The organism is Geobacillus sp. FSL K6-3411 (assembly GCF_037965715.1).
GTDB classification, from domain to species: Bacteria; Bacillota; Bacilli; order Bacillales; family Anoxybacillaceae; genus Geobacillus; species Geobacillus thermodenitrificans.
Genome location: NZ_CP150187.1, coordinates 2,932,325 through 2,989,995 on the forward strand (window position 1 = coordinate 2,932,325; position 57,671 = coordinate 2,989,995).

57 protein-coding genes and 2 pseudogenes (2 of these 59 running past the window's edge) are annotated in these 57,671 nt (G+C 47.3%); 24 read left to right on the forward strand and 35 right to left on the reverse strand.

What is annotated here, in order from left to right:
* On the reverse strand, positions 1 to 1,298 hold the 5' portion of the coding sequence (locus NSQ22_RS14900) for an isochorismate synthase (RefSeq protein WP_339263707.1). Its footprint begins 79 nt before the window's first position; the window shows 1,298 of its 1,377 coding nt (coding positions 1-1,298); it begins with the start codon at positions 1,296 to 1,298; its stop codon lies off the left edge, out of view.
* A 170-nt stretch (positions 1,299 to 1,468) separates the two neighbouring features.
* On the opposite strand from NSQ22_RS14900, the gene NSQ22_RS14905 reads away from it, so the two are divergent.
* The 3 genes from NSQ22_RS14905 to NSQ22_RS14915 all read left to right on the forward strand — a co-directional run bounded on the left by NSQ22_RS14905 (position 1,469) and on the right by NSQ22_RS14915 (position 4,189).
* Positions 1,469 to 2,398 carry a 1,4-dihydroxy-2-naphthoate polyprenyltransferase gene (locus NSQ22_RS14905; RefSeq protein ID WP_327993145.1) on the forward strand — a complete coding sequence of 310 codons (930 nt, stop codon included), beginning with the start codon at positions 1,469 to 1,471 and terminating at the stop codon, positions 2,396 to 2,398.
* Between the two features lie 86 nt (positions 2,399 to 2,484).
* Positions 2,485 to 3,249, forward strand: a complete 765-nt coding sequence (locus tag NSQ22_RS14910; protein ID WP_008880978.1) for a yteA family sporulation protein — start codon at positions 2,485 to 2,487, stop codon at positions 3,247 to 3,249.
* Positions 3,250 to 3,394: 145 nt separating this feature from the next.
* The gene (locus NSQ22_RS14915; RefSeq protein ID WP_029760550.1) at positions 3,395 to 4,189 is read left to right on the forward strand and encodes a TIGR00266 family protein; all 795 of its coding nucleotides are present in this window, start codon (positions 3,395 to 3,397) and stop codon (positions 4,187 to 4,189) included.
* 134 nt (positions 4,190 to 4,323) lie between these two features.
* Here the strand turns inward: NSQ22_RS14915 and NSQ22_RS14920 are convergent, their stop codons facing one another.
* From NSQ22_RS14920 to glgB, 5 genes are read right to left on the reverse strand one after another with little or no spacing between them, the layout of a single operon-like run.
* Complete coding sequence (locus NSQ22_RS14920; RefSeq protein ID WP_008880980.1) at positions 4,324 to 6,723, reverse strand: glycogen/starch/alpha-glucan phosphorylase; 2,400 nt, start codon at positions 6,721 to 6,723, stop codon at positions 4,324 to 4,326.
* Complete coding sequence (gene glgA, locus NSQ22_RS14925; RefSeq protein WP_029760549.1) at positions 6,710 to 8,167, reverse strand: glycogen synthase GlgA; 1,458 nt, start codon at positions 8,165 to 8,167, stop codon at positions 6,710 to 6,712. The genes NSQ22_RS14920 and glgA overlap by 14 nt, the downstream gene beginning before the upstream one ends.
* Positions 8,164 to 9,195 (reverse strand): sugar phosphate nucleotidyltransferase, encoded by a 1,032-nt coding sequence (locus tag NSQ22_RS14930; RefSeq protein ID WP_008880982.1) that lies wholly within the window; start codon positions 9,193 to 9,195, stop codon positions 8,164 to 8,166. The genes glgA and NSQ22_RS14930 overlap by 4 nt, the downstream gene beginning before the upstream one ends.
* A complete protein-coding gene (locus NSQ22_RS14935) occupies positions 9,195 to 10,358 on the reverse strand; it encodes a glucose-1-phosphate adenylyltransferase (protein ID WP_029760548.1) in 1,164 nt (387 codons plus the stop codon). Before NSQ22_RS14935 ends, NSQ22_RS14930 begins: the two co-directional genes overlap by 1 nt.
* Complete coding sequence (glgB, locus tag NSQ22_RS14940; protein WP_339263710.1) at positions 10,279 to 12,279, reverse strand: 1,4-alpha-glucan branching enzyme; 2,001 nt, start codon at positions 12,277 to 12,279, stop codon at positions 10,279 to 10,281. Before glgB ends, NSQ22_RS14935 begins: the two co-directional genes overlap by 80 nt.
* Positions 12,280 to 12,447: 168 nt before the next feature.
* On the opposite strand from glgB, the gene NSQ22_RS14945 reads away from it, so the two are divergent.
* On the forward strand, positions 12,448 to 13,401 hold the full coding sequence (locus NSQ22_RS14945) for a cation diffusion facilitator family transporter (protein ID WP_011888030.1): 954 nt from the start codon (positions 12,448 to 12,450) through the stop codon (positions 13,399 to 13,401).
* Between the two features lie 226 nt (positions 13,402 to 13,627).
* Here the strand turns inward: NSQ22_RS14945 and NSQ22_RS14950 are convergent, their stop codons facing one another.
* A complete protein-coding gene (locus NSQ22_RS14950; protein ID WP_339263712.1) occupies positions 13,628 to 15,148 on the reverse strand; it encodes an acetyl-CoA hydrolase/transferase family protein in 1,521 nt (506 codons plus the stop codon).
* Here NSQ22_RS14950 and NSQ22_RS14955 point away from each other — a divergent pair.
* Complete coding sequence (locus NSQ22_RS14955) at positions 15,116 to 15,331, forward strand: hypothetical protein (protein WP_190300667.1); 216 nt, start codon at positions 15,116 to 15,118, stop codon at positions 15,329 to 15,331. The genes NSQ22_RS14950 and NSQ22_RS14955 overlap by 33 nt on opposite strands.
* 133 nt (positions 15,332 to 15,464) lie before the next feature.
* On the opposite strand, the gene NSQ22_RS14960 is transcribed toward NSQ22_RS14955, so the two are convergent.
* Positions 15,465 to 16,112 carry a LytTR family DNA-binding domain-containing protein gene (locus NSQ22_RS14960; RefSeq protein WP_008880987.1) on the reverse strand — a complete coding sequence of 216 codons (648 nt, stop codon included), beginning with the start codon at positions 16,110 to 16,112 and terminating at the stop codon, positions 15,465 to 15,467.
* A gap of 172 nt (positions 16,113 to 16,284) precedes the next feature.
* On the opposite strand from NSQ22_RS14960, the gene NSQ22_RS14965 reads away from it, so the two are divergent.
* A complete protein-coding gene (locus NSQ22_RS14965) occupies positions 16,285 to 16,911 on the forward strand; it encodes a LysE family translocator (protein ID WP_029760546.1) in 627 nt (208 codons plus the stop codon).
* Positions 16,912 to 16,953: 42 nt separating this feature from the next.
* On the opposite strand, the gene NSQ22_RS14970 is transcribed toward NSQ22_RS14965, so the two are convergent.
* Both NSQ22_RS14970 and NSQ22_RS14975 read right to left on the reverse strand, forming a co-directional pair.
* Entirely contained in the window at positions 16,954 to 17,583 is a 630-nt protein-coding gene (locus tag NSQ22_RS14970; RefSeq protein ID WP_029760545.1) for a LysE family translocator, read from the reverse strand.
* 392 nt (positions 17,584 to 17,975) lie between these two features.
* Positions 17,976 to 18,530, reverse strand: a complete 555-nt coding sequence (locus NSQ22_RS14975) for a GNAT family N-acetyltransferase (protein ID WP_008880991.1) — start codon at positions 18,528 to 18,530, stop codon at positions 17,976 to 17,978.
* A 327-nt stretch (positions 18,531 to 18,857) separates the two neighbouring features.
* On the opposite strand from NSQ22_RS14975, the gene NSQ22_RS14980 reads away from it, so the two are divergent.
* Positions 18,858 to 19,484: a TetR/AcrR family transcriptional regulator gene (locus tag NSQ22_RS14980; RefSeq protein ID WP_029760543.1), complete on the forward strand. Its 627-nt coding sequence runs from the start codon at positions 18,858 to 18,860 to the stop codon at positions 19,482 to 19,484.
* Complete coding sequence (locus NSQ22_RS14985; protein ID WP_339263716.1) at positions 19,481 to 20,383, forward strand: class I SAM-dependent methyltransferase; 903 nt, start codon at positions 19,481 to 19,483, stop codon at positions 20,381 to 20,383. The genes NSQ22_RS14980 and NSQ22_RS14985 overlap by 4 nt, the downstream gene beginning before the upstream one ends.
* A gap of 243 nt (positions 20,384 to 20,626) precedes the next feature.
* On the opposite strand, the gene NSQ22_RS14990 is transcribed toward NSQ22_RS14985, so the two are convergent.
* Complete coding sequence (locus NSQ22_RS14990) at positions 20,627 to 21,154, reverse strand: GNAT family N-acetyltransferase (protein WP_060476133.1); 528 nt, start codon at positions 21,152 to 21,154, stop codon at positions 20,627 to 20,629.
* A 314-nt stretch (positions 21,155 to 21,468) separates the two neighbouring features.
* Between NSQ22_RS14990 and NSQ22_RS14995 the strand changes: the two genes are divergently transcribed.
* The 3 genes from NSQ22_RS14995 (at position 21,469) to NSQ22_RS15005 (ending at position 23,253) form a co-directional block, all read left to right on the forward strand.
* Positions 21,469 to 21,780 (forward strand): transposase, encoded by a 312-nt coding sequence (locus NSQ22_RS14995; RefSeq protein WP_011886984.1) that lies wholly within the window; start codon positions 21,469 to 21,471, stop codon positions 21,778 to 21,780.
* Positions 21,781 to 22,311: 531 nt separating this feature from the next.
* Positions 22,312 to 22,707, forward strand: a complete 396-nt coding sequence (locus NSQ22_RS15000) for an IS3 family transposase (protein WP_339263717.1) — start codon at positions 22,312 to 22,314, stop codon at positions 22,705 to 22,707.
* 9 nt (positions 22,708 to 22,716) lie between these two features.
* Positions 22,717 to 23,253 (forward strand): DDE-type integrase/transposase/recombinase, encoded by a 537-nt coding sequence (locus NSQ22_RS15005; protein WP_339264645.1) that lies wholly within the window; start codon positions 22,717 to 22,719, stop codon positions 23,251 to 23,253.
* 146 nt (positions 23,254 to 23,399) lie between these two features.
* On the opposite strand, the gene NSQ22_RS15010 is transcribed toward NSQ22_RS15005, so the two are convergent.
* The 5 genes from NSQ22_RS15010 to NSQ22_RS15030 form a co-directional block, all read right to left on the reverse strand.
* Positions 23,400 to 23,678: a hypothetical protein gene (locus NSQ22_RS15010; protein ID WP_008880996.1), complete on the reverse strand. Its 279-nt coding sequence runs from the start codon at positions 23,676 to 23,678 to the stop codon at positions 23,400 to 23,402.
* A gap of 292 nt (positions 23,679 to 23,970) precedes the next feature.
* A complete protein-coding gene (locus NSQ22_RS15015) occupies positions 23,971 to 24,771 on the reverse strand; it encodes an AAA family ATPase (RefSeq protein WP_011230382.1) in 801 nt (266 codons plus the stop codon).
* Positions 24,764 to 26,017, reverse strand: a complete 1,254-nt coding sequence (locus NSQ22_RS15020) for an IS481 family transposase (protein WP_021292743.1) — start codon at positions 26,015 to 26,017, stop codon at positions 24,764 to 24,766. The genes NSQ22_RS15015 and NSQ22_RS15020 overlap by 8 nt, the downstream gene beginning before the upstream one ends.
* A gap of 140 nt (positions 26,018 to 26,157) precedes the next feature.
* Entirely contained in the window at positions 26,158 to 26,715 is a 558-nt protein-coding gene (locus NSQ22_RS15025) for a DUF6431 domain-containing protein (RefSeq protein ID WP_190300663.1), read from the reverse strand.
* Positions 26,716 to 27,448: 733 nt separating this feature from the next.
* Complete coding sequence (locus NSQ22_RS15030; protein ID WP_029760540.1) at positions 27,449 to 27,679, reverse strand: hypothetical protein; 231 nt, start codon at positions 27,677 to 27,679, stop codon at positions 27,449 to 27,451.
* A gap of 521 nt (positions 27,680 to 28,200) precedes the next feature.
* On the opposite strand from NSQ22_RS15030, the gene NSQ22_RS15035 reads away from it, so the two are divergent.
* The 4 genes from NSQ22_RS15035 (at position 28,201) to NSQ22_RS15050 (ending at position 30,906) form a co-directional block, all read left to right on the forward strand.
* Positions 28,201 to 28,671, forward strand: a complete 471-nt coding sequence (locus tag NSQ22_RS15035) for a GNAT family N-acetyltransferase (RefSeq protein WP_008880998.1) — start codon at positions 28,201 to 28,203, stop codon at positions 28,669 to 28,671.
* A gap of 241 nt (positions 28,672 to 28,912) precedes the next feature.
* On the forward strand, positions 28,913 to 29,251 hold the full coding sequence (locus tag NSQ22_RS15040) for a DUF3986 family protein (protein WP_339263721.1): 339 nt from the start codon (positions 28,913 to 28,915) through the stop codon (positions 29,249 to 29,251).
* A gap of 30 nt (positions 29,252 to 29,281) precedes the next feature.
* Complete coding sequence (locus NSQ22_RS15045) at positions 29,282 to 30,415, forward strand: IS4-like element IS5377 family transposase (protein WP_015374614.1); 1,134 nt, start codon at positions 29,282 to 29,284, stop codon at positions 30,413 to 30,415.
* A 128-nt stretch (positions 30,416 to 30,543) separates the two neighbouring features.
* A complete protein-coding gene (locus NSQ22_RS15050) occupies positions 30,544 to 30,906 on the forward strand; it encodes a hypothetical protein (protein ID WP_008881001.1) in 363 nt (120 codons plus the stop codon).
* Between the two features lie 131 nt (positions 30,907 to 31,037).
* Here the strand turns inward: NSQ22_RS15050 and tsaA are convergent, their stop codons facing one another.
* Together tsaA and NSQ22_RS15060 are read right to left on the reverse strand one after the other, a co-directional pair.
* Complete coding sequence (gene tsaA, locus NSQ22_RS15055) at positions 31,038 to 31,508, reverse strand: tRNA (N6-threonylcarbamoyladenosine(37)-N6)-methyltransferase TrmO (protein ID WP_008881002.1); 471 nt, start codon at positions 31,506 to 31,508, stop codon at positions 31,038 to 31,040.
* A gap of 91 nt (positions 31,509 to 31,599) precedes the next feature.
* A pseudogene (locus NSQ22_RS15060) lies at positions 31,600 to 32,054 on the reverse strand (carboxymuconolactone decarboxylase family protein).
* Positions 32,055 to 32,246: 192 nt separating this feature from the next.
* Between NSQ22_RS15060 and NSQ22_RS15065 the strand changes: the two are divergent.
* The 9 genes and pseudogenes from NSQ22_RS15065 (at position 32,247) to NSQ22_RS15105 (ending at position 41,506) form a co-directional block, all read left to right on the forward strand.
* Positions 32,247 to 32,750 (forward strand): DinB family protein, encoded by a 504-nt coding sequence (locus NSQ22_RS15065; protein WP_029760538.1) that lies wholly within the window; start codon positions 32,247 to 32,249, stop codon positions 32,748 to 32,750.
* A gap of 168 nt (positions 32,751 to 32,918) precedes the next feature.
* Complete coding sequence (locus tag NSQ22_RS15070) at positions 32,919 to 34,487, forward strand: IS1182 family transposase (RefSeq protein WP_087959916.1); 1,569 nt, start codon at positions 32,919 to 32,921, stop codon at positions 34,485 to 34,487.
* A gap of 200 nt (positions 34,488 to 34,687) precedes the next feature.
* Positions 34,688 to 35,110: a metallothiol transferase FosB gene (fosB, locus tag NSQ22_RS15075; RefSeq protein ID WP_008881005.1), complete on the forward strand. Its 423-nt coding sequence runs from the start codon at positions 34,688 to 34,690 to the stop codon at positions 35,108 to 35,110.
* Positions 35,111 to 35,434: 324 nt separating this feature from the next.
* Positions 35,435 to 35,854 (forward strand): GNAT family N-acetyltransferase, encoded by a 420-nt coding sequence (locus NSQ22_RS15080; protein ID WP_008881006.1) that lies wholly within the window; start codon positions 35,435 to 35,437, stop codon positions 35,852 to 35,854.
* 254 nt (positions 35,855 to 36,108) lie between these two features.
* A pseudogene (locus tag NSQ22_RS15085) lies at positions 36,109 to 37,652 on the forward strand (IS1182 family transposase).
* Between the two features lie 402 nt (positions 37,653 to 38,054).
* Positions 38,055 to 39,224: an IS256 family transposase gene (locus NSQ22_RS15090; RefSeq protein WP_339263724.1), complete on the forward strand. Its 1,170-nt coding sequence runs from the start codon at positions 38,055 to 38,057 to the stop codon at positions 39,222 to 39,224.
* Positions 39,225 to 39,440: 216 nt separating this feature from the next.
* Positions 39,441 to 40,094, forward strand: coding sequence for a LysE family transporter (locus tag NSQ22_RS15095; RefSeq protein WP_339263725.1), 654 nt, complete (start codon positions 39,441 to 39,443; stop codon positions 40,092 to 40,094).
* Between the two features lie 94 nt (positions 40,095 to 40,188).
* Complete coding sequence (locus NSQ22_RS15100) at positions 40,189 to 40,923, forward strand: class I SAM-dependent methyltransferase (protein ID WP_339263726.1); 735 nt, start codon at positions 40,189 to 40,191, stop codon at positions 40,921 to 40,923.
* Between the two features lie 34 nt (positions 40,924 to 40,957).
* The gene (locus tag NSQ22_RS15105) at positions 40,958 to 41,506 is read left to right on the forward strand and encodes a GrpB family protein (RefSeq protein WP_339263728.1); all 549 of its coding nucleotides are present in this window, start codon (positions 40,958 to 40,960) and stop codon (positions 41,504 to 41,506) included.
* Between the two features lie 124 nt (positions 41,507 to 41,630).
* Here NSQ22_RS15105 and NSQ22_RS15110 read toward each other — a convergent pair whose 3' ends face one another.
* The 17 genes from NSQ22_RS15110 to NSQ22_RS15190 all read right to left on the reverse strand — a co-directional run.
* Positions 41,631 to 42,509: an IS982 family transposase gene (locus NSQ22_RS15110; RefSeq protein WP_190300603.1), complete on the reverse strand. Its 879-nt coding sequence runs from the start codon at positions 42,507 to 42,509 to the stop codon at positions 41,631 to 41,633.
* A gap of 423 nt (positions 42,510 to 42,932) precedes the next feature.
* The gene (locus tag NSQ22_RS15115; protein WP_339263730.1) at positions 42,933 to 43,688 is read right to left on the reverse strand and encodes a hypothetical protein; all 756 of its coding nucleotides are present in this window, start codon (positions 43,686 to 43,688) and stop codon (positions 42,933 to 42,935) included.
* Between the two features lie 66 nt (positions 43,689 to 43,754).
* Positions 43,755 to 44,471 (reverse strand): N-acetylmuramoyl-L-alanine amidase, encoded by a 717-nt coding sequence (locus NSQ22_RS15120; RefSeq protein ID WP_339263731.1) that lies wholly within the window; start codon positions 44,469 to 44,471, stop codon positions 43,755 to 43,757.
* Between the two features lie 48 nt (positions 44,472 to 44,519).
* Positions 44,520 to 45,002, reverse strand: coding sequence for a hypothetical protein (locus NSQ22_RS15125; protein WP_339263733.1), 483 nt, complete (start codon positions 45,000 to 45,002; stop codon positions 44,520 to 44,522).
* Positions 45,003 to 45,205: 203 nt separating this feature from the next.
* Positions 45,206 to 45,712, reverse strand: coding sequence for a hypothetical protein (locus tag NSQ22_RS15130; protein ID WP_081207178.1), 507 nt, complete (start codon positions 45,710 to 45,712; stop codon positions 45,206 to 45,208).
* A gap of 105 nt (positions 45,713 to 45,817) precedes the next feature.
* Positions 45,818 to 46,177, reverse strand: a complete 360-nt coding sequence (locus tag NSQ22_RS15135; protein ID WP_081207179.1) for a hypothetical protein — start codon at positions 46,175 to 46,177, stop codon at positions 45,818 to 45,820.
* A 20-nt stretch (positions 46,178 to 46,197) separates the two neighbouring features.
* The gene (locus NSQ22_RS15140) at positions 46,198 to 46,386 is read right to left on the reverse strand and encodes a hypothetical protein (RefSeq protein ID WP_339263735.1); all 189 of its coding nucleotides are present in this window, start codon (positions 46,384 to 46,386) and stop codon (positions 46,198 to 46,200) included.
* The gene (locus tag NSQ22_RS15145) at positions 46,383 to 46,736 is read right to left on the reverse strand and encodes a hypothetical protein (RefSeq protein ID WP_081132805.1); all 354 of its coding nucleotides are present in this window, start codon (positions 46,734 to 46,736) and stop codon (positions 46,383 to 46,385) included. The genes NSQ22_RS15140 and NSQ22_RS15145 overlap by 4 nt, the downstream gene beginning before the upstream one ends.
* Positions 46,737 to 46,750: 14 nt before the next feature.
* Positions 46,751 to 49,642 carry a glycosyl hydrolase family 18 protein gene (locus tag NSQ22_RS15150; RefSeq protein ID WP_339263737.1) on the reverse strand — a complete coding sequence of 964 codons (2,892 nt, stop codon included), beginning with the start codon at positions 49,640 to 49,642 and terminating at the stop codon, positions 46,751 to 46,753.
* Positions 49,639 to 50,400, reverse strand: coding sequence for a hypothetical protein (locus NSQ22_RS15155; protein WP_328093001.1), 762 nt, complete (start codon positions 50,398 to 50,400; stop codon positions 49,639 to 49,641). Before NSQ22_RS15155 ends, NSQ22_RS15150 begins: the two co-directional genes overlap by 4 nt.
* Before the next feature lie 40 nt (positions 50,401 to 50,440).
* On the reverse strand, positions 50,441 to 50,638 hold the full coding sequence (locus NSQ22_RS15160) for a hypothetical protein (protein WP_011888049.1): 198 nt from the start codon (positions 50,636 to 50,638) through the stop codon (positions 50,441 to 50,443).
* Positions 50,635 to 52,128: a phage tail protein gene (locus NSQ22_RS15165; protein ID WP_339263739.1), complete on the reverse strand. Its 1,494-nt coding sequence runs from the start codon at positions 52,126 to 52,128 to the stop codon at positions 50,635 to 50,637. The genes NSQ22_RS15160 and NSQ22_RS15165 overlap by 4 nt, the downstream gene beginning before the upstream one ends.
* Before the next feature lie 10 nt (positions 52,129 to 52,138).
* Entirely contained in the window at positions 52,139 to 53,203 is a 1,065-nt protein-coding gene (locus tag NSQ22_RS15170) for a hypothetical protein (RefSeq protein WP_171355565.1), read from the reverse strand.
* Positions 53,204 to 53,218: 15 nt separating this feature from the next.
* The gene (locus NSQ22_RS15175) at positions 53,219 to 53,968 is read right to left on the reverse strand and encodes a distal tail protein Dit (RefSeq protein WP_011888052.1); all 750 of its coding nucleotides are present in this window, start codon (positions 53,966 to 53,968) and stop codon (positions 53,219 to 53,221) included.
* Positions 53,965 to 55,482, reverse strand: coding sequence for a hypothetical protein (locus tag NSQ22_RS15180; RefSeq protein ID WP_339263740.1), 1,518 nt, complete (start codon positions 55,480 to 55,482; stop codon positions 53,965 to 53,967). The genes NSQ22_RS15175 and NSQ22_RS15180 overlap by 4 nt, the downstream gene beginning before the upstream one ends.
* A gap of 292 nt (positions 55,483 to 55,774) precedes the next feature.
* Complete coding sequence (locus tag NSQ22_RS15185) at positions 55,775 to 56,557, reverse strand: HNH endonuclease (RefSeq protein WP_090952132.1); 783 nt, start codon at positions 56,555 to 56,557, stop codon at positions 55,775 to 55,777.
* A gap of 110 nt (positions 56,558 to 56,667) precedes the next feature.
* Positions 56,668 to 57,671: the 3' portion of a tape measure protein gene (locus tag NSQ22_RS15190; protein WP_339263743.1), read on the reverse strand. It continues 130 nt past the right edge of the window; the window shows 1,004 of its 1,134 coding nt (coding positions 131-1,134); the start codon falls outside the window, past its right edge; the stop codon is at positions 56,668 to 56,670.

Genomic DNA, 57,671 nt, shown 5'->3' on the forward strand with positions numbered 1-57,671 from the left:
TCTGAATGGGCGACGATGCCGCAGCCGGCAAACAGCATGGCTTTATCGACGTCAAGCAAGCCGGAGCGAATGGCAACTGCCCATTCCCCGTTGCCATCAGCATCCACCCAGCCGATCGGAGCGGCGTACCACCCGCGGTCAAGCGGTTCAAGAGAACGGATCGCTTCCATCGCTCGTTCGCGTGGCGTTCCGCCGAGCGCCGGCGTTGGGTGCATCATTTCAACAAGACGCAACACGGATGGCTCCTGGCAGCCGCGGCCGACAACTGGCGTGCACAAATGTTGGATATGCGGCAGCTTCAGAAGCTGCGGTGCTGTCGGCATCTCCACCGTCTCGCAAACGGAAGAAAACACGCGACGGATCATGTGCACAACGAATTGATGTTCCTCACGGTTTTTCGAATCAGCCTGCAGCCAGGCGCCAAGCTGTTCATCTTCTCCAGGGCTGCTTCCGCGGCGCACGGATCCCGCCAAGCACACCGATTGGCACATCTCTCCTTCTTTTTGAACGAGCTGCTCAGGCGAGGCGCCAATAAAACAGCGGCCATCTTGTTCAAACGCAAAAAGGTAAGCAAACGGCTGCTGTTCACGAAGCCGCGCCAGCACAGCGGCAGCGTCAATCGTCCCGGTGAACGCCAACCGCCGCGAACGAGCGAGCACGACTTTATCCAACCTTCCGGCACGAATGGAAGCAATGGCTTGACGGACCGCCGCGAGCCACCGCTCTTTTTCCTCCTCTTCATCTGAGACGAGCGCTGGAAGCGTTGCCGAAACCGGCTGCAGCTCCTCGATCCGTCTAAACAGCCGCCCGATTCGCTCCATATCCCGCTCTACGCCGTCAGTTGGCAGCGTGACCGTCAGCAGCGTCCGTCCGTTTTTAACCGAGAGAAGCACCGTCGGCGCGATGAGTTTTCCGGCCGGAAAACCGCGCCATACGGATGTGCGCGGTTGATGCGGGTCAAAAGCAAACCCGCCAAACAATAGCGGCGGCATATCCGCTTCACCGTGCCGCTCGATTTGTTCAACCCATCGTTGGCGCTGCTGTTCGACATAATGAAACCGTCCGTCTGTTTCCTCTGTTTCGATCGCATAAGCCGAGCCAAGGCCGACAAAGATGGTGCTGCCACTTCGGTCAGACCAAAAAAATCGCTCGCGAAACCCGCAGGATGGCCCTTGCATAAAAAAAGAAACCGGATCGATGTCTTCCAACGGTTCCGTCCAGCTCACAAACGGCCGTGCGGCATTTGCCGCCAACTCGTGCAGTTGTTGTTGGATTTTATGTTGAGATACAATTGCCACGACCCTCACGCTTTCTTTCGTTAGATTCCTTCTCCATCCCCTACTTTCATTATATATAATAGGAAATCATTTATCTATCGGAAAGGGTTGACACACCTGAAACGTTTTCCTACACTTATTTTGAACGTAAATGAAACGATATTTTCACGAAACATTAAGGGGAAATCAGTATGCAACCATCAACACATATTGATCACCAACCGCCTGCCCGCCGCGACTGGCGCGTCTTTTGGCGGCTGACGCGGCCGCATACGCTGACAGCGGCGTTCGTACCGGTATGTGTCGGCACGGTGCTGGCGCTTGGCGAGACGGGGGTTCGCTTTTCGCTCTTTGCTACTATGCTGGTCGCTTCACTGCTCATTCAAGCCGCAACCAACATGTTTAACGAATATTACGATTATAAGCGCGGGCTCGATTCGCCGGAATCTGTTGGCATCGGTGGCGCCATCGTCCGCGATGGCCTCAAACCGAAAACCGTGTTAACACTGGCGTTCGCCTGCTGTGGAGCGGCCATGCTCATTGGCGTTTACATTTGCGCGCAAAGCAGCTGGTGGCTTGCGGTCATCGGAACCATTTGTATGGCGGCGGGCTACTTTTATACCGGTGGACCTGTTCCGATTGCCTATACACCGTTTGGCGAACTGGCGGCCGGGTTTTTTATGGGATTTGTCATCATTTTAATTTCATTTTTTATCCAAACCGGTGATGTCAGTGCGAAGGCTATATTGGTGGCCGTTCCTGTCGCCATTTTAGTCGGGGCCATCTTGCTCGCCAACAACATCCGCGACCTAGACGGCGACCGCGAAAAAGGGAGAAAAACGCTTGCCATTTTAGTCGGGCGCGATTGGGCAATCCGCGTGCTTGCGATGATGTTCGCCGCCGCGTTTCTTTGGGTTGTGGCGCTTGTTCTGTTCAGCGTCGTACCGTTTTGGACATTGCTTGCTTTATTGAGTGTGCCAAAAGCGGTGGCAGCGGCGCGCGGCTTTATCGGTAAAACGAAACCGATCGAGATGATGCCGGCAATGAAAGCGACCGCCCAAACGAATACGCAGTTTGGCTTTTTGCTCGCTATCGGCTTGCTCGTCAACCATTGGCTGTGACACGGTCAGAATGACCGTGTTTTTTTTTTGATTTTCGCCCATACTACACCATATAGACGCTATTGTGAAGGAAGGGGTTGCAACCGATGTTGACGAGCGAACAACTTGCCGCCTTCCGCTCAACGCTGCTTGAGATGAAGCGGGACATTGAAGACCGGCTGAAGCAAAACGACCATTTCGGCATCGTGCGCAGCCATGCCCACGATGCCGTCGGCGAGCTGGCGAGCTACGACAATCATCCGGCTGACGAGGCGACCGAACTGTATGAACGGGAAAAAGACCTCGCTTTAGACGAACATACTGAGCGCGAACTTCGTGAGATTGAACAGGCACTCGAGGCTATCGATGACGGCACATACGGGACGTGCCGCGTCTGCGGGCAGCCGATTCCGTACGAACGGCTTGAGGCGCTGCCGACAACTCTTTATTGCCGGCAACATAGCCCCGACCAGACCGTCTCACAAAAACGGCCGCTCGAGGAAGGGGTGCTTATGCCGCCGTTTGGCAAATTTGATTTTGATGACCGCGATGAGTCGGTCGCTTACGATGCTGAGGACGCATGGCAGGAGGTCGCCCGTTACGGTACGTCCGACACCCCGTCCGACCTTGGCAAAAACGTCGATCATTACAGCGAAGTGTACGCCGAGTCGGAAGAGAACGTCGGCTATGTCGAAGACTTGGAAAATTTCGCCGCTGTCGATTTGTACGGGAGAAACGTTAACGTGTACCCGACCCGAGAACATGAACGGCTCGAAAACGTACTGGATGATGAAGGCATCATGTCCAATATCGGCGATTTGCCGGCCTATGAAAAAGACCCGTATACATCCAAAGACACGCATCGCCGCTAGACGAAGAGGGGCGATGGCCGCCGGAACGATGGACGCCACTATGCTAAGAAAAAGACCATCCGTGTGATGGTCTTTTTTGAAACAGAAAAGGCGTGTTTTTCGTAGTACATAATGGAACGTTGATGAAGATGATGGAGGAGAAATGATGAACGCACACGAAATTGATTACCAGTTGTACGGCGATGACATGCAGTTTGTCGAAATCGAGCTTGACCCGCGCGAAAGCGTCATTGCGGAAGCGGGCGGCATGATGATGATGGAGGACGGCATCGTCATGGAAACGGTATTCGGCGACGGTTCCTCGAGCGGAAAAGGGCTGCTCGGTCGCCTCGTTGGCGCCGGCAAACGGCTGCTCACCGGGGAAAGTTTGTTTATGACGGTGTTCACCAATCAAGGAACCGGCAAGCGCCGCGTCGCCTTCGCCGCTCCGTATCCAGGAAAAATCATCCCAGTCAACTTGCAGGAACTCGGTGGGAAGCTGATCTGTCAAAAAGACTCATTTTTATGCGCGGCCAAAGGCGTCTCTGTTGGCATTGAATTTCAGCGCAAGCTCGGCACCGGCTTTTTCGGCGGTGAAGGATTCATTATGCAAAAGCTGGAAGGAGACGGTCTCGCCTTTTTGCACGCCGGCGGAATGATTCACCGCCGCGAGCTGCAACCGGGAGAAAAGCTGCGCATCGATACCGGCTGCCTTGTCGCTATGACAAAGGAAGTCAATTACGACATTGAATATGTCGGCAACATTAAGACGGCCTTTTTTGGTGGCGAAGGACTGTTTTTTGCGACATTGACCGGACCGGGAGTCGTCTGGGTGCAATCGCTCCCATTCAGCCGGCTCGCTGACCGTGTGATCGCCGCCGCTCCCAGCTCGGGTGGGCGGTCGGTCGGCGAAGGCAGCATCTTAGGCGGCATTGGCGATTGGTTTGATGGAGACGACTAACACGAAAAGGGACGTTCTGCTTGGTTCAGAACGTCCCTTTTCTGTTCATGCCGTTGCCGCCCAATCAAGGTCAGCAACCGTGATTCACCAAACCTCTTGGCTGGTGCGCAACCGCCCTTGATTTTGCTTTTGCCTCACATCGATGGTGAAATGCCCCAAATATCGACGGCGTACTCGGCGATCGTCCGGTCGCTTGCAAAGTAGCCGGAGTGCGCGATGTTGACCGCGCTCATATACCACCAGCGTGCCGGGTCGCGGTAAGCGGCCTCCACCCGCTCATGCGCTTCGGTATAAGCGGCAAAGTCGCGCAGAACGAAATATTCGTCGTTTTGCGTCAGCAAGGAGTCGTAAATCGGCTCAAAGTAATCAGCAACATCAGGGAAAAAGCCGTTCACAAGTTGATCGACCACTTGTTTAATCCGTTTGTCGTGGTGGTAATATTCATGCGCCCGGTAACCGCCGTGTTCGTAGTAGTTCAGCACTTCTTCGGCGGTCAGCCCGAACAAAAACATATTTTCTTTTCCGACCGCTTCGGCGATTTCGACGTTCGCTCCATCGAGCGTGCCGAGCGTGAGCGCCCCGTTCATCATAAATTTCATGTTGCCCGTCCCGGACGCCTCTTTGCTCGCGGTTGAAATTTGTTCGCTCACATCAGCAGCCGGGAAAATTTCCTCCGCAAGCGACACGCGATAGTTTTCTAAAAAGATGACTTTGAGCTGCTCGTTCGTCTGTTTGTCATTGTTCACCTTATCGGCAACCGAATGAATCAGCTTAATGATTCGCTTGGCGTAATAGTAGCCAGGCGACGCTTTCGCTCCGAAGATGAACGTGCGTGGGTAAATCGAGAAGTGCGGGTCTTCTTTTAGACGATTGTATAGATACATAATGTGCAGTACATTCAACAGCTGTCGTTTGTAGGCGTGCAGCCGCTTCACTTGCACATCAAAGATGGACGACTCATCAACACGGATCCCGGTCTTTTCATAAATGCGGGCAGCGAGCTTGCCTTTGCGCTGCTGCTTAACGGCCGAAAGCGCCTGCTGGAACGCCGGATCGGAGGCATGCGGTTTCAGCTCGATCAGTGTTTCCGGCTCGTGAATCCAGCGCGAACCGATCGTGTCGGTAATCAACGCCGACAGCTCGGGGTTCGCTTTTAACAGCCAACGTCGATGCGTCACCCCGTTCGTTTTATTGTTAAACTTGTGCGGCGCCCATTCGTAAAACAAGCGCATTTCCCGCTGTTTCAAAATTTCTGTATGCAGCTTCGCCACTCCGTTGACGCTATGGCTGCCGGCGATGGCCAAATGCGCCATTTTCACCACGCCATGGGCGATAATAGCCATTTGTTCAATCCGCCCCCAATCGCCGGGGTAGCGTTCCCATAGCTCACGGCAAAATCGTTCGTTAATTTCCTCGACGATCATATAAATGCGCGGCAAGAGCGGCTGAAATAAATGAATCGGCCATTTCTCAAGCGCTTCGGATAACGTCGTATGGTTTGTGTAAGCGATCGTATGGGTCGTAATGTGCCACGCTTCTTCCCAACTCATGCCTTCCTCATCGAGCAAAATGCGCATTAGTTCCGGAATCGCCAACACCGGATGAGTGTCGTTTACATGAATGGCGACATATTCATGAAGCTGGTGTAGGTTCCCGTGCTGAAGGCGATGGGCGCGCACGATGCTGCCAAGGCTGGCGGCCACGAGAAAATATTGCTGCTTCAAGCGCAAAATTTTCCCTTCGTCATGCGCATCATCCGGGTATAAAAATTCGGAAATTGCTTCTGTCTCCCGCTTGTATTGCATGACATCCTTATGAAGCGGGAACGTTTTCGCCGGCTCCGCGTTCCAAAGCCGCAGCGTATTGACCGTGTTCGTCCCGTAGCCGATCACGGGCATGTCGTATGGCACCGCCATCACTTTTTCGCTGTCGATATGGCGGAAGACGAGGCACCCGTTTTGTTCGGACACCTCAACCTTCCCCCAAAAATTGACCTCGACAGCCAGCTCCTCTTTTCGTATTTCCCAAACGTTTCCGTGGCGCAGCCATTGCTCAGGCAGCTCGACTTGATAGCCATCGACGATCTTTTGGTCAAACAGCCCGTGTTTATAGCGGATGCCATGGCCATGGCCCGGCAAATTCAACGTCGCCAGCGAATCGAGAAAACAGGCGGCGAGCCGCCCGAGTCCGCCGTTGCCAAGCCCGGCATCCGCCTCGCTCTCCTCGACATCTTCAAGACGAATGCCGAGATCGCGAAGCCCCTCTTCAACGACCTGACGGACACCAAGGTTTAATAAGTTGCTGCCGAGCAACCGGCCCAATAAAAACTCGATCGACAAATAATACACTTGCTTCCGCTTTTGCGCCCGATTGCGCTCATTCGTGGCGATCCAATGGCGGCTAATATGTTCACGTACCATATGACCAAGCACATAATAATGGTCGCGCGTCGTCGACTCCTCGAACTGTTTGCCGCACAACGTTTCAAGCCGTATCAAAAACGCCTGTTTAAACGTTTCTTTATCCGTGAACAAGCGTGTGCTCCTCCTTTTTGATCAGCTGTTCATAGGCTTGTTTATATTGGTTTGCCGACCGACGCCAACTGTAATCACCGCGCATCGCCCGTTCCGTCAACTGTTCCCAAACGGATGGTTGGCGGTAAAATGACAGCGCCCGGCGGATCGTATACAGCATGTCATGAGCGTTAAAATTGGTAAAGCTGAACCCATTTCCTTCTTTTGTTATCTCATTGTATGATTGCACCGTATCGTTTAATCCCCCAGTTTCCCGGACGATCGGGATCGTTCCATACCGGAGCGCGATCATTTGGCTCAGCCCGCACGGTTCAAATAACGACGGCATTAAAAACAAATCGGCACCGGCGTAAATTTGGTGGGCGAGCGGTTCATGGAAGCCGATGTACACGCCGACTTTGCCCGGATACGCCGCAGCCATTTGCGAGAAAAATTGTTCAAACCGCCAGTCGCCCGTGCCGAGTACGACAAGCTGCATATCTTCACTCATCATCTCATGAAAGACGCATGTTACTAAATCAAGCCCTTTTTGCGCCGTCATTCTCGTGACCATCGCGATAAGCGGTACATCGTCCCGCTCCGGCAAGCCGAACTGCCGCTGCAAGGCACGCTTGTTGAGTTGTTTTCTTTCCCGCGTATGTACGCTATACGTCGCCGTCAAAAACGGATCCGCTTCTGGATTGTAAAACTCATCGTCAATGCCGTTTAAAATGCCGAGCAGATCATCCCGCCGCGCCCGCAGCAAACCGTCTAACCGCTCGCCGTAATAGGCGGTTTGAATCTCCTCTTTATACGTCGGGCTCACTGTTGTAATCAAATCGGAAGCAACGAGCGCCCCTTTCATAAAGCTGACGCAGCCATAAAACTCAAGATGATCCACAGTGAAATAGCGACCATCCAAATTCAATAAGTCTTCTAAAATGCCGCGCGGAAACAGCCCTTGAAACTGCAAGTTATGAATCGTAAAGACGGTGCGCATGTCGACATAAAACAGCTCATGCCGGTATTGTTCCCGAAGCAAAAACGGCACCATGCCTGTATGCCAGTCATGGCAGTGAATTACATCGGGCTGGAACTGAATTTCCGGCAACACTTCGAGCACCGCCCGACAAAAATAGGCGAACCGCTCGCCATCATCATAATGGCCGTACAGCTGCGGCCGCTTAAAATAATATTCGTTGTCGATAAAGTAATAGATGACTCCGTCATGCCGAAGCTCCTCCACGCCGCAATATTGGCGCCGCCACCCAACCGGCACGATGAGCTCGGCGACTTTTTTCATTTTCTTTTTCCATTCAGGGGCGATCGTTTCATATTTCGGCAACATCACGCGGGCATCAATGCCGAGCCGGCGCAGCTCTTTCGGCAGTGCGCCGGCGACGTCAGCCAATCCCCCTGATTTGGCAAACGGTGCACATTCGGAAACGGCAAATAGGACCTTCATCGGCTGATAACCTCCCCTTGCACCGTTCCTTTGCGGACGATAAACGGTTGTTCTTTCGTTCCTTTGAGGACGACACCTGGTTCAACCTTGGCATCTTTATCAATAATGACGCCATCAAGGACACAACCGTCACCGATTTGGCATTTTTGCATAATAATGCTATTGCGCACAACCGCTCCCTTGCCAATTTTGACGGAGCGGAACAAGACGCTGTTCTCCACCGTTCCCTCAATGACGCAGCCGTTGGCGATCATCGAACGCTTCACGTTCCCCTCCCGTCCATATTTCGTCGGCGGCTCGTCCTTGACTTTCGTATAAATCGGATGCGACGGGAGAAAGAGTTGTTCCCAGACGTCTCGGTCGAGCAGCTCCATGCTTGAGCGAAAATACTGTTCCACCGAGTCAATGACCGCCGCATACCCGCTATATTCATACTCGCAAATCGACAACGAACGATGGTAATCGCGGATGACATCGACAATGCTATAGTAACCGTGGTTTTTGTAGTCGGCGATTAAGTCAAGCAACAGCGACGTTTCAAGCAAATACATTTCCAGCGACCGACCTCGATGGCGGATTTCGGTCACATCGCAGCCATTTTCGATATGACGCTTCAAGACGGCGTCAAAATCGATGTTACATACCGTATAGCCGTTCGCAATGACCGCATATTTTTGCCGGCTCCGCAAAAAATAGTCAATATGCTGCTCAAAATGAGCAAACGCTCCGACCCGGCGCTCGCCAGAAAACAGCAAATCCGGCGACGGGAAGAAAAACAGCCCGTCCCGTTTTCGGTTTAAATCCCAGTTCTTCCCTGACCCTAAATGGTCCATGAGAGAGCGATACTGATATTTCGGAAAAATAGCGACACTTTCAATGCCGGAATTGACCATGCTTGAGAGCACGAAGTCAATGAGCCGGTACCGCCCGGCAAATGGTACTGCGGCGATCGAACGCTGCTCGATGAGCGGCTCCAACGCCTCAATATACGTTGTCGCGTCAATGACGCCTAACATCTTGTTGTTCATTATGCTTCATCCTTCCTAGCTGTTTCCTCATTCGATTGCTTAAGCCATTCGGCGGTCACCAACACGACATCGTCAGCATCTTCCGGGCAAACCGACGAATGCGGCGGGATGATCGAATCAGGAGTAACAATCGCCCGTTCGACATACGCTCCTTCGCTGACTGCCGCTCCGGGCATAATGACCGACTCTTTCACGACCGCCCCTTTACCGATACGAACGCCTTGGAACAGTACTGAACGCTCCACCGTTCCTTCGACGACGCATCCTTCATTGACGAGTGAGTCACTCACTTCCGCTTCCGGAGAAATATATTGCGGCGGCTGATTCGGATTGACGGAATAAATGCGCCATGAACGGTCGAACAAGTCGAGCTCATTGTTCTCATCAAGCAAGTCCATGTTCGCTTCCCATAAACTTTTCACCGTACCGACATCTTTCCAGTATCCTTCAAACGGATACGCAAACAGCCGCTTTTTCTCCCGAAGCAACATCGGGATGACATCCTTGCCAAAATCGTGTGAAGAATGCGGATTTACGTTGTCGATTTGCAAATATTGCTTCAACAGCGGCCAGTTGAAAATATAAATGCCCATCGATGCCAAATTGCTTTTCGGTTCAGCCGGTTTTTCGGCAAACTCAACAATTTCCATCTCTTCGTTCGTATTCATAATCCCAAACCGGCTCGCTTCTTCCCATGGCACCTCAATGACCGAAATCGTCACATCCGCCTGTTTGGCGATATGATAGTCGAGCATGTGCTGATAATCCATCTTGTAAATATGGTCGCCAGACAATACGAGCACGTAATCCGGATTATATTGTTCGATGTAATTGATATTTTGATAAACCGCGTTTGCGGTGCCTTCATACCATTTCACACCGGAAGAGACGGAATACGGCGGAAGAACGGTGACACCACCATTTCGCCGGTCCAAATCCCACGCGCTTCCAATGCCGATGTACGAGTGAAGGAGGAGTGGCTGATATTGAGTCAGCACTCCGACCGTATCAATGCCGGAATTCGTGCAATTGCTTAATGTAAAATCAATGATCCGGTACTTCCCGCCGAATGGCACGGCCGGTTTAGCGATGTTTGTCGTCAGCGAGCGAAGCCGACTTCCTTGCCCGCCGGCCAATAACATGGCGATGCATTTCTTTTTCATTTCGCTTTCTCTCCCCTCGTTTTTGCACTGGCCGTAAAATGGAAATGCCAAATGGCGGAATCGTCATGCGCACGTGGTATGGTTTACCATGAAACGGCTCATTGAAGGCGGAAAGCCGTTTCCCATTGACATGCCCCGATCCACCAAACGTGACCGCATCGCTATTCAGCACTTCCCGATACGGTACGAGCAACGGCACTCCAACTTTGTAGTCGTCATACGCCTGATTTGTGAAATTGCAAACAATAACAAGCACATCATCTTCTTTTTTCCCGCGGCGGATGAATGAGAAAATGCTTTGTTCAGCGTTGTGAACGTCAATCCATTCAAATCCTTGCGGGTCATGATCCAATTCGTAAAACGGCTTATACCGTTTATAGCAGGCGATTAACTCTTTCATGTAATCGTTCATCTTCCGGTGCAGCTCAAAATCAAGCAGCACCCAATCGAGTTCATCCTCAAACTTCCATTCATCAAACTGAGCAAATTCATTGCCCATAAACAACAGCTTTTTCCCCGGATGAGCCATCATGTAGCCGTACAAGAGGCGCAGCTGGGCGAACTTCTCTTCATACGACCCTGGCATTTTATTGAGCAGCGATTTTTTGCCATGCACGACTTCATCGTGGGAAAACGGCAAAATGAAATTTTCCGAATACGCATAAAGGAGGGAGAACGTTACTTGGTTATGCACATGCCTCCGCTCATACGGCGGTGTTTCCATGTACTTCAGCATGTCGTTCATCCAGCCCATGTTCCATTTATAATTAAAGCCGAGTCCGCCTTCATACGTCGGCGCGGTCACCTTCGGCCAGTCAGTCGAATCTTCCGCAATCATCAGCACATTCGGATCATAGGCAAACACCGCTTCGTTTAACTTGCGCAAAAACTCGACCGCATACGGGTTCTCGTACAGCCTGTCATTGTTCGGCCAATAAAGCATATTGGCAACCGCATCGACCCGGAACCCGTCGATATGGTAATACTCGAGCCAAAACAATGCGTTCGAGATGAGAAAACTGCGCACTTCCGGCTTGCCTAAATCAAAATTGGCCGTCCCCCAAACGTAATTTTCTCGGTCTTTTTCATTCGCGTATTCATACGTCGGGGCGCCATCAAACATATATAACCCATGGGCGTCCTTGCAAAAATGCCCCGGCACCCAGTCCATAATGACCCCGATTCCCGCCTGATGGCAACGGTCGACGAAGTACATGAAGTCGTGTGGCGTACCATAGCGACTCGTTACCGCATAATACCCTGTTCCTTGATAGCCCCACGAGCGGTCGAGCGGATGCTCGACAAGAGGAAGCAACTCAATGTGCGTAAACCCATGATCGAGCACATACGGGATCAGTTCATCGGCCATCTCACGGTACGTATAAAAACGCCCATCTTTTTTCTTCCACGAACCGAAATGGAGTTCATAAATCACCATGGGCTGATCATAAATCCGTTTTCGTCGCTTCTTCCGCTTCCAAGATTGATCGTTCCACTGGTATCCTTTCAGATCGTAGGCAATCGAGGCGGTATGAGGACGCAATTCGGAGTAAAAAGCGTACGGGTCGGCTTTGAACAGCACCTGTCCGTCCGGCGTAACAATCTCATACTTATATAAATGCCCTTCCAAGTTTTCGGGGACAACAATCGTCCATACCCCTTCATCATTCACTTTCTCAAGGCGAAAATCCGTCCCGTCCCAATCGTTGAAACTGCCGACAAGACGCACCTCGCGCGCGTGCGGCGCCCAAACACAAAAACGGGTGCCGACCTTCCCGCCCTCATTAATCACATGGGCGCCAAACAGCTCGTAACTTTTATACAAGCGGCCTTCATGAAACAAATACACTTCCAAATCCGTCGGATTCGCCGCAATCAAACCGTATCGCATCCTTTCCAAAGCAAGATGATGGCCACACATTATTCCTTATTCGCCACTTCACCGTTGCATTCCTCGAAAAAATTATCTATATTTTTTGACAAAATCCATCAAAAATTGTGGGATTTGTCGATAAATTTTTTGCACACCTAGCACTTTTTATATTATAATAGATATAAATTAATAATTATTATAAAAAAGAGGTGTATTATGTCTCCTGGAGCATACGATTTTCATCATCTTCCACACGTGAAAACACAAACCCAGTCGAAAAAGGCGCTTTGGATTACACTCGTGCTCACCGTCTTTTTCACGGTTGTTGAAATCATCGGTGGGGTGCTCTCGAACTCGCTCGCTTTGTTGTCTGATTCGGCCCATATGGCTTCCGATGTCTTAGCGCTCGGCCTGAGCATGGTCGCCCTTTACATGGCGACACGCCCGCCAAACCGCCGCTTTACGTTCGGGTTTTTGCGGTTTGAAATCATTGCATCGTTTTTAAATGGATTGACGTTGGCAGTCATTGCGGTGTGGATTTTATGGGAAGGCATTGAGCGGTTTCTTCATCCAGAACCGATCCAGTTTCGCCTCATGCTCGGCATTGCCGCGATCGGTCTTATCGTCAACTTAACGTTGACCATCGTCTTAAGCCGGAGCACAAAAGAAGAAGATAATTTAAACGTCCAAAGCGCCCTTTGGCACTTTATCGGCGACTTAATCAGCTCCATCGGCGTCATCATCTCAGCGCTGCTCATTTATTTCACCGGTTGGACGATTTTCGACCCGATCATCAGTCTCGTGATCGCCGCCATCATTTTCACCGGCGGGGCGAAAATTATGCGCGAATCGTATCTCATTCTGATGGAAGCCGTGCCGGATGAATTCGACCTCGAACAAATCCGCGCCGATATACGGAACATCGAAGGGGTCGAAGACGTGCATGACATGCATTTATGGGCCATCTCGACCGACCATTATTCGCTGTCGGCCCATGTGTTTGTCAATGAGCACATCCAGCCGCTTTGTGTCATTTTGGCGGTGAATGAAATGCTGAAGGAAAAATACGGCATCGAGCACGCCACCATTCAAGTGGAACACGCCATACTTCATGACCACGGCAGCTATGGCAAAGCGTTTTTAGAGAAAAGAAAGGCGTCACAACCATAAAGACCGCCCATATCAAACTGGCACGGGCGGTCAAAAACGTAAGGAGGGTGTCTCAAAGGAAATGGGGCATCCTTTTCATCATTTATACACAAGTACAACATTTCCATTAGATAATCTCTTCTTGCTCTTGAAGCTCAGGATCCTCCTTTGGATCAGCCGTTGCTCTTTCGATCTCACACAAGGCAAAGCAGATGAAAAAGCCCTCCTTCGTTTACCTTGTACGGTTTTACCGTTGCAGCTCATATTGTTCTTCCCGCATCGTTCCGTATTGCTCATAACGAATATGCCACGAGAGCGCTTTTTCCAAGACGTGCGGCGTATGGCCGCCGCGCTTAAGCGCTTCGTTGAAGTAATCGCGCAGCGGCTGGCGGTAGTCCGGATGGGCGCAACGTTCAATGATCAACGGAGCGCGTTCCACAGGAGCCAGCCCGCGCAAGTCGGCGTATCCGTACTCGGTGATAATTACGTCGACATCATGCTCGGTATGGTCCACATGCGATACGAATGGAACGATGCTCGAAATCGCCCCTTGCTTAGCACTTGATTTCGTAACAAAAATCGTCAGACGCGCATGGCGCGCAAAGTCACCCGAGCCGCCGATCCCGTTCATCATCTGGGTGCCGCGGACGTGCGTCGAGTTGACATTTCCGTAAATGTCGGCTTCAAGTGCCGTATTGATCGAAATGAGACCGAGACGACGGATGATTTCCGGGTGGTTTGAAATCTCTTGCGGTCGCAAAACGAGTTTTCCTTGATACGCTTCCAAATTTGTATACACTTGTTCCATCTTGCTTTCTGACAACGTCATCGAACAACCGGAAGCGAACCGTACCTTCCCTGCATCAATCAAATCGAACATGGCGTCCTGCAATACTTCCGAATACACTTCCAAGTCATAAAATTCAGAATCTAATAAGCCGTAAAGAACCGCATTCGCGACCGAACCGATTCCCGCTTGAATCGGTGCCAACCGCTCCGACAACCGTCCCGCTGCCACTTCGGCGCGAAGAAAATCGATTAAATGATTGGCGATCGCCGCCGTTTCCTGATCAGGCGGTACAATGGTTGATGGCGAATCCGTTTGGCTCGTAATGACAATGCCGGCGATTTTGGCGATGTCTACCGGAATGCCAATCGTTCCAATCCGTTCATCCACTTTGGTCAGCGGAATCGGGGCGCGCTCTCCTTGCTTTCCAACTTCATAAATGTCATGAAACCCATACAGCGCTTTCGGCTGAGCCATGTTTAATTCAATGATCACTCTTCTTGCTTTGTTAACAAAAACGGACGAATTGCCGACAGAAGTCGTTGGGATGATCATTCCGTCTTCGGTGATCGAAACCGCTTCCACAATCGCGTAATCAATTGGTTTCAATACATCCGAACGGACTAGCTCCGCCGTATGCGACAAATGCTGGTCAACAAACAGCAGCTCCCTTTCATTGATTTTCCGGCGCATCGTCGCGTCAGCTTGAAACGGTAACCGTTTCCGAATAATCCCCGCTTCCGCCATCAGCTTATCAATATCCGAACCGAGCGAAGCCCCTGTATAGACGTCAACTTTCAGCGGCTGCTGCTTCGCTTTCTCTATGAGTGCCATCGGCACCGCTTTGGCATCACCTGCACGGGTAAAACCGCTTAATCCAAGCGTCATGCCGTCATGAATCCACGAGACCGCTGTTTCCGCTGTCACAATCCTCTCCCTCAACGCTCGATGGCCGATCCGTTCGAAAATGCGTTGCTCCACAGCGACTTCCCCCTTTTTCTTTTTTCTCTCATTATAGCGACCGGCAAGGGGAAAATCATTCGAATGGGAGTAAAAGGGCTTTCTTTTGCATTCAAGCAGCATTTTTCCTACATAACACAGAAAAATTCATTCTATGGTGACGAGCGCCTTGCTCAATTTGCGCCTAAAACGATGGCGGTTTAATGACAAAAAACCTTTCTCTCATCCAGACATGAGGATGTTTGAAGGTTTCGAGAATCAACATGGCCACGACGCAGCGATTTTCGACAACCTGTCTCGTTACCAAAAAAAATAGCCGCCCGTATCGGCGGTTTCATCAAAAGCCGAGCAATCTTCGAAAATGGCTCGCATACGTTTGGCTGACAGGCACTTTGGAGCCATCTTTCATCACAAGCAAAAACGTGGAGTGTGAATCCGGGTGAATTTCCGCGATAGAATCGACATTGACAATATACGACCGGTGGCAGCGGACAAACCGATGGCCGGGAAGCGAAAACTCCAATTCGGTCAAATTGTATTTATGATACCCTTCGGCATGCATCGCTTTCACAAATGTCTTTCGGTTTTGCGCCTCCAAATACACAACCGCTTCAAACGGAATCGGAATCCACCGATCCATCGTCCGTACAGTCAAATACGATGTCGCCAGAAGCGGCCTTTTCGGCCAAACAGCAGTCACACACCCTTTTGGCACGCCGTCTTCTAAAATCGGAACCGACACGCCGAAATACGGAACGCCAAACACCCGGCTATCCTTTTGTTCCTCAATCTTCCGGCGGATTACCAACGCTTTGTATGTCACCGAATCCGGCTTAATTTCATCCCCTGGACGGATTTTCAAATCAATTTGTCTGCTCGGCTGGTAGTAAATGTACCGCCGGTCATCCGAAATGGCAAGCGATGCTTCAACGGGAAACAATTCGTTCACCACTTGGCTGATGGCTGAAACAAGCCGCGAATCCATACGCCTCACCTCTCGCAAACCATGGCCACACCTTTATTTTCAAGCGAGCCTAGTGTGTTTGTCAAACAGGAAGGGAAATGAATCCATTTTTAGCGAGAAAAAAGGAATTCAACGGGAGCATGGCGAACCTTAGGAATCATCGTCATGATCAACAACCAAAGAGGTGTGTTCGATGGAAATGGATACAGCTTTATCGTTTTTAAGTGTCGCTGTTGTGCTGACGCTCGCCCCAGGCCCAGATATTTTATTCGTCATCGCCCAAAGCCTATCTCAAGGCAAAAACGCGGGTATCGCCACCGCGCTCGGGCTTTGTACAGGGCTTGTCGTCCATATTAGCGCGGCGGTGCTCGGCGTCTCGGCCGTCATTTACCAATCGGCCTTGGCGTTTGCCATCGTCAAATACGCAGGCGCCGCTTATTTGCTTTACTTGGCATGGCAAGCGTTCAACGAAAAAGACGCCGGCTTGGCGCTCGAGCGTCAAGAGCGGCTAGCCTTGATGTCACTGTACAAAAAAGGCATTTTTATGAACGTGCTCAATCCGAAAGTGTCCCTCTTCTTTTTGGCGCTATTGCCACAATTCGTCCATCCGTCAGCGGGCCAAATCCCGCGGCAAATGCTGGTGTTAGGCGTCATCTTTCTCGCTCAAGCGCTCGTTGTCTTCACCTTAGTGAGCATCGGTGCGGAAAAACTGCGCCATTGGCTGTTGTCGAACGAACGAATCGCTCGGCGGATCCATTGGCTAAAAGGCGTCCTCTTTGCCGTCATCGGCATCCAAATCGCCTTCAGCGAGCGGTCGTAGGGGGCAAACAAAGCGAGCGGGCTGTTTTGGCAAGCCCGCTCATCATGCTTTCGTCTGCAACAGCTTCACACCAAGCCCAACAAACACAATCCCCGTCAATCGATTGATGAGAAGCGCCATTTTGGCGTTTTGGCGCACCCGTTTCGTTGCTAGCGCAGCAACATAGACGACGCCAAGCCCCCACATCGTGCTCGTCACAACGAACGACAAACCAAGCAACAAAAACGGAAGCGGGCCGTATGGCTGATCCGTTTGAATGAATTGCGGCAAAAAGGAAAGGAAAAACAACGCCACTTTCGGATTCATCACATTGGTCGTCACGCCTTGCCAATAAATCTTTTTCAGCTTCGTCGGCGCCAATTCCTCAGACTCCAGCGCTGGCGGCGCCGGCTGCCGCATCATTTTGATGCCAAGATACACCAAATACGCCGCACCAGCGATTTTCACAGCCGTAAATAAGACAACCGACTGCTGCAAAATCACGGCTAAGCCAAACGCAGCAAGCAGCGTATGAACGAACACTCCTGTCGAAATGCCCAACACCGAATACACGCCCGCTTTTCTCCCTTGCGCCACACTGCGCCCCATAATATACATCGTATCCACTCCCGGAGTGGCATGCATCAAAATCGACGCCAGCAAATACATCCCATAGCTTGTAATGCCTAACACACGTCTCCCCCCTGACCAAGCTAGCAAACGGTCGTCCACGGACCGCAGCACCGTTTTCGTGCAATGTCACAAAAGGTTGGTAGCTTCACCACCGATACAGTGACAAAAGCGGGTTGTTTTCCAAAACCCATGATTCCAAGATCCCCCGATTTCCACCGGCCTTCGAAAAAGCCGGTGATGGAGAGCGCCCGGTTGGACAGCATTCCTTCCCAAAGCGAAAATCTTTTTTTCCTGCCATGACCGCTCGCTCAACAAAAACAGCTTTCTTTCACTGTCCTTTCAAAATTACAGTAAAAGATCTGCCTTTCATCGTCAATCAAAAAAAGCGATATTTTCGAAATAGAAAAAAATGAAGTGGACACCCATCCACTTCAACACACTCCCCGCCAAACCTATTTGACAAAGCGGGCCATCACGATCAAATCCCAGTACGTGTTGTCATCGATTTTGACGGCGTTTTTCTTCACCCCTTCTTCGACAAACCCAAACGTTTGATACAAGCGAAGCGCATTCGTATTGTCAGCCACAACCTCGAGGCACACTTTCTCAATGAACGGATGTTCCGTTGCCCAATCAAGAAGCGCCGCAAGTAGCGCCTTGCCGACCCCTTGGCCCCGAAAATCGCTTTTCACGCTCATGCCGAAGGACCCTTGGTGTCTGGTTCGCTGCTTATGGCCGTTATGAAAATCTAAAAGCCCGATTATTTCCCCGTCATGCTCGGCGACAATCGCCAACTTTCCCGGATCATCCATAATTTGTTGCAGCCATTGTTTTTGCCGCTCGCTCGTAGTCACCACTTCTGCCTCCGTCGTCAGCAAATACGGCGCTTCCGCCGCCACCGCCTTCACAAACGCAACGACACGCTCGGCATCCTCAGGTGATGCCGTCCGTACGACAATCGGCCGGCCGCTTGCCGTCATCAACCGCCTTGGTTGAATGCTCCCCATGGCTATCCTCCTTGCTTGATGTTCATCCGTATAGATTCGTAAGCACGAGGGCCATATCCTGCACGCAAAAGAAAATCTCTTCTTTCTCATGGTTCGTGTATTGCCGTCAAACCCTTGTACCTTCACCAAAAGCCCCGATATATTCTTAGTGATTCGCCGGATGAAAGTCGAAACATCCATTTTCGGTATGCTCTACGAACCACCACCCTAATCCTTTCATCATCCGCCATTGTTTGGATGGCCCGTTTGTCAATAAAGCAACCACTTGACGAACAGAAAAACAAAAAGTATACTCATAGTATACTTTTGATACTAGGGGTATCCACTATGAAAGAACATATTGCTGCTGTGCACAAACAAACGATTGCCCAAGCCGCTGAGCGGTTGTTTCTCGAACGCGGGTTTGACGGCACGTCAATCAGCGACATTTGCGCAGCGTCGGGATACAGCCGCCGCACGGTGTACCGCTACTTTGACACAAAGGAGGAGATTTTGTACTACATCGTCGCGAATGGTCTCGAACAGTTGCGTGATCGCCTAACCGACATCGTGCAAGCCGAGCAGCCGTTTTTGGCTAAGTACGAACACATTTGTAAAGCGATGCGCGCTTACTACGAACATTGTCCCGTTTCGGCGCGCGCCGTCCATCAGTTTCAACCGAAAGCGCTTGAGACAGTAACGCCAACCATGGAAACCATTTTCTCTTTAGGAACGGCCATCAATGACGCCCTCGCCCGCTGGATTGAGCAAGGCATCGCAGAAGGCGTTGTCCGCGAAACGGCGGACGTCATGATGACCGTGTACGTGTTTTCTGCACAACTACATGCGCTGTTTGACCTTGTCGAAACAAAAGGAGCGTTTTTGCTGCCGACACTCAGCAAGACGAAAGAGCAGTTTTTCGCCTACGGCCAGAAGATGATTTTCAATAGTCTCGCAAAGGAGCCATTGCGATGAAACCAAATGAACCGAGCATGACCGCATTGATGTCCTGTTTCGTCCGCGCCTATCATACGGAACACGACACGCCTGTCATTTTTCGTGACGATATGGCCAGACAGCTGATCACAGACGAAGAATACAAACAAATCCAAACCTTTCTCGCCAACGGCTTGGGATTTTTTGCCCCCGAGCGGCTTGATGCGTTCTCATCGGACGAAGAGAAAGTGAAATGGATCGTCCAAACGCAGCTCGCTCCGACTCCAATCGCTCGCGCTGCCTATATCGAACGGATCATCCACCACGAAAAGCGACTTGGCGCGACGCAATATGTCATTTTAGGAGCAGGGCTGGATACGTTCGCCTTCCGCCATCCAAACAGCGGCCTGACGATATTCGAAGTCGACCACCCCAACACGCAGCAATTCAAGCGCGAACGCATCCACATGGCCAACTGGAAGATGCCGAACTGCTTGCAACTGGTCGCCGCTGATTTTACCAAAGATGACGTAGCCCCCCGATTGCTCGCAGCCGGCTTTCGCCCAAGTGAAAAAACCGTATTCAGTCTGCTTGGCGTCTCGTATTATCTGGAAAAAGAGCACTTCTATCGCCTTTTGCACCAACTCGCTCCATTGATGACAGAAGGCAGCTCCATCGTGTTTGATTTTGCGGATGAGCAGCTGTTTACCTCCCCCGTCAAGCGGGTGCAAAACACGCTTGCTCTTGCCCAACAAAGCGGTGAGCCGATGAAAGCGGCGTATTCAATCAAGGAATTGGAACAACAGCTACAGTACGACCATCTCCTGATTTTCGAACACGTATCGCCACAACAAATCCAAACACAATTTTTCTCCAATCGCAATGATGACCTAGCGGCGTTTGAACATACTCATTACCTCCACGCCGTGCGCAAATAACCGCTCCTTCATCGGCCGGGAAGCGCTAGACGCCTTCCCGGCCTCATCCATTCAAATAACGGAGGCTTCGGTCGCCATCTCCTGCACCGTCCATTCCATTCACTTTCGCTATTTTTCGATGTGGAACGATATGGGCGAACAACGAATGCATCCCCGCCCTTTCTTTCGCTTTAGAAGACGGTTCGACCGATGAACAACCGTTGTCCCCCCAATTCCCGCCTCAACGGAACACATCTCTTCCTCTCATGCTTCCACGCCCGTTATCTCTTTTTTCATCATCACGACCTTTACCGGCACTCCATTAGCGCTGATAACCGTTTGTTCTTGAACGAGGGCATACCCTACCGATTGATACAGCCGGATATTGCGTGCGACCGACCGCCGGACGTTGCACCATATTTCCTTCTTCCCGTTTTCTTTTGCATACCTTTCAAGAAAGGCTAACATGGCTTTGGCTCTCCCTTTCCCCTGCTCCTTGGGACAGGCGGCAAGACGGAAAAACGAAAGCGAATGTTCATCCATTTGAAACCGCACCGTTCCAATCGGCCGGCCGCTCTGAATACAAAGAAGAGCCTGTTCATCCCCGTCCTCTAATCGCTCTCTAATGAACTCGACGGTTTCGTTCAAAGCTGCAGAGGGAACACGATCATGCTCATATTCGGCGAACGCAGCCATCGTGATCTGATGGATGAGATGAGCCTCATCTGGATCAGCTAGACGAATGACAACCTCTTCTTTTCCATCAGGTGTTCGCACTGGTTCTAGCTCCATGTTGGCCGCCCCTTTTCCGTTTCCATATGGGCACATGATAAATAGCGGCTTTCTTGCAAAAATATAGAGGAGTTTTCCCACTAAACCGCTTTCTACTTCAACAAAAAAAGCATTACTCCCTGCTTCTTGAAGTAATGCTTCCGCTACTTGAATCATTTAAATAACCCTAGGGCATTTTTGCACGATCTACATGCATTTAATTGTTTCATTTATCTCATCGTTTTCAACCTCATTAGCCCCCTAATGAATTTGGACACTCGATAAGGTGTTTTTTATAATCGAAGTGACCAAATGAAGGGGGCTTTTGATATTACATGAAACGAAGAAAACATTCGAAGGAATTTAAGCTACAAGTGGTGAAAGAAGCATTAGAAGTCGGAAATAAAGCATTGGTAGCTAGAAGATACGAGCTTAGCCCGAATCTTGTGCAAAGATGGGTGAAGGCATATGAAGAAGGAAAACTAGGACAAGAAATGGTTTCCTCTCCCTCTTCAGCTGAAATCAAACGGCTGGAGGAAGAAAACGAGCAGCTCAAGAAGCTATTAGGGGAAAAAGATTTAGAAATCGCGATTTTGCGTGATTTGATAAAAAAGAAGAACCCTCACTTACTGAAAAATTGGAAGTAGCTGAGCCCCGAGTTCGACAGTTTGAGGCCCATTTTAGGCAAATGAAAATGCCAGAAATGCCGTTATATCAAGGGTTTAGCGGTGGTTAACCTAGGAAAAAACGCCGAATTTCATAGGCACACGCTTTATAATTTAATCCTTTTAATATAAAGTTTTTTTGTTTATAATATAGACATGTACATTCGATGGGTAACCGTGGTTACTGTCAATGTACCATCAATTGGAGGATTGCATCTATGCTCACGTGCTTCTCCACGGTCTAATCCTCCTCTTGATCCGAATCGAGAGTAAAATCGTGGCCGAAAGTAAGAGACAAATGTCAGCGCTCCACGTTAGGACATTTTTCTTCAAAATATCGTGACCTCTATCAGTGTACAAAGATCACGACCAAACAAAGGAAAACCTCTGTGGCTCTAGGGCTGGAGCCTCCTCTGAAGATCCTAGACATTCATCCTCGCTCCTAGATACACGCTAGAAGTATGCCCAATTGCCTCTCAGCCCTTCTGTATCAAGGGCTGGGAGGCGATTTGTTTGCCTAGTCACTGTCGAACTCGGGCTGAGCAGTGGATCAAGAAAAGATATCCGATTACAAAAGTATTGGAGATTCTAGAAATCAATCGCTCAACCTACTATTATCAGCAGAACGGAAAAGTCGAGAAGAAAACAGTAGGTGGGGGACGTCCAACACCCGGCTACTCTCTAACGGCAACTGGCGAAAAAGTGTCAGACGAACAAATCCAAGAATGGCTCTCTGAGCTTGTGATGGGAGAAGGATTTGCCTACGGATATCGAAAGCTGACCATTCAGTTAAGAAGAGACCATCAGCTTGTGATCAGTAAGAAAAAAGTATATCGATTGTGTAAAGCGATGGACTTACTACGTCCGCAGCGAGAGAAACGGATTCCATATCCGAAGAAACTCGCTTGAAATCGCATTATTACAGGCTCGAATCAGTTATGGGAAATGGACGTGAAATACGGATATATCGAAGGAGAAGAACGCTTTTTCTTTGTTTTGTCGCTCATCGATGTGTATGACCGTTCGGTAATTGATTACCATATTGGGTTGAGTTGTTCAGGAAGCGATGCCGTAAAGACGCTTCAAAGAGCGTTATTCAAGCGTCAGCAATTTGAACAGGCAAATAAACCTGTGATTCGGACAGACAACGGCCCGCAATTTATTTCTCATGCCTTTGAAGCTGCCTGTGAGCGATTTGGAATCGAACATGAACGGATTCCACCACGGACGCCGAATATGAATGCGCATATGGAAGCGTTTCATCGTTTACTGGAGGAGGAATGTCTAGGAAGAATGGCGTTTGACAGCTATGAAGAAGCTTATCAAGCCGTGATGGAGTACATGAAATTTTATAACGAGCGAAGGATTCATTCGAGTATTCTTGATCTTCCACCGCATGAATTTCACAAAAAAGCGCAAACGGAATCGTTAATCATCAAAGAAGTTCGCGTATAAGGCAAGAGGATTTTGTCTTCTTGCCAAGAAAAAACGAGAAATTTTGAGAATAACCTAAAATAAGATAGGATGTGTCCAAATTTAGGGGGTCAATCCGCAACGATTTCTTAAAACTCAATCCCTCCCCCTTATCATGAAATGGAGTTTTATTTCTGTTGGAGTTGTTCGTTTATAAATGAGAAGATTTTATTTTTAATGGAGATGGCATCTGTCGTAAATAAAATATAGGTGTTGGAATGTGTTAAAATGACCAGTCTATCCGTTGCTCCATATGGTGTGCCAATTCGAATAGCTGTTTTCTCCTCCCCGCCATAAGTATCGTCAAATGTTACTTTTACAATATCAGAAATGGGTACTTCTATTTTTGATAGCAACCAACTAATCACTAACTTATCATTTAATTTTTCTACTTTTATCCCTGACATCACATTTCTCCCTGTCTTCTGTTACTGTTATCTATTTATTGAGCGAATCCCTCATGGGTGGAATAAGCTTTTGTTTCAGTACAATTGTAAACTAGCACATTATTTCAGAATCCCTTTTTCAAATTATTTCAGGCGGATTCGGAAATAATGTGCAAAATTTTTGCGGATTGTTCCGGATTTTGCACATTCTTTCGGAACGTTTGCACGCTCTTTCAGATGAAGATTTCCAGCGCGCCTGATGGACCGATGGAAAAGAAAAAGCACAAAAGAGGCCGATTCGGCCCCTTTCATGCTAATACCCCATTTCCTCTGCGGCCATGCGCACCACTTCTTCGTCAATGGCGTCCTTTTTCAGCTGATACCCGTATAACAGGCACGTCGTGGCCAACGTGTTGATCACCCGAGGCCATCCCCGCGACTGCAGGGCAATCGCCTCTAACGCCGATGGGGTGAAGATCGGGTGCTTCGCCCCGGCCTGTTTCATCCGATGCTTGATGTAGCCCGCCACCTCTTCCTTCTCCAGCGGCCCCATCCGGTATCGCATGATGATCCGCTGGTCGAGAGGGCGGTGCTGATTGAGCCGCAGCTTCCCCTGTAAATGGGGCAGCCCGGCCAAAATCAAGACAAATGGGTTGGTCGAATCCATCTCAAAGTTGAACAAGATCGCGATGTCCTGTAAAAATGCATCCTTCGCTAAATGCATCTCGTCCAAAATGAACACCGGCGTGATCCGCCGTTCATGATACAATCGCTCGATCGCCTGCTGGATTTGGCGGAAGAGGTCTACCTTGCGGTACTTCGGTTCCTCTCCTAATCCCAAGGCCAAACCACGGTAAAAATCCATCACGCCTCCGGTGGATAACGGAAAGTAGACGACATGATACAATGATGGATTCAATGACTCTTTCAGCGCCCGAAGGGCGAACGTCTTGCCCGCCCCTGGCTCTCCGATTAACAGCCCGATCCCCCGGGTTCGTTTCACGTACTCCAGCGCCCGCAACGCTTCCTGAAACGGCGCCCCTTGATACGCCTCGGACGGGTCTGTTTCTTTCGCAAACGGCTCCCGCGAAAGGGAGTAAAACGATTTATACACCGTGTTCTCCCTCCTTCGCCGGAATCGCCGCAAACGGGGACCGATGGCGTTTTACATAGGCGTTGTCCTCCAAACGAACCCGAACGGCCTCCGCCACCTTCCTTCCATCTTCGTACACATAGACGCCCCGTTCGTCATAGCGGAGTTCAATCGATTGCCCAATGAACCGGGGCGGCACTTCATACAGCTGCTTGTTCAAGGTGATCGTTCCATCGGCTTTGACCTTGCGGTGCTCCCGCTTCAGAAAAATCGCATCCAGCCAATCGCTATCTTCGATGAACGACACGAGATGCACTTGCGATTGAAACACCTCATGCGGCGTTTTTCCGTCCAGCGAGGCGTGCGGTTTTCGATGATACTCCTCTTCAAGCCACCTCCAAAAGCGCTCGTTCAGCTCTTCGAGCGACTTCGGGGGATCCAACTCCAGCAGCGGATAAAACCGCGTCTGTACGGTGCGGAAGAACCGTTCGATTTTCCCTTTGCTTTGCGGGTCATACGGCTGGGTGTGGATGAGCGTAATTCCCATCTCGGCGCACGCATACTGCAGCACCTCGGATCGATAAATTTTCCCGTTGTCCGAGTAAATGCGCTTCGGCTTCCCGCAACGAAGCACCGCTTCCTTCGTGACGATCCGCAGCCCGTCAAACTTCTCCGAAGGGAAAAACTGCGCGTACGGCACAAACCGCGAGCAGTCATCGATATAGGCGATCAAAAACGTTTTCTGGGCTTTCCCATTGACTCGAATCGTTGGTCCATGGGATAAGTCCCCTTGCCAAAGCTCATTGATCTGGTCATACGCAAAGCGCTTTCGCTCCGGCATGGGCAAGATTTCTTTCCCGACAAGGTTGTGTTTTTTCAACAATCGGTATATAGTAAAGTAAGAGGTATGATTTTCTGGGATTTCCCCCTGCTCGATCAGGTGTTCGTAGAACACCGTCACGGGCATGGTGGGATGTTCTTTTCTTAGGGCTAAAATATGATCCTCATCATCGGGCGACAGACGCCTTGAGTGGCCGCGGTCCGAACGGCGCTTCGGCTTTAAGGCGTCAAAGCCCCCTTTTTTGTATCGGGTGCACCAATCGAGGATCGTCTTGGCTGCGATTCGTTTGTCGCCCTGGTGGGGAACATGGTGCACTCGCTCGCTCACCTCTTTCAGATACGTCTTCGGTTCCACCTGCCCATTCACCAACGGAGCGATTAGCCCGTACCGAAACAGGGCAATGTCGTGTCTCATCGACTCATCCATTCGAATCTCCTCCTTGTCTCACTTGGAATCAGGACCGTTCCGGTCCGTCTGCCCTTATCGTACCGGATCGCTTTTTCTCCGTCGATAGGAAAGGTTTGTGGGAACCTCAACTATTTCCAATTTAGGATATGTATGTAAAATCAGGATCCCATTTGATTCGCAAAAGGGTGTCGGAATCCGTCCTCCCACATGTCTCTGATGACCGAATAGAGACCGTGTTTCTCCAACGTCCGGATCCACCAGGAAGCCCGTTCCTTTTCTTTTTTCACGATAGGGCCTATGATCCTCCACCGCCTCGCAAAAAAGCTGTGAAGGCTTGATAGGTTTCGGCAGAACCGCCGGACATAAAAGATGATGCCGTCCTTTGTCGGGAGAAACGGAGCCCGGTTCGTCCCCTCGGTCAATCCCAACTGCTCTTTCACGACTTGCCATATGGCGGACAACGTATACTGAAAATACGGGAGGAGAAAGGAAGGCAGCACACTCACCGTCTTCAAGCATTCCCGACAGCGATACCGGACAATCCAAATGCGATAATCACCATGTGGGGTCAATGCGTTTCGCTCATAGTAACCGTGGCGGTGCAACGGGCGCTTGGCCCGGCAATGCGGACACTTTTTCAGAAGAGGGAAGTCGTTTTCTTTTCCACGCTCTGCATACGTTTGGACGTCAATGTCAAAGTCATGAAATTGAATCACGTCCTCCTCCCCCTCCTATGAACCGATGGATTTTCTCTTCCGAAATAATTCACAAAAAATTTAGCACATTCTTTCAGAAAAGGGGAGAGGGCTTTCTGAAGAATTGTGCAAAAAAATGCCTCTTTTATTCCAAAATAAAGTGATAATTTACACAATGATTAATTTATTTCCACCACATGATCCAATGAACCCTCTTTCTTACATAAAGAAGTTGATAATGCCTCTCACTAAGCGTTGAAAACGTCTCCTTCTTTATGTACAAAGTGATCATTCATCTATTTTCGTTCCTCTAAATCTCACAAAACAATTCCCACAGAACTGCCTACGTGCTTGTCAAATAAATCCCGATTTGCAGTTAAAAAACAAGGTAGCGAATAAGATTCATACACGCTGAGATTGTTTTATAAAACGCACCAAAATTGCCGTTCCTGTCATGTTTGAGATAATACTTATACCAAGCAATACACTCCATATAGGGGTAGGCAACGTAAGAGTTAATGATAGCATCAAGAAAATGAAACCAACTGTCACGAAAACCAAACCCGCAGTTTTATGATTCAATGTCAACACTCCTATTTGAATATTTTAGAAACCATTCCTTCATTATTATATACGTTTTATCCATCATATGGTTTCATTTTTTTTCTTACTATTTGTTCGTTTTCAACTTATTTCAACAGGATGTAACATATACTTTTGTAAAAGTTTCCTAATCACCTGTTAGCCGAACGTTTCAACCGCACTGTTTGGCTGCACCAACAGCCTGCATTTGTCTCGATTTTTCCGTTTCTTCTACCCCTCCCGCCAACGTGGATGGCCTTATCACATACTGACAAAGCTCCTGCACCATGGAATCAATTGAGCGGAAAGAAGGACCGGTTTCCCCAAATGCTCCTGACAGGCTATGATCAACGGTGTCTGCATCACCGTTGATGATGAAAAGATCCGGTCCCGAATCATACATCTTAAAATTTTAACGAAGTCTTTTGGCTTCTTGTAACTTTCTTTTCTGTTCCGCTACTTTCGTGCGCAAAAACCTTATCTTTCCCAAAGTGATGATGTTGAATATGGTGTAGCAAACAAGGCTTGCCGAATACTCGTTGTCCTCATTCATATCGTGAAAAAACTTCATGTAACTCCTCCTTGATCTCATCTTTCCCCTAAAGGGTGATGATTGAAAAAGCATTCTTCTAATAGATAAACCTTAATGGTTGAACTTCTCCAAAATCAATCGTACCAAGAAGCAGCGATTGTCACTAGCCTCCTCAAAGGATGATGCAATGTCCCTCCAAGGCAGGGATTCAAAAGGCTGCTGTCGAAAAGAGAAGGAATTGATTGAATGAGAGTCTTTCCATGCAAGCTCGGGTCCCAGATTCGTGCCACACCTAGGTTTCTATCATCTTTCCTATTGAACGAAAGAAACAGAAACGCTGGCGTCAACCCAAGTCTTTGACCATCTGGCGCAAAACGAAAGGAGTGCTCGACGTGAATGTGCCGTTTGAAATTCGCCAAGCCACCATTCAAGACATCGAAGATCTGACTCGATTGCGCTTGGAATTTCTTAAGGAGTTAGGAAAAATACAGTCGGAACAAGAGGAAACGCTTGTCACAACCGCAACAAAACAATATTTAGAAGAAGCCCTTTCAAACCATGAATTTATTTCCTTTGTCGCTTTATCCAATCATCGCATAGTCAGTGTCAGTGGCATCGTCTTATTCAAACGGCCCCCTTCTTTGCAAAATCTAAAAGGACTCGAAGCGTATATACTGAACGTGTATACGATCCCTCCGTATCGGAGAAAAGGATTGGCCAGAACGCTGTTGGAACGTTGCATTGAGGAATGTAAAACAATCGGAGTCAAACGAATTTGGCTGCATGCCACGGAAGATGGGAAGCCGTTATATACAAAAATGGGATTTACCTTTAAAAACAGTGAAATGGAATTATTCATTTGAATGTAACCAAACATTATAGACGACTGCCGGAAGCGAGCTTGTGCTCGTCACACCAAGGTGTGGAAAGACCGAACACCGCTTCCCCCTACATGAACGCGGAAGCGGCGTTGTTTCGGGCGCCAGCAGTCGCTCCAATGTTTGGTAAAAGCCGCATCCAATTGCCTCTATAGACATGCTCAAGTAGCTCCTAACATAAAAAACATGGCTTCATATGGTCATCAATACTAAGGAGTGAATCAACGTGAAATTTGATCCCAATCAGCATCTTCATTTAGGATATTATGAGAACAATGTTGATGTAGAAGCAGTTGCCTATAAACTTGAGCATACAAATCAATGGGTAGTTTTTCTCGATCATGAACAGGGTACTACAGTCGTGAAAAGAATATTAGATCAGTATGACCTCCATGAAAAATATGGTTACAAAATTTTCACAGTCGAAGCAGATGAGTTATCTTATGACGTCGGAAGTAAGCTGCTGGAAGAATGGTTAAAAGCAAATAATATCAGGCGTGTTGATTATCCAATAAAATCCAAAGGGTATAGAAAAAAGAGCACCTTTCCTGTAGAATGTGAGTAGCGACACAAACAAACCCAGGAGGTGCTCTCTATGAACAAGCATACCACACTCCCGAATTTGATGCAAAAACTTGTTTCGGATGAAGAGATTCAACTGATTGCCGAAGCGGTTGGGTATCGTGATTCGTCTCGAACCTTTACGTTGCGCGAGTTGATTCACTTCTTCCTGCTGGCCGCCATGCATCAATGGAAAAGCTTTCGCCACGGAGCCGATGTGGGGCCTCTGTATGGATTGCCGCGATTCCATTATTCAACTGTATCCAAGAAAGCGAAAGAAGTTCCCTATGACATCATGAAACGCTTGTTGGCGTTGATCATTTCCAAGTGCAACCGCCAAACCCGCCGCTCGCTTCGGTTTCCCAAACCGCTTCGGGTGGTGGATTCGACGACCGTCACGGTCGGGAAAAACCGCCTGCCATGGGCGCCGTATCACGGCGAACGCGCCGGAGTGAAGCTGCACGTCGCGTATTCGCCGGAATCCTCGTTGCCGGCAGACGTGGTGGAAACCATCGGACTGCGTCATGATGGCCCGGTGGGAGAACAGTTGACGAACGCTCAACAAGTGCTGGTGGAAGACCGGGCGTATTTCAAAATCGAACGCCTCGATCGATTTGTGGAGCAGCATCAGCTCTTTGTCATTCGGATGAAGGACAACATCGAACTTCATCAGAAAAAAAGCTTGAAACGCCTTTCCAGCACATCCTCATCGGTTCAAGCCGACTTCACGTGCCAGTTGGGGACGAAACAATGCCGCTCCACCAAGCGTCACCGGGTGGTGATCTTTCGAGATGCGAATGGCCGCGACATTCGGGTCGTGACGAACCTCTTCCATGCGTCTGCGGAAACCATTGCCGACATGTACCAACAACGTTGGACTGTTGAGGTCTTTTTCCGTTGGGTGAAGCAATATCTGAATGTCCCGACCTTGTTTGGCACGACGGAAAATGCGGTATACAACCAACTGTTTGCGGCGTTCATCGCGTATGTGTTGCTGCGATGGCTGTATGATCAAACCAAAAAACAGACGAACGTCTCTCTTTCCTTCATTTCGTTCGTTCGCCGTTTTTTCTCTGGGCAGCTTCCTCTCGATTGGAAATCCGGGATGGCCGCTGCTTTGTTTGAGTATGCCCAAATTTATGGAAGGCGTATGTCTAATTTTGGATAATCAACACTCGTGAAATAATATCATATAAGATCATGTTGCCATTTGGTTGAATGGTGATTGGGCCAAATTCGAACTGTATGACTCAATATCACTGTTGCATGATTCACAACGAAAAGTGAGGTCTGTACATGAAGACGGTTAGCCAAGAAATCCAAGAATTGTCCATTCAATCCTTAGAGTCCACTTTTCATAAGCTTTCCAATGCTTTTCAAAGCATGACAGAAAAAGGTGCAAACACCGCTCTTGTGGAAAAAAGACGAAACGCAGTCAAAATTGGTTTAGAAAGCCTAAAAAATACTTGGTATGGGGAAGAGTTTTGCTATGACGAAGAAATCATATTGACTTCTAAAGATGTTCTACAAGGTCTCATTCCGCCGATCGAAACACAAATAGCCAAAGCAAAGGAAGGAAGTTCGCAAAAAACATTAAATGAGCGTCGCTTAATGGCGTTAAAACTGGCCATCGAATCTTTGGAGAACCGTCTTACATAAGACGGTTTTTCAATTTTTTTATTGTTCCCGAATTGGGTGTGTGACATAAACAAGATGGAAGGAAAGCTTATTTATGATAGCATCCCGTTATGTTTACGCCATAATCAACTGAAATCAAGTACGTCGTTCATTCAATCACAGGAATCCCAGTATCGTTCCATTAATGAGACCGACCAAGCAGGCTGCCTTACTTCGCCTTTAGGTAAGAACTCCTTCATAACCGGTTTAATATCAATAATCGGCGTACCATCTATGGCATCTAATCCTCTTACTTTCAATGTCCGCCCTTGATGTTCTAACAATTCAACCGTTGTTAACCCTAATTTATTCGGTCGATGTTTGCCCCTTTGAGCAAAAATTCCGACCTTCGGATATTCTTTACGATTTCTTGGATGCCTTGCTCCATAGTGAATGGTGTCATCTGTCACTCGGTCAAAATAAAAAATAATATCTAAATGCGAAAACTCACTGATCCCTTGTAAAGCGGAATCATCGATTTCATCTACTAATTCAATGATTGAAATCACATTCCCCCAATAATCATCTTCGACATCTTTGCGGTTGTTTCTCACAAATGCGATTGGCGTAATGGTATATTGCATCATTTCCCCTCCTCGTTTCACTATTCACCTGCTTGTAGCCAACCATAAATCGCAGAGTGAGCGTCCGCAGGCTCTCTCTCCCACGTAAAGGTCAAGATATGAAAAAGATTGATTTTCCAGATCGTTGGATAGAAAGTGCGATTTCATTCCCTGTTTCCGGCGCTTCTAACTTCATTATGGCACCAAAATACTGTTGAGCCGTCGTAAAGATAATAAACGCGCAAAGCTCACTGATTTCTCCTTCGGAAAAGGATTCCCTCAATAGGTCAAAAGCAGAATCCGGGATATCTGTTTTAAAAAGACCTCCACAAATCCTACGGCAACAGCGATTTTTTCATTAAATGAATGAGGTTCAGGTTTTTCCTTTGGCTTTGCAATATTCACAACCATTCCCTTGCGCTAATGTTCTTTTCATTCGGCTGATAGCAGCCCGTCTTTTTCCCATACTTCTCCTAAATGTGCCCACCCCTCCATCACTTCTTTGTTATGTCCTAAACGCTTCTGAAACGGTGTATTCCCGAAAGTGGATGCATGAATTCTTGCCATTTGCTCATCCCTTCTTGTAGTATTAATGAAGAGTAAATTTGTTACAATCCATTATAAAACAAATACCCAATAAGGCTACAAAAGTAAAGTGTTTTGTGACTCGTTCAAGTCAATCGACAACCGCTCCCATACAGATAAAAAACGAGTATTGCTATGAGGAAATACATGATCCATGGTTTGGAGGTATTGTATATGTATGTCACAGTCGCAGATTTCATTAGGGAATGGAATTGGGAAGCAAGCCTAACTCAAAAGGTTTTGGATGGTTTGACCGATGAAGCGTTAAACCAAAAAGTTTACCCAGAAGGTCGTACGTTAGGAAGGATTGTGTGGCATTTTACAACAAACATCCCGGAATATTTAGCCCATTTCGGGTTGAAGATCGATAAAGTAGAAAATGCAGAAAACGTTCCAACTTCAGCCAAAGAAATAGCAGAAACCTTTCAAAAGGTAAGTTCCTATGCGGCCAAAGTCATTGAACAACAATGGACAGACGAATCGTTGAAGGAAGTGCAAAATGCATTCGGAAGGCAAGAAACCAATGCTCAAATCTTAATGGGGCTAATCAAGCACATCATTCATCATCGTGGCCAAGTGACTGTTCTTATGCGTCAAGCGGGACTCAAACCTTTTGGAGTTTATGGTCCATCCAAAGAAGATTGGGTTCATTTCGGTGTGGACAATCCACCGCTTTAATCATCATGGTCTAACGGGTGCATTCGTTGAAAAGAAAAGAGGATGTCCCAAAAGTGTTCGCATAGCGTTCGCTTTTGGGACACTTTTTTGGATAAAAAAGAAGAAAACCGTTCCTCTTTTGGTATAATAGAGTCACCACAACCCTACCAAAGAAAGGACGGTTTTCTTATGTACATTTATTATAACCGAGATCAACTCATTTTGCCAATGGATCTTGAAATTTTCATTCCCAAACATCATCTTTGCCGGATTGTGGATCTGGCAGTGGAAAAAATGGATCCGGCTCTGTTCGTTTCCCTCTATCTTGGCGGAGGGCGTCCAGCCTATCATCCGAAAATGATGTTGAAAGTCATCCTGTATGCCTACGCCAATCGGATCTACTCCTCTCGCCAAATCGCCAAGCAGTTGAAAGAAAACATTTACTTTATGTGGCTATCCGGCCATCAAACACCGGATTTTCGCACGATCAACCGATTTCGGTCGGAACGGATGAAGGACATCATTTACGAAACGTTTTTCTCCATTGTCGATCTTCTGCGTCAAGAAGGGCTGGTCAAGTTAGAGGATTATTTTCTGGATGGAACGAAAATCGAAGCCAATGCCAACCGATATACATTCGTTTGGCGCAAATCAACGGAAAAGTACGATCAGAAACTGGAGGAGAAATTCCGGAAAATCGTTGCCTCGATCGAACAGGTGACGAAAGAAGATGAAGAGGCGGAACAAGAGGGGGATTTTCAAGAAAAGCTGGAAGCTTCACCGATCACGTCCGAAAGGATCGAAGCCGTCATCGAACAAGTGGAAGAGCGCCTAAAGAAAGAGCCGAAGAATCGTACGTTAAAGAAAGCCAAACGGCAATTGGAACAAGATCTTCTCCCCCGTAAGAAAAAATATGAAGAATACAAAGAAAGATTAGGCGAACGGAACAGTTTTTCGAAAACGGATCCGGATGCCACGTTTATGCGGATGAAGGACGACCATATGAAAAACGGCCAGCTCAAACCGGGGTACAATGTGCAGATTGGGACAGAGAACCAATTCATCACTGGATTTAGCGTGCATCAACGGGCAGGGGATGCCGGATGTTTCATTCCGCATTTGGAGCAATTGGCCGCCTATGGGCGTCCAATGCCTAAACAAGCCATTGCGGATTCCGCCTATGGGAGTGAGGAGAACTACACGTACTGTGAGAAAAAGGAGATAGTCGCCCTGATCAAGTACAACACGTTGGATCGGGAACAAACGAAAGCGTGGGCGAAGGAGATCGGCCGAATCGAGAACATGACGTATGATGAGGAGCTGGATGAGTGGATTTGCGTCAAAGGGGAACGGTTGGTGTTTGTGTATGAACGGAAGGAAACGACCGACAACGGGTACGTTACCGTCAAACGGACGTATCGTTGTACGGCTTGTGCCGGATGCCCGTTTCAGGCGACATGCGCCAAAGGCAAAGACACGAAAACCATCCGCGTTTCCTTGAGAAATCAACAACAACGGCAAGAGATCCGTAAACGGCTGTCCACGGAAGAAGGGGCGGCGACGTACCGAAAACGACAAATCGAAAACGAGCCGGTGTTTGGGCAAATCAAGCACAACCAGCAATTTCAGCGCTTTTTGTTAAGAGGGCTCCCAAAAATTACCTTGGAATGGGGGCTTATTTGTGCTGCTCACAATTTGAGAAAGTGGGCGGCCACAACCGATCCAACAAAGAAAAAACAGGATAAAATTCAGAAATAAGGAGAAATTCTCGTTTCAAAAAAGGAATAAATAACCAAATAGTAAAGAAAAGAAACAGAGGCTGTCCCCAAAAGGTCGGTTTAACGACCTTTTGAGTCAGCCTCTTCATTTTATCGTTCCCACAGGCAGGAAAATGTTCCATCGTTTAGCGTAATCATAAAAAGTACGAAGAAAAACCATTAAGACGGGAGGTAGGACGATTGCGAATCGGAGGGATTAATCATTTGACGTTCTCTGTATCTGATCTAGAGAAATCCATTCATTTTTATCAAAACGTGTTCGGAGCAAAGCTATTAGTCAAAGGGAGAAATTTGGCTTACTTTGACTTAAACGGAATCTGGTTAGCTTTAAATGTTCAACAAGATATTCCACGCAACGACATCCAGCATTCATACACCCATATCGCTTTCTCTGTAAAGGAAGAAGACTTTGATCATGTCGTGGAAAAATTGAAAGAGTTGGGCGTCAATATTCTTCCAGGTAGAGAAAGGGATGAAAGAGACAAACGTTCCGTTTATTTTACAGATCCGGATGGACATAAATTCGAATTTCATACAGGCACGCTAAATGACCGATTATCTTATTACAAAAGTGAAATGCACCATATGCAATTTTTTGATTAAAAGAACATTGAAATTACGTCTTTATTTTTATGAAATGAATTCCTAGAAAAAATCAACAATGCGTTCATCATCAAGGCTTTCCTCTACTTTCGATGTCGATCGTGAGAGTCAAGCCCATATATAGGGATGCCCCTCGATAATGAAACCACGCAGCCGTAGAGAAACAAAATGATTGTATCATTGAAGCTGAGATGCTGTTGATTTTCTCGTTTGATGAACAGACGGGAATGTTCAAAAAAGGATGGTTGAATCACTTGCAGAATAGATAAAAGTAGTTTACTATAAAAGTAGTTTACTAATGCAACGACTCAGTAGGAGGATAGGATGGACATCAAAATACATAGTGATTTTTCTCATGCCAATCTTAATGAAATGAGAGAAGTGTATAGTTCTGTCGGTTGGACAAAGCATACAACCAAGATCATTAAGCAAGTTTTTGAAGCAAGTAATGTGATCGCATTGGCTACTATCAATGGTCGGATTATTGGATTTGGAAGAGCGATTTCAGATGGGGTTTTTAATGCAGCAATCTATGATGTTGTGGTCCATCGAGATTTTCAAAAGCAAGGGATAGCGAAAAAAATCATGGAGTTTTTATTGGATCAGCTCAGTCATGTTTCTTGTGTACATTTAATCTCAACCACTGGAAATGAAGAATTTTATCGAAAACTTGGATTAAAACGGGTGAAAACAGGAATGGCAAGATATTTAAATCCCGAGCTAAGTGACGAGTATTTAGAGTAAGAAATCATTTCTGTGTTATCATAGCAATCACTCGTCATGAATTCGCTCTCCTCTTTTCCCTCTCTTGCTCTTTTTCTGCCATTTCACCTCACCGAACACGATGTTCTTTTCTCAAGATGTTCTTTTCTCAAATCGTATTCGGTAAATAAAAAACAAGGGATTTCACAAAAGTGAAATCCCTTCAGCTTGTCGACAAAGTCGACAAGCTGTTTTATTATGAAGGTAAGACGAGGGAGAAATGGAGGAAAGGAACGATGCTTCGGCCACACCAAGAAGATGGGCGCTATACCGAAACCACGGTGAAACTGGATGATCTGGTTCCAGAGGATCACTTGGTAAGAAAGCTGGATGCGGCCATTGATTTTTCTTTTATCTATGATGTGGTGAAAGATCTCTACTCTCCTGATCATGGACGTCCGAGCATTGATCCAGTGATGTTGTTTAAAATGTATTTGATTCAGTATGTATTTGGGATTCGCTCCATGCGTGAAACCGTCGAACAAATCCGAACCAACGTCGCCTACCGTTGGTTTTTAGGACTTAGTCTTCATGATCCCGTTCCTCATCACTCGACGCCAAGTAAAAACTATGCGCGTCGTTTCGCTGGAACGGATGTATTCCATCAAATTTTTTCACGGATTTTAAAAGAAGCCTTTGAACACGGATTGGTAGATTCGAGTGTCTTGTACGTAGACTCCACTCATGTCAAAGCAAGCGCCAATAAAAAGAAGTTTACAACGGAAATGGCAGAAGTCGAAGCCAAAGCCTACCAACAGGAACTCGAAAAAGAAATCGAACGGGATCGGATCGCTCATGGAAAATCGCCGTTGCCATCTGAGAAAAAAAAAAACGGGAAGTAAAAGTAAGCAAAACGGATCCGGAGAGCGGACTGTTGGTGAAAAATGAACGGGAGCGAGTGTTTGCCTATTCGTATCATACAGCTTGTGATCGCAACGGATGGATTCTACAGACCTACGTGACGGCAGCCAACGTCCATGACAGTCAAGCGTTTTTTGTGCTGTTCGAACGAGTGAAACGGGAAATCCAATCATGTCCGGAAGCCGTGTGTGTAGACGCAGGATATAAAACTCCTGCCATTGCCAAGTATTTACTCGAACAAGGGGTAAAGCCGATTTGGCCGTACACTCGCCCGAAAACAAAAGATGGATTCTTTCGGAAATCAGATTTTGTGTATGACGAATATTTTGATTGTTATCTATGCCCCAATGATCAAGTTCTATCTTACTCTACTACGAATCGGGAAGGGTACCGGGAATACAAATCGGACCCGGCGGTGTGCCGAAGCTGTCCGTATCTTCATCAGTGCACGCAAAGCAAGAGCTACACCAAAGTAGTCACTCGCCACGTATGGCAGGACTACTATGAAGAAGCAGAGCATTTGCGGTATGTTCCGGAATACCGGGAACTCTATGCCCTCCGAAAAGAGACGATTGAACGGGATTTCGCCGATATGAAAGAGAAGCATGGTCTGCGCTGGACGCATTACCGGGGATTGGAAAAAAATGAGGCGCAGGCGATGCTTGTTTGTGCTGCCATGAATTTAAAAAAACTGGCGAATTACCTATGGAAGGCGAAGCACCGCCCTTTCTTTTCCTTTGCATGGCTTCCCATCCTACCCACTTTTTTTGAAAACATAGTCTATTTATGGAACAAAATGGGTTTCAGACATTCGTCTGAAACCCATTTTGTCAACAGTCTGAAGGGATTTCACAAAAGTGAAATCCCTTGTCCTTGTTTTTTCGATGCCGATGGTGGGAGTAAAACCATCATCCTCTAAACCTTGATTTTTCAAAGTTTATAGTCTTTCAAATTCCTTGCCGTGCAAAATTTGTGCAAAATTATTTTCGGCTGCTATCCCGTGCAAAAAAGGCGGAGCGATCCGCCTTTTCTCTTTCCAACATTTCGTTCCATCTGGCCTATGCGATCTGTACAGAACTGAAGAGACCGCTTGAGGAGATATGGATAAAAAAGGAGCCTACTCAAAGTGAGTAGGCTTCATTACTTCAATTTCAATTCAACTTCGTATTCTTTCGTTTCTCCGTCAAACTCATCTTCACCGCCAACATGTGCGATGATGTATAAAATTTTGTGTAAAGCATTTTGCTAGAACAAAAGAAAAAAGGTAGGGTATTCTCTGATTTGGACCACAACACATTCCAGAGAAAGGAGTACCCTACCTATGTCTAAAAGAAGTATACCGAATGTCGACTGGGCAAATCAACTGGAAAATGCCATTCGTCAGTTTGTAAAAGAAAAATTAGAACTGATTATGCGGGAAGAAATCAAAAATTTCCTCGAAATCGAACAGGCTGGAACGCCGAATATGAGAAACGGCTACTATCAGCGAAATCTAGATACACAATATGGCCGGATTGAGGGTCTTTTGGTTCCAAGAGACCGAAACGGGGAATTTCAAACACAGTTGTTTGCCCCTTACCAACGGCACACGGGCTGGCTGGAGGAAGCAATCATTAGGATGTACCAAAGTGGCATGAGCACGCGTGAAATTGGCAAGTTTATCGAACGAATTCTAGGAAGCACCTATTCTCCTGCGACGATCAGCCGGATTACCGATGTCGTGAAGGAAGACATCGAGAAATGGCACGCTCGTCCACTACACCAGCGTTATTCGGTCTTATATTTGGACGGCTTGTACGTGAAACTTCGCCGGGATACGGTAGAGAAAGAAGTTATTTATGTGGTATTGGGGGTGAACGAAGAAGGGTATCGTGAAATTCTTGATTTCTTCGTAGGAGGACAAGAAAGCGCCTATGTATGGCAGGAGATTCTCCAACAGCTCTACAAAAGAGGCGTCAAGGAAGTGCTTCTTGGCGTCTTCGATGGCCTTCCGGGGTTGGAGGAAGCCTTTAAGGCGGTGTATCCGAAAGCCGATGTGCAGCGCTGTGTCGTGCACAAAGTCCGCAACACCCTCAGCCGTGTTCGGAAAAAAGATCAATTCGAAATGGCGGAGGACCTGAAACTCATTTATCGTTCTCCGAATAAAGAAATCGCATTGGAGATGTTTCAACAGTTTCAATCCAAATGGTCTCACAAATACCCAAGGGAAGTCCAATCTTGGGCAAATGAGTTGGATGTCCTTCTCACCTTTATGGACTATCCAAGCAGTATTCGAAGTGTGATTTATACGACCAATGCCATCGAACGAACGATCAAGGAGATTCGGAAACGCCTAAAACCGATGAACAGTTTGAGCAGTTTAGAAGCCGCTGAAAAAGTCGTATATTTGACGATACAGGACTTTAACGAGAAATGGGCAGGGCGAAAGTTGCGAGGATTTGCCGAAGCGCAGGAAGCCCTCGAGCGAATGTTTGAAGAACGTTATCATTAACCAAATAATGTAAATAGATGAGATGAGGGGATTCTCCCTTTCCCCCTCAAGAGACTGAATATTCAGTCCCCTGGGGGGGAACCAGCCCCCCTCTATTCCAAATCTATTTCAGAGATACCCTATCTATCTTACATTACACAAAATTCTTGACGGTACCCTAAAAATAGAGCCGATTTTGATAGTAAAGTATTTTGATAATATGAGGGGTTAATTAACATGGTTTTGTGGGGAATCTTCATCAGCGCTTTTTTAATAGGCTTTTCAGGAGCAATGATGCCTGGGCCTATGTTGGGGGTTACAATTGACGGCAGTCTTAAAAAGGGGTGGACAGCAGGCCCTTTGACAGTATTAGGGCATGGAATACTGGAATTTATATTAATTGTCATCATGACATTCGGGCTTAAAGATTTCTTTTCTAATCCGACAGTTGCAGGATTTATTGGATTTTTTGGCGGTGCTTTTCTTGCATGGATGGGCTATGGAATGATAAAATCTGGTATTAATAAATCAGTTTCTTTGGAGAGCCAAAGAGCAGGGAATAGTGCCGGAGTGAGGAATCTTGCATTAGCGGGAGCGCTTGTAAGTGCTACCAATCCGTATTTTATTCTCTGGTGGGCGTCAACAGGTATGGAATCAATACGCCAGTCTTATACTTCAGGGTTAATTGGTGTTTTGTTCTTTTTCATAGGGCATATCCTATCGGACTTTGTATGGTATACAGCAATATCCACGGCATTTTCCAGAGGAAAGAAACTGATAAGTGATACCCTATATCGATGGATAATTATATTGTTAGGCATATTTATTGTAGCATTTTCAATCTATTTTATAGGCAGTGGCTGGAAGATGCTATTAGGGGCGATAGAGTGAGAAAAAAGATAGGTATATAGTTCGAATTAGCATTTGTATATATAACTGTTTTAACTATTGCTGGATTTATGACAAATAGAAAGGGGTAATTATAATGAAACAAAACAAATACGATGATGATGTCTTTTTCAATAAATATAGCAACATGAACCGTTCAAAAAATGGTCTTGAAGGTGCGGGGGAGTGGCATGAACTAAAAAAGATGATGCCTAACTTCAAAGATAAAAGGGTTTTGGATTTAGGCTGCGGGTTTGGATGGCATTGTCGCTATGCTGTAGAGAACGGTGCCAGGTCAGTAATTGGAATTGATATTTCACAAAAGATGTTAAGTGAAGCAAAGAGTAAAACAAAATATGGGAATATCGAGTATATCTGTATGCCAATAGAGGACATAGACTTTCCTGAAGAATCCTTTGATGTTGTTATCAGTTCCCTGGCTCTTCACTATGTTAAATCCTTTGAGGATGTATTAGTCAGAGTATATAAATGTCTTTCAAAAGGTGGAGATTTTGTATTTTCTGTAGAGCATCCCATTTTTACAGCACAAGGCCCTCAGGATTGGTATTATGATGGTAAAGGTAATATTCTGCATTGGCCAGTTGACCATTATTTCACGGAAGGTATTCGTAATGCTAAATTTCTAGGTGAGGAAGTTATTAAATATCACCGGACACTTACTACATACTTAAACAGCCTCATAAAATTAGGATTTGAAATAACAGGAGTTGTTGAACCAAAGCCAGCAGAAAATATGCTTAATACAGTACCTGGAATGTTGGATGAACTGCGCCGGCCAATGATGCTGCTTGTGTCGGCAAGAAAGAAGTAATATTAGAATGAAATGAAGGCGGAGGTGAAGCACTGTGTTTGAAGGCGGTGTACCAATGGAAATAAATGAGAAAATTTATATTGAGGAATATAACCCTGAATGGGCCGGACAGTATGAATATGAAAAAGAACAATTATGCAATGCTCTTGGTGATGCGGTTTTAGGTATTGAACATATAGGAAGCACATCTATTCCTGGAATTTGGGCAAAACCGATAGTTGACATTATGATAGGTGTAAAGTCTTTGCCCCTGGAGAAATCTCAGATTTGTAAAGTCATAGAATTAGGCTACGAATATCTTGGTGAAGCAGGAGTAAGTGGAAGGATTTATTTTCGGAAGAGATTTCCCAAGGCATATAATGTACACATTACCCAATTCGGGAACTTGATTTGGAACAATAATATTCTTCTACGTGACTTTTTGCGCAGTAATAAAGATGAAGCAATGAGATATTCAGAGTTGAAAAAGATGATAATATCCGAAGGTGTAAACAATTTATTAGAATACTCAGAGCGCAAGGCTGACTTTATTAATGAAATTCTTAAAAAGGCTAATGAATGGTATAATAAAAATAACTTCTAGTATTACGAACTACAAAAGAGAAATTAAGAAGAAGGAACTTATAATGAAAGCAGAGATTAACCTTATTACAATTTGGACATAGGTCAAAACTTTATATAAATATACCCGTGGTGCTAGTTGAGCGTCAACGCTCCACTAGCCCAAGAACAACGAGAGAATGGGCCAATAAAATGCCATCAAGCGTTGTTTCAAATCCAGAAACCGAATTGGCACGAATTTCCGTAATCCGAAATGAATCCACTAAAACCGAGAACGCAGTTTCGACGATTTTGCGTTTTTGCTTCATCCATTGTTTCCATTTTTTTGATTGCGCAACTCGTTGATTTTTCCGAGCAGGCGTCCAAAAAGCGATTTTGTATTCATCGTATAGTTTCTTTTGCAAGGCTTGGCTCACATATCCTTTGTCGCCAAGTGTATACGGATGAGGAAGTTGGGCCATCACGGTTTCCGCAGCTGTCCGGTCGTGGCAGGATGCTTCGGTCAGGACATATCCCATCGGAAGCGCTTGGTCGGTAATCTGAAGATGAAGCTTAAATCCATAGTAAGCCATCTTTTTGGATGCACAATACCCAATATCTGCGATTCCTTGAAATCGTTTGACGCGATACATTCGTGCGTGGTGGCAGAGTTCAATGGGTAAGCTATCCACCACCGCATAAGCGTGATGTTGTCCACGTTTGGCGAGTTGGTGACGAATCCATTTGATCGCCCAACGCAACGACCGGCATCGACGGTTGTATCGAGAGCGCTCTGGGAACATTTCCTTTGTGAACAGGTTTCCAATGACAAATCGATGCCAAGCCCGTTCCGAAGTAAACCCCAGCAATTTTCCAAGAATGTGAATGGCGATGATGACCTCATCCTCTTGCTTCAACAAATGACAATTTCGACGTTGTAAATACATCTGGATACAAGGCAATTGTTCTGATACAAAGAATAAGATCGCGGCATATTGCTTTTGAATTTTTGCTTGGTCTATTGTAAAATGAAAGTGCTCTTGCATGGGACTTCTCCTTTTGGATGTTTGTTCGCACTTTCATTTTAAAGGAGATCCTCATGCAAGGGCCGTTTTTATGTCTTGAGATTTTATCTAGCACCACGGGTTCATTATTCTTAATCAATTCATCTAACGCAGACATTCCTTTCCCCCCTACTTCTTGTCTGATCTATACATCTGAGCGAGTCATCTTCGTTGTTTTCGTCATTGAGCAATGACAAACCGCATTTAGTAAATGTCGTGGATAGGACAACTCTATAAAATATAAGCTGCGCAATCCTAAAGTTTGTTCTTCAATTGGTATACAATACAATTTTATCAAAAAGAAACATTTTCTACTATGTAATTTAAGTGAAGATAGGGTAACATAAGATAATCACAACAGCAGAAAAATTGTAACGCAATTCACTTCACATCACCTCTTGCTTTTTATTCATTCCAATATTGTGGTCTCTCCCTGCCATTTTTTTTGATATATTCCCATAGCGCTGGGCGATTTTCGCCGCCATGATGGTATGAACTCATCCCGAATTTGTGTGTCTTAGTTCCGTTCAGCTCAACATCCAAGTCGTGCAAAATCCGATGTGCATACACCAGGCCGGTTGTATCTTTTTGGCTTGTTGCAATTTCGAGAACAACCTCGAGAACTTCAAAATCCAATTTCAAATCTCTCGGATCGTCATCAATAGATACTATATCCAGCAAGTTGTTCTGTTCCATGGTTTTGATCTGTTCCGTGATTTCGGGGATGATTGCTTTTGCTTCCTTAATCAAGGCATCAGCGTGCTTCTTTTGTTGCTCCCAATTGACATTCTTGATTCTCCCGTAGGTTAGCGTGTCCTCATAAAATTGATGGTGGTCTCGGACAAACTTTTGAATGCTCTCTTTCACACCCGGCTTCCAGTTCACTTTTTGCCCAACGTATGACCGAATAGCTTCGTACTCAGCATTTTTTGATTGTTGGTTCTCTGACCTATCTTCCTGTTTGGAGCTTTGTTCTTCGTTTCGAGTCCCCTTCTCCTTGCTCTGTTCTTCTCTTTGGCTATCCTGCTTCGTGTTTCGCTCTTGTTCTGTCTGTTCTGCCTTAGGCTTGTCTGGTTCTTTCGACTCTTTTTCCGGAGAATCAGAGCACCCCGACAACAAGACAGCGACCAACATACCAATCATCGGTTTGTACAGTTTCATTTGTAAAACCTCCTAGATTTGGTATTTACCTTTATCATAAATCACCTCCTTTCCGTTTGAAAGTAGTTAGGCTCTGTATACATCAATAAAGGAATCAAGCCCTTTTTCTTTCAACTCCCTTACTCGTTTTTCAGCATTTTCCCGATCCGCGAAACTGCCTGCCACCACGCGGTAGAATACCTTCCCACCGTCCGACGGCTTCGGTGCAGGCTTTGCCTCTGACGTGGGCTTCGCTCTCCACCCATGAGCTTTGGCCAGCCCGTGTGCATGCGCCAGTGCGATCTTCCGCAGATTGTCATCCGACTTCAGAAAATCGGCATCATCCTTATTGTCAATAAACCCATTCTCGGTCAGAACGGCAGGCATCTTCGTCTCGCGGAGAACGGCAAGGTTTGCCTCTTTCTTCCCGCGATTAACAAATTTCGTTTCGGCAACAATGGTATCGTGTAAAACGTTTCTCAATGCCTGCGTTTTCGGCTTGCTCGGATACGAGCCGTTGTAAATGTACGACTCGAATCCCTCTCCGCCACCTGCGTTGATGTGAATGCTACAAAAGTGATCCGCGTTGAGTCGGTTGGCAAAAGCAGCGCGGTCGCTCAAGCTGACAAAAACGTCTTTGTCGCGAGTGAGATAGACCTTGACACCTTCGTATAGCTCATAAATGTAGTCTCTCGTATAGAGCGCGATTTTCAGCGTCAAATCCTTTTCACGAAGTCCGTTCGCTACCGCACCCGGATCGTGGCCGCCGTGGCCGGGGTCGATGACTTGAATGAAGTCAGCCATGTCAATTCCTCCTTTGGTTTGTAGTAAAAGCAAATAAAAAAGCGCCCTTTACAGGCGCTGTTCTTTTTGAATTTCGTTATAGATCGCATCGAACTGTTTGATATATTCATCATATTTGCTCGAATCGCTTTCGTTCCTCATTTTCCCAAACAACTTAATCAGTTCACTCAATTTCATTTTCATCCAAATCTCATCCTCAAGGTAGTAAAAGTGTCTTGCATAAGTATAGCTTGAGTATGCCATGTGAATCATGAACGATTCTCTACTCGAAAACGGCTCATAATCGTTTGAGTGAAGCGACTTGTTCGTGTGGTTCAACCATTCCTCTACACTTCCAAATTCACTTTTTTCGAGTACAAACTTTTCTTTCTCCTGTTTTTCTCTTTCAGAAACACTCTCCTCTTGAACAGTCATCGCTTGCACGGAGTCGTTTTTCGGCGGAGATGGGTTCCTGCTCTCTTTTCCGTTTCCGAACCACATGACAGCAAAAATCACTACACACAAAACGGAGAAGAGCCCAACCTTTTTCACCGTGTTAATCCTCCCTTTGGTTTCGCTCTTTGTGTTTATCTTACCAAAGGGCTCATTCTTAGTAAAACCAAAACTTTCCGTATATGCATGATTCGTAATACATCGTTCTGACTTGAACCAATTCAGTCACATCAATTCCCTCTTTAGTTTGGAATAAAAGCAAATAAAAAAAACGCCCCTTTACAGGCGTCATTCGTTCTTGGTTAATTGTCAGCTTTCTCGGTTAGCTTTTCATCGGCAAAGTGAGTTTTGTTGAAATGTAAATCTAAGTCGTGAATAACTTCGTGAATCTCGTCAAAAATTTTATCACCTTTTTTCGCGTCGTTCTGAATCGCTTGATTCACCAATTCTTTTGCTTTTTCTAGCTCATCCTTTTTTTCTTCTCCGTTATATTTGATTCTGTCTAAATTTCCCTTTAGTTCTTTTAGAATTCCTCTATAATCCTCGTTCGTTAAACTCGTTCCCCCATTATTCACGTTTGCTTTGTCCACGAAAATAGCTGAGTTAAGGTGCGCGAAGTAAAGTTCTGCGTTCGATTTATATTCTGGAGAATTGTTTGGATCAACTCCGACAACCAGCCATTCTTTTTGTTCCTGCTCTGATTGTTGCTGTGCCCTTACAGGTTTGGCGTCATCTTTTTCACTCATTAGGACAAAAAAACCGATCCCTAATAAAACAACAGCGACTGCTCCAGAGATCCATTTGCCCAACTCAAACCCTCCCCCTTGGCCTTATTGTGTCGTTACCATTTTAACCAATTTTTCAACTCCTTTCAAATGAAGGAGCGCCAATTCATACGCCCCTTCATTTGATAATCAGCGATACACCATGAAAGAATATGTTGTTATCACCCCTGTATATTCTTCATTTTCTCTGGCTTGATAGTACATACGGACTCTGTATCGTCCTTCTTTCTTTCCAGCTAGATAGAACTTTTTAACTGGCGTTTGATGCCTAAAATATCCTGTTTGCAATTCAACAGCCTTCCAATAACCATCATAGATTTCAAGCGCCATGACATAATCCCAAGTTGGCGCGATAAATCCGTCGCTGTTCGGATCTCCGATTCCCCCACCACTGTAATACGCTGTTACATCAATCGAAGTAGCTTTTTCAGTATAATAGCTAGCATCAGTACATACAACCATCGGTTTGGGCATTTCACTGCAAGGCATAGTACCCCTCCATTTTTCACTTATTTTTCGTCACTTTTGTCATGGCTTTGGTATACGCCAATCGCCGCCAACAAACCAAAAACGCCAGAAACGATGATTTCAAGCGCCCCTTCGATTTGCTCTGGATCATCGACCTTCGCGATGTTCGCAATCACAAGCGCGACAATCGGGATGAAATACCCGATGATTTTCTTCCAGTCTTTCATCATGACCCACCTCCTTTCTGGACAAGATAAACAAGCGCGAACAAGAAACCCAACAGCCAAGGAATCGTGGCCGACAGAATCGCGCTGATCCACATTTTCTTGAACTCTTTTCTCTCAATCTCCTTTTCTTTGACAAGAACAAGCGCTTCATTGGCCTTTTGAAACGCTTCCTCGGCCATTTTCAAGGCATTCCGGCTTCGCTCGTCGGCTTCACTGGCTACGGACGTTTTTTCTTCCAAACGAATGATTCGTTGTTCCAATCGATCCAATGAAGATGACACTCCGTTCAGCGAATCATAAATCTCTCGAAGCGTAATCGTCACCCCGTTTCCGTCATGTGGAGAAATACCCATGGCTTCACCCCCTTTCATGGGATATAAGTGAATATCCGCGGGTCTTCTTGCCCGATTGTCCACATCGCCACGCCTTTACAGCCGTATCGCATGGTGTATTCGGCGGCTTTTATGAAACTTTCAAGGTCGCCGTTCCACGCAATCGAATAGCCTTCCGAATCGCCGACATAGAAATTTCGCAGCCATACACCGGCATCGACCATACGAATACGGATGGTTTTCTCTCCTTGCCAAGAAGGCACGGTCACAATCGGGAGGTTTTCGTAGTCATTGGAAATCTTAATGCCTAACCCTTCATCGGGGTCAAAGCCCGAATATACAAGATAGCCTAGCTCGTCATAGCTGTACGGCCGCGTTTCTTCAAGTGCAACATGTTCCACGCCGTCGATGATCGCTGCTACCTTCTCCATCGGCTCATACCGATCATTTGTGGCGATTTGCAGTCGATAGCACTTCACGCGACAACCACTCGCATATACACCGTGCGCTCCCTTGTTTGGTGGCGCCGGAAACGTTTGTGTACTCGGATATTCGATGACTTCCGTGTTCCCGACCATGCACTTGATATGATTGCCGTGCACTCGAACCTTGAATGTGTAGCGTTGTCCAAGCGTCAACGTGAGAGGTGCGGACGCTAGCACTTGGGAACTTCCTCCGCTCTCGTATTTCAAATAGAACCGTCCGGCTCGATGGTCAGCAACAAAGACATACCCTCGCCCAATTTGTCCGGCTTGATCGGCGCAAAAGCGAATGCCGTACACAGCGTTTCTGTCGTTCACGTCAGCGCGCAAATCCGCTTCGATATGGGCGTTCATCTCGTATTGGTGGTTGACGATCAATTGCATAGACTGTGTCCTTGTATCGGCGAATACGTGCGCTTCCTCGGTGCTTGTCGCCGCATAGGGGCGCCATGCTCCAAATGAGTATCCCCTGCTCACTGGAGTGCCGACACATCGTTGTAAATCGGGGTCGGGGTTAGAGCCCGGCGGAATGTAATTTGGATCGACATGCAGGTAGTATCTCGTCTTTGCCAAGTCAGTAATGCCGCTTCGGACATGTGGTCCGAACAGGTCTTCCCAAATGATGGCCGGACGTGGAGGGCGGCGCAATAGTTCGCCTGTGATCGTCATGTTCGCCGGAAAGGAGGCCTGCACTTTTGAAACGATCCCGTTTGTCACTTCTCCCCGTTTCCACGTCGGCTGCAAATTGACGCGATACTCGACTTCCCCGCCCGACATGCCATGCTCAAACGCCTCGCAAACGATAAACCCTAGAATTTGCGCATCGTCTTCGCATATGCCAACCTCAATCGTGTTTGAAGTGCCAAACGAAAAAACACCGCAGTCGTAGAAATGCCTGTCGGGATTGACGTAAAACGGATACCATTCGGGCTGATTTCCTTTTTCCCCGATGACAAAGCCCTGTCCGTTCACGCTAATAGGAATCCGCGGGTTTAAATACGGGAAATAGACAACGGCGATCAGTCGATAGCTTCCCGCTTCTGGCAGGGTGAATGAGTAGTACAAGCGCCCGTCCTGCCCTTCGTTTCCTTCTGCCGGTTCGCATGTGTTCAGGTCTTTGTTGTAGTTGTAGACCGCCGAATGCGCTGAATAGCCGTAAAATGTATAGCCGGACAGTGTATCACGCGGCGTCCAAGTCGTGCCTGTTCGCGTGTTCCCCATCCGGCTCGTCACATCGTTCAATATTTTCTTGATGCCCGTGAACTTCGCTCTTTGGTGCTTCGAATAGCTTGTGATGTAGTCCTGTCCGTTGTACGTATCACGGAAAATCACGGTTTGATCGTTAAACGTCTTTAACGTTGCGAACTGCACCGCAAATCGGTCATACACATGCAAATACGTCTTTTCGTAGGATGATTCTTCATCATGGAATCCGGCATATGGAATGAACGATTGATTATACCAAACAAATTCGTCATTCTCGTTTCTACTGCCAGCGTTATGCTTGAACAATCCGTTTTGCCATTGTATAATTTGCCAATATCTGACGATTGTCCCTGTCCGCTTCTCATTCAACTGCCAACGGCGTCCATATGCGGCTGTTCCGACATACACCTTCTCTGGTTGCAGTACATTTTGGACATGATCTAACACCTGTTCGAGCCACCATAATGGGGTAGATGCTCCAGGCGCAGTATTGCCCGACGAGAAATCATAGGACATGATTTGAAACTCGTCGATAGCCTGATTTCCGTTCAAATCCCTTCCGCTAGCAACGGTTCGATAGTCTGTCCATTGATACCAATACGGCTCAAAATCGCCCGTCATCGCATGAAGGTTCACGCGCAATTCCAGCCCTAACGGAATACAAACCTCGTTTTTCACCCTTACAAGCAAATCGCGATACTTTTCCGCTTCTTGATATGAGCGACTTCGAGACGAACTTTTTTCAAAGTCCATCTCAATCCCTTTGATGCGGTTCGGGAAACGGTTCATGTAGAGTTCGGCGATTTTCCGCAGTTGTCGGATGAACGTGTCTTGTGCATTGTTCACGTTATCTAACATCGGCTCTACCCGACTTTCATTAAAACAAACCATTTGTAACGACCACTTGATACTCGGGTAGTGATCCACCAAAAATCGCAACGAATCTCTCATCCAATAGCGAATGCCGCTCTCGTCATCGGTCAAGACTGGATACGCTTCTCCGGCCTTGTAATGATAAATCGAACCGTCCGCTAATACACCGAAATCGTGAAGACCAAACGCATGTATTTTGTCGTGATGTTCTAAAAACGCGTACCAAAAGTTGCGCTGATCGCCGCCCCAATTCTTCCAAGCGTTCGGGTCAATGATTTCCCATAAGCCTGTTGAGACTTCTTTCGCGTATTGCTCAAATTCAGCGTTTGACGGCTCATTTAGCGACCAAGATAACAGCTTTATCATGGCTTGGACTTCCCTTCCTGCCATTGAATGAGTTCGACAACTCCCCAGTACCCAATGCCAACGTCTTGCATTTTCCCATTAACTAGCTTGTAAAACTCGATGCGAATCCGGTTCGAGCCATAAGGCAAGCCCATGAACAATTGACGCCTTATCTTGAGCGTTCCGTTGCCGACAGGCAGGCTCCGGCTCGCCCGATTGGCCGGAACGCCGTTGATCGACGCCTCGTTCCTTGAGCCCCACAACCGAATTTCGCTTCCGGCCGCGCCGCCTTCAAAGAAAAATTCACGGCTGTATCGCTTATTTAAGGGATGTTCCGGCTCGTCGGGATATACTCGCTCGTATTCGTCCACATAGTCTCCGTAGTTGGTGGAAATCCGCAACAAATCGAAGTCGTTTTTCGCGTATAGCGTGATGTCCACGACAGTAGTCGTCAGTTGACGTGAGAAGTCTGTTTCGTACACGTTTGGCACGATAATCGCTTCATGTCCTCGCCCGACAATGTTGTAGAAGCGATTTTTCACATTCTCGAATACTCGCGGCTGATCGCCTAAATAAACGTCTCCCCCAACGGCCGTTGATGTTTCGTCCAATGTTCCGTATGCAGGTTGGAACCATTCCGCCGTGTTCGGAATGGAAGCCGTCGCCTGTTCGCCTTCTTGCAATTGCAAGTCAGTGATGCGGATCGCTCCGCGCCGCAGGTTTTCAGCGACTAGCTCAAATTCGATATGATCCACTTTTTTTCGTTGAAATTTGGTCAATGTGGCGAGAAATCGCGTCCAATCTCCTTTATTCATACCATCACCCGTCTAGCGACCAACGTGTTTCCGACGGATGCCCTTTCCACAAAGTCGCGATTGAACCGCTTTGCAGCATGATGTCGGTGACATTCACCTGCCCCGATTGGCAATTCTCCACGACAAACTCAATTTCAATCGCCGAAACGCCCCGATCGGGGCTTTTCACTTCGATAACTTGATTGAGTAATTGGAACATCATATCGTCTCACCTCCGGCCAGTGACAGCCAAATTGGCTCGTCTTCTGTTCCGTCCGCGTACTTGATGCGAATGTAAACACCGACGCGCCCCCTCCCGACTTGCAAGTTTTCCGCCGCCACTCGCATGCTGATGGAATACGAATCGCGATGGGAAGGGTAAACGATTTGCTTGAGTGTCTTGGTTTTCCCTTCTTCGGCCGTTGCCTTAAACGAGGCATTGCCGCTGTATCCGTTGACCGGATCAATCTCCCACCCGTTATTCGTCCAATAGTTGAACCCGTCATCAGCACGGGAATTCATGAGGTAGTTAAAGACGCTTAGGTTCAGCAAATCCTGTCTGTCTACCGTATCCTCCGATTCCAAAACGGGTGCCGCTTCCTGAACACCCGACAGCAAATCAGACAGCGTCGGTTGTGGACGTTCAAGCTCCACTTCCGATTCCCACGGCTTTTTGATGTTGTACTTCCAACGAACAATGCGCTTCTTCTCGTTGATGCCCAATTCTTTGTCGTACACAAACACGTTATCGCCAAGGGCGAATTGTTCATGGCTTAACCCCGACAGTCTCGACAAGTCGGCGACTTTCATCACGTATGAAGCAGTCGGACGCGACAAGATGCTCAAGGCATACAAACCGCGCTCGTAAAGGTGGAACGGGTTGGTGAAACGCTCGTCTTTTGCCACAAGCACTTTCCTCTTGGTCGTATATTGATAGTTTTCAATATAGGGCAATCCTTCTGGATGAGCGTCTTCAATCGTCATATTGTTCTTCCCGTACAAGTACAGCTTTGTGACAAGATTTTTCGTACTGTAGTTCACTTCGATTTCCTTCATGTTTTTCCGATAGACGATAGATGCTCCGGAATCTCTTCCTTCCGGCCGCAAGAAATCGACTGTATTGTTGCTTGTGTTGAACCACAACTCGCCCGTAAAGACGTTGGGAAGCTCTCTCAATGCTTTCAGCCGATTCGTTAATCCTTCTTCCAACTGAAGGTTTCGGCGCTCTGTCACTTCTACGCGCCCGACTGTCCACCCCGTCCCGTCCAGAATATCCGCCATGATTTGTTCCGGCGTCGCGTCCTGCCAACTCCACACTTTCATCGGCTCGGTATATTGCAAGTCGTACCACGTCGCTTCGCAATACACAACGAGTTCGAGCCGCCCTCCGGCTCTCACTTTTGAGACATCGCGAATGAAATAACGCTGATTGACCACTTCGACGATGTTTTCGTTTTGAATGTACTCTCGTTTTGGATCGTTGTATGGAAGGGAAAACGTCAGCGTATCCACACTGCCAATCTCTTGTTCCAAAATCGGGTCATCAGCGTTTTCCAATACGCCAAGTCGCTTCCCCTCTTGGTCATACACGACAAGCAAGGCGTTAGACAGTCGGCTATACAAGGGCTGTTGTCGTTGTGGCGGTTGGCTGTTGTATCGAATCTTGCCAAGCAGGTTATACCGCCCGACTCTCAACTGATTGTATTTCAGCATAGGCGTCACCTCACGCCACGACTAGCCAAGGCGAGCAATAGGAACTTCGTTGAAACAGCGCTCCGCTTGCCGGAAACGTTGACGGCATATCCCCAAAAGGAATGTTTGTCGCCCGATAGCCGCCGTAAACTGTATGTGGGTTTGGACGTGGGGACAAATCTTGCAAGAACGTTTGGGCGTCGAATCCTACGATAGGAATGGCACTGACTTGGTTCAGTCCGTCATAATACGCTGTTGCCCCATCGTGCCTTGCAATCCAATAGAACCCCGGTTCTAACTCCAAATCAATGTCCACCATGCCCCACCCTCCGGCCGCCGGAATGGTGATGACAGGGCTTTGAAAGAGCAATTCGCTCGGCCGCAGGCCGTTATCTCGGTAAATGCCGATCCGCAGTGGTACGTCCGTACTGGCCGAATTGAGCTTCATCGCCGCCTTGTTGAATCGGGTTTTGGTTGGCAACGGAAAAGGAAAAGCGTCAATCGTGTTGCCGTAAACCAATATCTGAAATGCGGGCACGTGGCTGTTCACGTTCGCCGTTCCGTCTGCATTCAACGGATTGTAATCGCGCCGAAAATGGCTGACATACGTTCCCGACAACGGATAAAAGGGCTCAACTCCCGCCGGATTATTAGCAAGCAACAGCGAATGTTGATCCACCGCCTGTTGCAACGATGGAATGCTTCCGATGCTCCCGTCTATGCTTTGCCGCCATGCTGAAACATTGGTGATATACGTGAAATCCGCCGCAATCGTATCGTTCAAATTTTGTTGCTCATGAAAGACGACAACACCGTGCGCCGGACTGATTTCGTATTCGCTCGGGTCAACTTGGACGCCGTTTCGATAAATAACAGGCGCCGGATTGTCCAGCCAATTGCGAATCGTTCCCTCATAAATGCGATAACGGATAGTCGGATCGTCTTGATCGGCCACAGGCGTCAATACGTGCCCTGTCTCTTGCGCCGTCTGCATTTCCAAAACCGCCTGCATTTTGTTGATGTCATGTTGCAAGCCTGAAATATGAGCTGCCAAAATGTCTTGGCTTGTTAGGTCGCGATAAGGAGTTTGCGCCATGGTTTCACCTCTTTTCTAAATCCATCGGCTTCGAGCATAGACGGTCGCTTTCTGAATGGTCGCATTTCCCTCTGTGAAAAACTCCACCTCGTTTTCCTCGATGTCCAAAAACGGAAAATCCATCGAGTCTAAATGCTGATTCGCTGATCGCTTGTTCCCGTATCCATCGACAATGTAGGACGTGACAAGTTGGCTATCCAGCACAAGCGTTTCGCCCTGTTGCAACGTTCCCGAAAAACGTACGGACGTGAACGGCGTTCGCACGCCAATTGAGCCGCCGCTGCATGTTCCCTGTATTTCAATCAACGGCTCTGAATACTCGTTCCCCTTTTGTCGGTTCACGACATACACGCCCGCGCCGCTGAACTCAAATACTTCGTCTTCAATTGCATAATAGAACGGATCAGGGCAGAAAAAGTTCAGCGTCCCTTGACCGGATCGAATCAAGTCGTCAATTTCCGTTTGGTCTTGGATGATGGCGTTAATGTACTTGTCTGGCTCATCATCGAAAATGAGTGGCTTTGGCTCGCTCTTGTTCAATTTTCCGGCCAAGAAACGTTTCAATTCAAAATATGACATGTCGAGGTGTTCAAAGATGACCACCTCGACAGGAATGACGACCGACTGATGCCGCTTCTCCAAGAAATACGCGCCATGCCTTCCGGCGATAGACATGGATGCGATTTCTTGCGGCGGCATTAAGGGGCGTCCAATGTCCCGAACGAGTAGATATGGTGAAAGGTCAAACCCGTCATACGTAATCACAAGACGCTCCCTCCTATGCCGTTTGCCCTCATTTTTCCGATGCGCCGTTGACCGAGTTCACGGTCGATATAAGGCGTGACCACTCGCATAATTTCCCTGCCGTCCAAGATGACAGGAACGACAACTTGTATTTGCTCTGCTCCTTGTGCTCCGCTGTTTTGCAGTTCTTCACGGATGATGCTTCGCAACATTCGTTGCGGTGCCACAATCTCGGGGTTTCCTGCTCCGGCGTCACCGACAATCGCTAGCGTCGGCTCGTCAACTACACCACCTGTTGCCAAACGTGGAATGTTCGGTATATTGAACCCAATCGAGCCGCCGCCGCGTCCCCCAATCACCGGAACCCAGTCGGGAATCTTCGGAATCGGAATGCGAACGCTGTTGATCGAGTTAATCATGCGGTTGATAAAGCCAATGACTTTGTTTACTGCGCCACGTACTGAGCTAACCACGCTGTTCCATGCGCTCGATGTCGCGCTTTTCACTCCATTCCATACGCTTGAAATGATACTGCGAATGCTGCTGAACGTGCTTGAAATTCCCGAACGAATGCCGTTGATAACAGAACTGATTGCACTTTTGATACCATTCCACACGCTCGACGTGACAGAACGGATGGCGTTCCAGACTGTTGAAATCACGTTCCGAATTGCATTGAAAACAGAAGAAACCGCAGATTTAATCGCGTTCCATGCAGTAGTCAAAGCCGAACGGATGGCATTCCAGACCGTTGTCGTCATGGTACGAATGACGTTCCACACGGTCGAAATCACCGTCTGGATCGCGCTGAATACTGTCGATACGGCGCTTTTAATGCCGTTCCACGTTGCCGTCAACGCCGACTTGATAGCGTTCCAGACGGTCGATGTCACGCTTTTAATCGTGTTCCAAATGTTCGAGATCGCTGTTTTAATTGCGTCAAAAACGGTAGAAGCCACAGATTTAATCGTGCTCCACGCCGTTGACAACGCGGACTTGATAGCATTCCAGACCGTGATGGATACGCTCTTGATGCCTTCCCATACACTCACGAAGAACGCTCCAAGTGCGCTGAACACGGTTTGCGCCACGCTTTTGATCGCGTTCCACGAGTTCGACAGAAACTTACTGACCGAATCCCAGTTCTTCCATAGCAAAATGATGATCGCGATGAGTGCTCCTATAACGCCTATTACAATCAACACCGGCGCCGCAATCGCCCCAAAACTGACGCCAAGAACTCCCATCGCCGTAGCGATGGTAGACACAATCGGGGCGAGCGTCAAAAATAATCCGGTGATAATGCCAATCACCGTGACAATCGCCGCGATGGTTGCCGCCAGTTTCGGGTTATTAGAAATCCACTCGGCCACTTTGCTAACCACATCAGCAATTCCCCGATACACCGGAGCTAGGGCTGTGTTTAAATCGTTAAACGCCTTTTGCATTTGCACCATCGGGTCAGCATTCATTTGTTGCACGGTCTGATTGAACAAGTCTTGATTCTTGCTCGCGTCACCCAAGTGCTTGTTCATGTTCAGGAGCGTTTCTGCAATGTTATCGCCTTGGTCTTCCCACATGGTCAATTTGTTATCGCAAAGGCTTTTTATCCTCTGCTTCCGGAGGTTTCCCTCATACCCTTTCACGGGATACGGCTGGTCAATTCCAGCCCGGTTCGGCGTACATTTTCAACCAACAAATGTTGGTTGCCGGACACTCTTGGGCGGATTATTGCTCCCTTAACGCTCACCGCCTACGCTCTACGGTGCAGGGTGGTGTTCCCTGTTACCTCGGTGTTGGCATATGAATCGGCATAATAAAAAGCGCTCAAACAGAGCGCCTATTTACCATCGACAGAAATTCATAAAATTGTTGTTTAGTGTTTTTTCCGTATCCATATATATCATGGAAATTTTTGTGACATGTTATGCATAAGGTTATGCCGTTATCCACATCAAGTCGTTTCTCTTTGCACCAATCCCAACTATCCAAGTGATGGGCGATTAAGTTTCCACCTTTATTATCTCCACAACATTGACATGTATAATTGTCTCTTTCATAGACTTGTGTTCTCCACAAACCATAACCTTCAATAAGCCGTTCTTTTTCTCTTTCCTCATCTGTTTTGTTCGGGTTGTAATTAGGATTGGATTTTCCAAAACGTCTAACTCCATACATAGGATTGTTTTCTCCGCTCCAATCCATGTATATCACTTTCGACGGATTGGTTTCTAAATCCCTTAAGAGTTCCGAGTAGCATTTTTTGCAATAAGTAGATTTCTTTTTGCCCGAATGATAACTTTTTCCACATCTTTGACATGTATGAGAATATTTATTTCGGTTATATTCTCTTTCGCAATCTTTGCAATAACTAAATGGCTTCTTTTCTCCTTTGACAGTTCTAAAATTAAATTCGTCTAACGGCTTTTCTTTTAAACATTTAGAGCAATATTTATAACCGTCTTTTGGTGTTGGTAACAAAGGAGTCTTTCTTCGTCTTAAATTTTCGCACCGTTTGCATCTTTTTCTACGCCCATCAGGATAACGTTTGTCTTTCACAAAATCATCTAATTGTTTTTCTTCACCACAATCACAACAAACCTTATTCATTTTACAACCTCCCGTAGTTGTATCCCGAATAATTAAATGAAGGGCAGGCAGTCGGGAATCTGCTTTTCGGGGCGTCCCCCTAGCCCTTTATAATTATTATAACATACTTTTTATGCCGATTCACTTAGCTTCCACCGATTTTGCCCGGTTTTGTTTCGGCACAACTTTCGTTTACCGAAAATAGCTACCCCCAAGGCGTTCCGCTTTGTCTCATCGTCAACGTTCATCAACGCTTTGGCGACCTGTTGCATGGCCTGCTTTCCTTTGTCACCGCCGGCCGCAACAGCCTGTCCCCACGTTTGTAACTGCTTGGCTGAAATGCCTGTTCCCTGCAACAGCTCCTTCATTGAGTCGTCAACGCCTTGGCCAAACTCAGCCAATAGGATACGCCCCTCCTTGAGGCCATCCAAGAGGTTATCTATGTTCCAAGTTCCGGTCTCAACGCCAGCCGCGAAAATCGCTTGAATTTCTTTGGCGTCAAATCCAGCTCGTTGCAGTTGTTGGCCGTACTCAGAAATGATGTCGAGTTGTTCAGGAGGGAATCCAACACGTAGCAAGGCGTTGACTAGTTCGAGCGCTTGCTGATCCGACATTTCAAGCTCGCTGCCAATCTCGTTCACTTCTTGGATGAGCTCCGTGAAGTCAATTCCTGAGTAGGCAGCCGCAATCGCTCCGGCTCCCTCGACAATCTTTCGGTTTGCGGCGTCACTCGCATCTGCGTTTAGCGCAAATTGACGCCGTACGCCTTCTAGGGCGCTTTCCGCGTCAATCCCGTACGCTTTGACCGTGTTTGTTGCTTCTTTGACTGTTTGGATAGACTCGGGAGGAACGTCGAAGGATACGCGAATTTTCGTTTCCGTGTTTACGCTCTCTAACGCTTTCCCGACAACCGCTGAAATGCCTGCGCCTGTCGCTAAGCCGGACAGAACGGGCTCAAAATCAATGTCTTTCAGCGATTTTTGGGTATTCTCCGCTTCATCTTGTAGTTTCTTGAGTTCGCCCCTTGCTTGCGACGTATCCACTTTCGGGGAGGGCATGGAACGGATGGTTTGAGTGAGTTCTCGGATCGCTCCTTCCAGTCGAACGATTGAAGACAGGTCTGCTTGAATATCCA

Bases quoted from the DNA above. Each gene is read 5' to 3' on its own strand.
- NSQ22_RS14965 (WP_029760546.1), top strand. From the start codon at position 16,285: ATGGAAATGGATACAGCTTTATCGTTTTTAAGTGTCGCTGTTGTGCTG.
- NSQ22_RS15010 (WP_008880996.1), bottom strand. From the start codon at position 23,678: ATGTCAGGGATAAAAGTAGAAAAATTAAATGATAAGTTAGTGATTAGT.
- NSQ22_RS15170 (WP_171355565.1), bottom strand. From the start codon at position 53,203: ATGGCGCAAACTCCTTATCGCGACCTAACAAGCCAAGACATTTTGGCA.
- NSQ22_RS15185 (WP_090952132.1), bottom strand. From the start codon at position 56,557: ATGAATAAGGTTTGTTGTGATTGTGGTGAAGAAAAACAATTAGATGAT.
- NSQ22_RS15160 (WP_011888049.1), bottom strand. From the start codon at position 50,638: ATGATGTTCCAATTACTCAATCAAGTTATCGAAGTGAAAAGCCCCGAT.
- NSQ22_RS15115 (WP_339263730.1), bottom strand. From the start codon at position 43,688: ATGAAACTGTACAAACCGATGATTGGTATGTTGGTCGCTGTCTTGTTG.
- NSQ22_RS15180 (WP_339263740.1), bottom strand. From the start codon at position 55,482: ATGAACAAGCACTTGGGTGACGCGAGCAAGAATCAAGACTTGTTCAAT.
- NSQ22_RS15065 (WP_029760538.1), top strand. From the start codon at position 32,247: ATGTATGTCACAGTCGCAGATTTCATTAGGGAATGGAATTGGGAAGCA.
- NSQ22_RS14975 (WP_008880991.1), bottom strand. From the start codon at position 18,530: ATGGGGAGCATTCAACCAAGGCGGTTGATGACGGCAAGCGGCCGGCCG.
- NSQ22_RS15080 (WP_008881006.1), top strand. From the start codon at position 35,435: ATGGACATCAAAATACATAGTGATTTTTCTCATGCCAATCTTAATGAA.
- NSQ22_RS14910 (WP_008880978.1), top strand. From the start codon at position 2,485: ATGTTGACGAGCGAACAACTTGCCGCCTTCCGCTCAACGCTGCTTGAG.
- NSQ22_RS15100 (WP_339263726.1), top strand. From the start codon at position 40,189: ATGAAACAAAACAAATACGATGATGATGTCTTTTTCAATAAATATAGC.
- NSQ22_RS14980 (WP_029760543.1), top strand. From the start codon at position 18,858: ATGAAAGAACATATTGCTGCTGTGCACAAACAAACGATTGCCCAAGCC.
- NSQ22_RS15110 (WP_190300603.1), bottom strand. From the start codon at position 42,509: ATGCAAGAGCACTTTCATTTTACAATAGACCAAGCAAAAATTCAAAAG.
- NSQ22_RS15070 (WP_087959916.1), top strand. From the start codon at position 32,919: ATGTACATTTATTATAACCGAGATCAACTCATTTTGCCAATGGATCTT.
- NSQ22_RS15095 (WP_339263725.1), top strand. From the start codon at position 39,441: ATGGTTTTGTGGGGAATCTTCATCAGCGCTTTTTTAATAGGCTTTTCA.
- NSQ22_RS14995 (WP_011886984.1), top strand. From the start codon at position 21,469: ATGAAACGAAGAAAACATTCGAAGGAATTTAAGCTACAAGTGGTGAAA.
- NSQ22_RS15120 (WP_339263731.1), bottom strand. From the start codon at position 44,471: ATGGCTGACTTCATTCAAGTCATCGACCCCGGCCACGGCGGCCACGAT.
- NSQ22_RS15030 (WP_029760540.1), bottom strand. From the start codon at position 27,679: ATGTATGATTCGGGACCGGATCTTTTCATCATCAACGGTGATGCAGAC.
- NSQ22_RS15050 (WP_008881001.1), top strand. From the start codon at position 30,544: ATGAAGACGGTTAGCCAAGAAATCCAAGAATTGTCCATTCAATCCTTA.
- NSQ22_RS15045 (WP_015374614.1), top strand. From the start codon at position 29,282: ATGAACAAGCATACCACACTCCCGAATTTGATGCAAAAACTTGTTTCG.
- NSQ22_RS15020 (WP_021292743.1), bottom strand. From the start codon at position 26,017: ATGGATGAGTCGATGAGACACGACATTGCCCTGTTTCGGTACGGGCTA.
- NSQ22_RS14930 (WP_008880982.1), bottom strand. From the start codon at position 9,195: ATGAACAACAAGATGTTAGGCGTCATTGACGCGACAACGTATATTGAG.
- NSQ22_RS14915 (WP_029760550.1), top strand. From the start codon at position 3,395: ATGAACGCACACGAAATTGATTACCAGTTGTACGGCGATGACATGCAG.
- NSQ22_RS15135 (WP_081207179.1), bottom strand. From the start codon at position 46,177: ATGCCTTGCAGTGAAATGCCCAAACCGATGGTTGTATGTACTGATGCT.
- NSQ22_RS15145 (WP_081132805.1), bottom strand. From the start codon at position 46,736: ATGGGTATTTCTCCACATGACGGAAACGGGGTGACGATTACGCTTCGA.
- NSQ22_RS14945 (WP_011888030.1), top strand. From the start codon at position 12,448: ATGTCTCCTGGAGCATACGATTTTCATCATCTTCCACACGTGAAAACA.
- NSQ22_RS14990 (WP_060476133.1), bottom strand. From the start codon at position 21,154: ATGGAGCTAGAACCAGTGCGAACACCTGATGGAAAAGAAGAGGTTGTC.
- NSQ22_RS14960 (WP_008880987.1), bottom strand. From the start codon at position 16,112: ATGGATTCGCGGCTTGTTTCAGCCATCAGCCAAGTGGTGAACGAATTG.
- tsaA (WP_008881002.1), bottom strand. From the start codon at position 31,508: ATGCAATATACCATTACGCCAATCGCATTTGTGAGAAACAACCGCAAA.
- NSQ22_RS15090 (WP_339263724.1), top strand. From the start codon at position 38,055: ATGTCTAAAAGAAGTATACCGAATGTCGACTGGGCAAATCAACTGGAA.
- NSQ22_RS15150 (WP_339263737.1), bottom strand. From the start codon at position 49,642: ATGATAAAGCTGTTATCTTGGTCGCTAAATGAGCCGTCAAACGCTGAA.
- NSQ22_RS15165 (WP_339263739.1), bottom strand. From the start codon at position 52,128: ATGCTGAAATACAATCAGTTGAGAGTCGGGCGGTATAACCTGCTTGGC.
- NSQ22_RS14985 (WP_339263716.1), top strand. From the start codon at position 19,481: ATGAAACCAAATGAACCGAGCATGACCGCATTGATGTCCTGTTTCGTC.
- glgA (WP_029760549.1), bottom strand. From the start codon at position 8,167: ATGAAGGTCCTATTTGCCGTTTCCGAATGTGCACCGTTTGCCAAATCA.
- NSQ22_RS14955 (WP_190300667.1), top strand. From the start codon at position 15,116: ATGGCCGATCCGTTCGAAAATGCGTTGCTCCACAGCGACTTCCCCCTT.
- glgB (WP_339263710.1), bottom strand. From the start codon at position 12,279: ATGTGTGGCCATCATCTTGCTTTGGAAAGGATGCGATACGGTTTGATT.
- NSQ22_RS15140 (WP_339263735.1), bottom strand. From the start codon at position 46,386: ATGATGAAAGACTGGAAGAAAATCATCGGGTATTTCATCCCGATTGTC.
- NSQ22_RS14905 (WP_327993145.1), top strand. From the start codon at position 1,469: ATGCAACCATCAACACATATTGATCACCAACCGCCTGCCCGCCGCGAC.
- NSQ22_RS14935 (WP_029760548.1), bottom strand. From the start codon at position 10,358: ATGAAAAAGAAATGCATCGCCATGTTATTGGCCGGCGGGCAAGGAAGT.